The sequence below is a fragment of the Vibrio sp. 10N.261.52.C2 genome, from assembly GCF_041471425.1.
GTDB classification, from domain to species: domain Bacteria; phylum Pseudomonadota; class Gammaproteobacteria; order Enterobacterales; family Vibrionaceae; genus Vibrio; species Vibrio crassostreae_C.
This window is the reverse complement of sequence record NZ_JBFROH010000016.1, coordinates 150,792-208,462: the sequence shown is the minus strand read 5'-3', so window position 1 is coordinate 208,462 and position 57,671 is coordinate 150,792. Positions and strand designations below refer to the sequence as shown.

General features: G+C 45.4%; 52 protein-coding genes and 1 pseudogene (2 of these 53 cut by a window edge). 47 read left to right on the top strand and 6 right to left on the bottom strand.

What is annotated here, in order from left to right; genetic code table 11:
* The 5 genes from queA to secF form a co-directional block, all read left to right on the top strand.
* Window positions 1-941 carry the 3' portion of a tRNA preQ1(34) S-adenosylmethionine ribosyltransferase-isomerase QueA gene (queA, locus tag AB4307_RS06615; protein ID WP_017062523.1) on the top strand. 112 nt of this gene lie to the left of the window's left edge, so 941 of the gene's 1,053 nt are visible here — the last part of the coding sequence; its start codon lies beyond the left edge, outside the window; the stop codon is at window positions 939-941.
* Window positions 942-1,136: 195 nt separating this feature from the next.
* Window positions 1,137-2,273 (top strand): tRNA guanosine(34) transglycosylase Tgt, encoded by a 1,137-nt coding sequence (gene tgt / locus AB4307_RS06610; protein WP_017056177.1) that lies wholly within the window; start codon window positions 1,137-1,139, stop codon window positions 2,271-2,273.
* Window positions 2,274-2,384: 111 nt separating this feature from the next.
* Entirely contained in the window at window positions 2,385-2,714 is a 330-nt protein-coding gene (gene yajC, locus AB4307_RS06605) for a preprotein translocase subunit YajC (protein ID WP_010440492.1), read from the top strand.
* Window positions 2,715-2,734: 20 nt separating this feature from the next.
* Complete coding sequence (gene secD / locus AB4307_RS06600; RefSeq protein ID WP_081325187.1) at window positions 2,735-4,591, top strand: protein translocase subunit SecD; 1,857 nt, start codon at window positions 2,735-2,737, stop codon at window positions 4,589-4,591.
* Between the two features lie 14 nt (window positions 4,592-4,605).
* The gene (gene secF / locus AB4307_RS06595) at window positions 4,606-5,553 is read left to right on the top strand and encodes a protein translocase subunit SecF (RefSeq protein WP_048658840.1); all 948 of its coding nucleotides are present in this window, start codon (window positions 4,606-4,608) and stop codon (window positions 5,551-5,553) included.
* 186 nt (window positions 5,554-5,739) lie between these two features.
* On the opposite strand, the gene suhB is transcribed toward secF, so the two are convergent.
* Entirely contained in the window at window positions 5,740-6,543 is an 804-nt protein-coding gene (gene suhB, locus AB4307_RS06590) for an inositol-1-monophosphatase (protein WP_017062836.1), read from the bottom strand.
* Between the two features lie 181 nt (window positions 6,544-6,724).
* Between suhB and trmJ the strand changes: the two genes are divergently transcribed.
* From trmJ to ureG, 34 genes and pseudogenes are all read left to right on the top strand, one after another.
* Window positions 6,725-7,453 (top strand): tRNA (cytosine(32)/uridine(32)-2'-O)-methyltransferase TrmJ, encoded by a 729-nt coding sequence (gene trmJ, locus AB4307_RS06585; protein ID WP_048658839.1) that lies wholly within the window; start codon window positions 6,725-6,727, stop codon window positions 7,451-7,453.
* A 116-nt stretch (window positions 7,454-7,569) separates the two neighbouring features.
* Entirely contained in the window at window positions 7,570-8,091 is a 522-nt protein-coding gene (gene iscR, locus AB4307_RS06580; protein ID WP_010440512.1) for a Fe-S cluster assembly transcriptional regulator IscR, read from the top strand.
* Window positions 8,092-8,118: 27 nt separating this feature from the next.
* A complete protein-coding gene (locus tag AB4307_RS06575) occupies window positions 8,119-9,333 on the top strand; it encodes an IscS subfamily cysteine desulfurase (RefSeq protein WP_010440514.1) in 1,215 nt (404 codons plus the stop codon).
* 33 nt (window positions 9,334-9,366) lie between these two features.
* Window positions 9,367-9,744 (top strand): Fe-S cluster assembly scaffold IscU, encoded by a 378-nt coding sequence (gene iscU / locus AB4307_RS06570; RefSeq protein WP_004735094.1) that lies wholly within the window; start codon window positions 9,367-9,369, stop codon window positions 9,742-9,744.
* A gap of 98 nt (window positions 9,745-9,842) precedes the next feature.
* Entirely contained in the window at window positions 9,843-10,166 is a 324-nt protein-coding gene (iscA, locus tag AB4307_RS06565) for an iron-sulfur cluster assembly protein IscA (RefSeq protein ID WP_010440519.1), read from the top strand.
* A gap of 84 nt (window positions 10,167-10,250) precedes the next feature.
* The gene (gene hscB, locus AB4307_RS06560; protein ID WP_010440522.1) at window positions 10,251-10,766 is read left to right on the top strand and encodes a co-chaperone HscB; all 516 of its coding nucleotides are present in this window, start codon (window positions 10,251-10,253) and stop codon (window positions 10,764-10,766) included.
* 22 nt (window positions 10,767-10,788) lie between these two features.
* The gene (gene hscA / locus AB4307_RS06555) at window positions 10,789-12,639 is read left to right on the top strand and encodes a Fe-S protein assembly chaperone HscA (protein ID WP_017062518.1); all 1,851 of its coding nucleotides are present in this window, start codon (window positions 10,789-10,791) and stop codon (window positions 12,637-12,639) included.
* A 20-nt stretch (window positions 12,640-12,659) separates the two neighbouring features.
* Window positions 12,660-12,998 (top strand): ISC system 2Fe-2S type ferredoxin, encoded by a 339-nt coding sequence (gene fdx, locus AB4307_RS06550; RefSeq protein WP_010440525.1) that lies wholly within the window; start codon window positions 12,660-12,662, stop codon window positions 12,996-12,998.
* 134 nt (window positions 12,999-13,132) lie between these two features.
* Window positions 13,133-13,333, top strand: coding sequence for a Fe-S cluster assembly protein IscX (gene iscX / locus AB4307_RS06545; RefSeq protein WP_004740335.1), 201 nt, complete (start codon window positions 13,133-13,135; stop codon window positions 13,331-13,333).
* Window positions 13,334-13,538: 205 nt separating this feature from the next.
* A complete protein-coding gene (pepB, locus tag AB4307_RS06540; protein ID WP_017062517.1) occupies window positions 13,539-14,834 on the top strand; it encodes an aminopeptidase PepB in 1,296 nt (431 codons plus the stop codon).
* 107 nt (window positions 14,835-14,941) lie between these two features.
* Window positions 14,942-15,376, top strand: a complete 435-nt coding sequence (gene ndk, locus AB4307_RS06535; RefSeq protein ID WP_016797173.1) for a nucleoside-diphosphate kinase — start codon at window positions 14,942-14,944, stop codon at window positions 15,374-15,376.
* Window positions 15,377-15,809: 433 nt separating this feature from the next.
* A complete protein-coding gene (gene rlmN / locus AB4307_RS06530; RefSeq protein ID WP_372131467.1) occupies window positions 15,810-16,952 on the top strand; it encodes a dual-specificity RNA methyltransferase RlmN in 1,143 nt (380 codons plus the stop codon).
* A gap of 440 nt (window positions 16,953-17,392) precedes the next feature.
* Window positions 17,393-18,349 carry a cytoskeleton protein RodZ gene (rodZ, locus tag AB4307_RS06525; RefSeq protein ID WP_372131465.1) on the top strand — a complete coding sequence of 319 codons (957 nt, stop codon included), beginning with the start codon at window positions 17,393-17,395 and terminating at the stop codon, window positions 18,347-18,349.
* 7 nt (window positions 18,350-18,356) lie between these two features.
* Complete coding sequence (gene ispG, locus AB4307_RS06520; protein ID WP_009848294.1) at window positions 18,357-19,478, top strand: flavodoxin-dependent (E)-4-hydroxy-3-methylbut-2-enyl-diphosphate synthase; 1,122 nt, start codon at window positions 18,357-18,359, stop codon at window positions 19,476-19,478.
* 70 nt (window positions 19,479-19,548) lie between these two features.
* Window positions 19,549-20,817 carry a histidine--tRNA ligase gene (hisS, locus tag AB4307_RS06515; RefSeq protein ID WP_017062514.1) on the top strand — a complete coding sequence of 423 codons (1,269 nt, stop codon included), beginning with the start codon at window positions 19,549-19,551 and terminating at the stop codon, window positions 20,815-20,817.
* A 79-nt stretch (window positions 20,818-20,896) separates the two neighbouring features.
* Window positions 20,897-21,511 (top strand): YfgM family protein, encoded by a 615-nt coding sequence (locus AB4307_RS06510; protein WP_017062513.1) that lies wholly within the window; start codon window positions 20,897-20,899, stop codon window positions 21,509-21,511.
* A gap of 10 nt (window positions 21,512-21,521) precedes the next feature.
* Entirely contained in the window at window positions 21,522-22,682 is a 1,161-nt protein-coding gene (gene bamB / locus AB4307_RS06505) for an outer membrane protein assembly factor BamB (protein WP_017062512.1), read from the top strand.
* 158 nt (window positions 22,683-22,840) lie between these two features.
* Window positions 22,841-24,322 (top strand): ribosome biogenesis GTPase Der, encoded by a 1,482-nt coding sequence (gene der / locus AB4307_RS06500; RefSeq protein WP_017062511.1) that lies wholly within the window; start codon window positions 22,841-22,843, stop codon window positions 24,320-24,322.
* Window positions 24,323-24,453: 131 nt separating this feature from the next.
* Window positions 24,454-25,356 (top strand): alanyl-tRNA editing protein, encoded by a 903-nt coding sequence (locus tag AB4307_RS06495; protein WP_372131463.1) that lies wholly within the window; start codon window positions 24,454-24,456, stop codon window positions 25,354-25,356.
* 289 nt (window positions 25,357-25,645) lie between these two features.
* A pseudogene (locus AB4307_RS06490) lies at window positions 25,646-26,634 on the top strand (sensor domain-containing diguanylate cyclase).
* Between the two features lie 36 nt (window positions 26,635-26,670).
* Window positions 26,671-26,898 carry a zinc ribbon domain-containing protein gene (locus tag AB4307_RS06485; protein ID WP_017062829.1) on the top strand — a complete coding sequence of 76 codons (228 nt, stop codon included), beginning with the start codon at window positions 26,671-26,673 and terminating at the stop codon, window positions 26,896-26,898.
* A gap of 293 nt (window positions 26,899-27,191) precedes the next feature.
* Complete coding sequence (gene urtA / locus AB4307_RS06480; RefSeq protein WP_004735113.1) at window positions 27,192-28,478, top strand: urea ABC transporter substrate-binding protein; 1,287 nt, start codon at window positions 27,192-27,194, stop codon at window positions 28,476-28,478.
* A 160-nt stretch (window positions 28,479-28,638) separates the two neighbouring features.
* Window positions 28,639-30,267, top strand: coding sequence for an urea ABC transporter permease subunit UrtB (gene urtB, locus AB4307_RS06475; RefSeq protein WP_372055855.1), 1,629 nt, complete (start codon window positions 28,639-28,641; stop codon window positions 30,265-30,267).
* A gap of 10 nt (window positions 30,268-30,277) precedes the next feature.
* On the top strand, window positions 30,278-31,450 hold the full coding sequence (urtC, locus tag AB4307_RS06470) for an urea ABC transporter permease subunit UrtC (RefSeq protein ID WP_017062507.1): 1,173 nt from the start codon (window positions 30,278-30,280) through the stop codon (window positions 31,448-31,450).
* Entirely contained in the window at window positions 31,447-32,289 is an 843-nt protein-coding gene (gene urtD / locus AB4307_RS06465) for an urea ABC transporter ATP-binding protein UrtD (protein WP_017062506.1), read from the top strand. Before urtC ends, urtD begins: the two co-directional genes overlap by 4 nt.
* Window position 32,290: 1 nt before the next feature.
* Window positions 32,291-32,986 (top strand): urea ABC transporter ATP-binding subunit UrtE, encoded by a 696-nt coding sequence (urtE, locus tag AB4307_RS06460; protein ID WP_017062505.1) that lies wholly within the window; start codon window positions 32,291-32,293, stop codon window positions 32,984-32,986.
* On the top strand, window positions 32,983-33,930 hold the full coding sequence (locus AB4307_RS06455) for an urease accessory protein UreD (protein WP_017062504.1): 948 nt from the start codon (window positions 32,983-32,985) through the stop codon (window positions 33,928-33,930). Before urtE ends, AB4307_RS06455 begins: the two co-directional genes overlap by 4 nt.
* A 133-nt stretch (window positions 33,931-34,063) precedes the next feature.
* Window positions 34,064-34,366 carry an urease subunit gamma gene (gene ureA / locus AB4307_RS06450; protein ID WP_004735119.1) on the top strand — a complete coding sequence of 101 codons (303 nt, stop codon included), beginning with the start codon at window positions 34,064-34,066 and terminating at the stop codon, window positions 34,364-34,366.
* Window positions 34,367-34,377: 11 nt separating this feature from the next.
* Complete coding sequence (locus AB4307_RS06445; protein ID WP_004735120.1) at window positions 34,378-34,713, top strand: urease subunit beta; 336 nt, start codon at window positions 34,378-34,380, stop codon at window positions 34,711-34,713.
* Window positions 34,714-34,752: 39 nt separating this feature from the next.
* On the top strand, window positions 34,753-36,456 hold the full coding sequence (ureC, locus tag AB4307_RS06440) for an urease subunit alpha (protein ID WP_017084416.1): 1,704 nt from the start codon (window positions 34,753-34,755) through the stop codon (window positions 36,454-36,456).
* A 130-nt stretch (window positions 36,457-36,586) separates the two neighbouring features.
* On the top strand, window positions 36,587-37,039 hold the full coding sequence (gene ureE, locus AB4307_RS06435; RefSeq protein ID WP_017062501.1) for an urease accessory protein UreE: 453 nt from the start codon (window positions 36,587-36,589) through the stop codon (window positions 37,037-37,039).
* 235 nt (window positions 37,040-37,274) lie between these two features.
* Window positions 37,275-37,871 (top strand): HupE/UreJ family protein, encoded by a 597-nt coding sequence (locus AB4307_RS06430; protein WP_136981952.1) that lies wholly within the window; start codon window positions 37,275-37,277, stop codon window positions 37,869-37,871.
* 42 nt (window positions 37,872-37,913) lie between these two features.
* Window positions 37,914-38,594: an urease accessory protein UreF gene (locus AB4307_RS06425; RefSeq protein WP_372131461.1), complete on the top strand. Its 681-nt coding sequence runs from the start codon at window positions 37,914-37,916 to the stop codon at window positions 38,592-38,594.
* 46 nt (window positions 38,595-38,640) lie between these two features.
* A complete protein-coding gene (gene ureG / locus AB4307_RS06420; protein ID WP_004735125.1) occupies window positions 38,641-39,282 on the top strand; it encodes an urease accessory protein UreG in 642 nt (213 codons plus the stop codon).
* Between the two features lie 111 nt (window positions 39,283-39,393).
* Here the strand turns inward: ureG and xseA are convergent, their stop codons facing one another.
* A complete protein-coding gene (gene xseA / locus AB4307_RS06415) occupies window positions 39,394-40,740 on the bottom strand; it encodes an exodeoxyribonuclease VII large subunit (protein WP_372131459.1) in 1,347 nt (448 codons plus the stop codon).
* Window positions 40,741-40,984: 244 nt separating this feature from the next.
* Here xseA and guaB point away from each other — a divergent pair, with 244 nt between their 5' ends.
* The 5 genes from guaB to AB4307_RS06390 all read left to right on the top strand — a co-directional run bounded on the left by guaB (window position 40,985) and on the right by AB4307_RS06390 (window position 49,187).
* On the top strand, window positions 40,985-42,448 hold the full coding sequence (gene guaB, locus AB4307_RS06410) for an IMP dehydrogenase (RefSeq protein ID WP_017062496.1): 1,464 nt from the start codon (window positions 40,985-40,987) through the stop codon (window positions 42,446-42,448).
* 378 nt (window positions 42,449-42,826) lie between these two features.
* Window positions 42,827-44,380 carry a glutamine-hydrolyzing GMP synthase gene (guaA, locus tag AB4307_RS06405; RefSeq protein WP_372131457.1) on the top strand — a complete coding sequence of 518 codons (1,554 nt, stop codon included), beginning with the start codon at window positions 42,827-42,829 and terminating at the stop codon, window positions 44,378-44,380.
* A gap of 324 nt (window positions 44,381-44,704) precedes the next feature.
* Window positions 44,705-46,402 carry a chitinase gene (locus AB4307_RS06400; protein ID WP_372131455.1) on the top strand — a complete coding sequence of 566 codons (1,698 nt, stop codon included), beginning with the start codon at window positions 44,705-44,707 and terminating at the stop codon, window positions 46,400-46,402.
* Window positions 46,403-46,676: 274 nt separating this feature from the next.
* Window positions 46,677-48,227, top strand: a complete 1,551-nt coding sequence (locus AB4307_RS06395; protein ID WP_372131453.1) for a Na+/H+ antiporter NhaC family protein — start codon at window positions 46,677-46,679, stop codon at window positions 48,225-48,227.
* Window positions 48,228-48,593: 366 nt separating this feature from the next.
* Window positions 48,594-49,187: an acetate uptake transporter gene (locus AB4307_RS06390; protein ID WP_010440610.1), complete on the top strand. Its 594-nt coding sequence runs from the start codon at window positions 48,594-48,596 to the stop codon at window positions 49,185-49,187.
* A 144-nt stretch (window positions 49,188-49,331) separates the two neighbouring features.
* Here AB4307_RS06390 and AB4307_RS06385 read toward each other — a convergent pair whose 3' ends face one another.
* The 4 genes from AB4307_RS06385 to AB4307_RS06370 form a co-directional block, all read right to left on the bottom strand.
* Window positions 49,332-50,879, bottom strand: a complete 1,548-nt coding sequence (locus AB4307_RS06385) for an alanine/glycine:cation symporter family protein (protein WP_017059732.1) — start codon at window positions 50,877-50,879, stop codon at window positions 49,332-49,334.
* A 456-nt stretch (window positions 50,880-51,335) separates the two neighbouring features.
* Window positions 51,336-52,706, bottom strand: a complete 1,371-nt coding sequence (locus AB4307_RS06380) for an MBL fold metallo-hydrolase (RefSeq protein ID WP_136974080.1) — start codon at window positions 52,704-52,706, stop codon at window positions 51,336-51,338.
* A gap of 147 nt (window positions 52,707-52,853) precedes the next feature.
* Entirely contained in the window at window positions 52,854-53,621 is a 768-nt protein-coding gene (locus AB4307_RS06375; protein ID WP_372131451.1) for a 1-acylglycerol-3-phosphate O-acyltransferase, read from the bottom strand.
* 196 nt (window positions 53,622-53,817) lie between these two features.
* On the bottom strand, window positions 53,818-54,756 hold the full coding sequence (locus tag AB4307_RS06370; protein ID WP_048658812.1) for a hypothetical protein: 939 nt from the start codon (window positions 54,754-54,756) through the stop codon (window positions 53,818-53,820).
* Between the two features lie 270 nt (window positions 54,757-55,026).
* Here AB4307_RS06370 and AB4307_RS06365 point away from each other — a divergent pair, with 270 nt between their 5' ends.
* The 3 genes from AB4307_RS06365 to AB4307_RS06355 form a co-directional block, all read left to right on the top strand.
* Window positions 55,027-56,739, top strand: a complete 1,713-nt coding sequence (locus AB4307_RS06365) for a class I SAM-dependent methyltransferase (RefSeq protein ID WP_372110122.1) — start codon at window positions 55,027-55,029, stop codon at window positions 56,737-56,739.
* Between the two features lie 58 nt (window positions 56,740-56,797).
* The gene (locus tag AB4307_RS06360; protein WP_372104493.1) at window positions 56,798-57,526 is read left to right on the top strand and encodes a DUF429 domain-containing protein; all 729 of its coding nucleotides are present in this window, start codon (window positions 56,798-56,800) and stop codon (window positions 57,524-57,526) included.
* Window positions 57,527-57,607: 81 nt separating this feature from the next.
* On the top strand, window positions 57,608-57,671 hold the 5' portion of the coding sequence (locus AB4307_RS06355; RefSeq protein WP_372131449.1) for a M15 family metallopeptidase. It continues 746 nt past the right edge of the window; 64 of the gene's 810 nt are visible here — the first part of the coding sequence; the start codon lies at window positions 57,608-57,610; its stop codon lies beyond the right edge, outside the window.

The following is a 57,671-nucleotide window of genomic DNA, read 5'->3' as shown; positions in this document are numbered from 1 at the left end:
TAGCTGATGGTTCGTTTAAAGACGTTTTAGACTTGGTTGAGCCAGGCGATCTTGTTGTTTTCAATAACACTCGAGTGATTCCAGCTCGTGTATTTGGTCGCAAGGCATCAGGCGGTAAGCTTGAAGTGCTGGTTGAACGTATGCTTGATGAGAAAAGCATTCTTGCGCATGTTCGTTGTTCTAAATCACCGAAGCCGGGTACCAAGTTGTTCCTTGGTGAGAACGATGAATATGAAGCTGAAATGGTGGCGCGTCACGATGCGTTATTCGAAATCCATTTCACATCTGATCAAAGCGTTTTAGAGATTCTTAACAGTGTTGGTCACATGCCACTGCCTCCTTACATCGATCGTCCTGATGAAGATGCAGATAAAGAGCGCTACCAGACTGTCTATAATGAAAAGCCGGGTGCGGTTGCAGCGCCAACAGCAGGCCTTCACTTTGATGACAAGCTAATGGCTGACATGAAAGAAAAAGGTGTTGAGTTTGCTTACGTGACGCTTCATGTTGGTGCTGGTACTTTCCAGCCAGTAAAAGTTGATAATATTAACGATCACCACATGCATGCTGAGTACGTTGAAGTGCCGCAAGAAGTGGTTGACGCCGTAGCTGCAGCAAAAGCCCGTGGCGGCCGTATTATTGCTGTTGGTACAACATCAGTACGCTCACTAGAAAGTGCAGCTCAAGATGCATTGAAGAAAGGCACTGAGCTCGTTCCTTTCTTTGGTGATACAGAAATCTTCATCTTCCCTGGCTATGAATACCAGTTGGTGGATTGCTTGATTACCAACTTCCACTTGCCAGAATCAACACTGATTATGTTGGTGAGTGCATTTGCAGGTTACGACAACGTGATGGGCGCATACGATCACGCAGTGAAGAGCGAATATCGTTTCTTCAGCTACGGTGATGCCATGTTCATCAATAAGAAAACAAGCTAATTTAAGCTAGTTATAAACGATATACATTAGAATTTACGGGTGCTAGCAGTAAGCTAGGAGTAGGGCAGGGTGTCTGTCTAATCTCTCGCAAGGAATACGCGACCGCTCCTCATAGAACCCACTAGACTGAACTTTTGTTTGGCCTAAGGTTCTGAATTAACAGTCAGATTGTTTCTCTGGCATATTGGAGGCTTCGTGAAATTAAAATACGAACTTAAAAAAACTAATAGCGGCGCACGTCGTGGTCAACTTCAGTTTGAACGCGGTACCGTTGAAACCCCAGCATTCATGCCTGTAGGTACTTACGGTACTGTTAAAGGTATGACACCTGAAGAAGTAAAAGACACAGGTGCTGAAATCCTATTAGGTAACACATTCCACCTATGGCTACGTCCTGGTCAAGAAATCATGAAAATGCACGGTGACCTGCACGATTTCATGAACTGGCACGGTCCTATCCTGACTGATTCAGGCGGCTTTCAAGTATTCAGCCTAGGTGCAATGCGTAAAATCACTGAAGAGGGTGTTCATTTCCGTAACCCTGTAAACGGTGACAAGATCTTCATGGACGCTGAGAAGTCTATGGAAATCCAAAAAGATTTAGGTTCAGACATCGTAATGATCTTCGATGAGTGTACGCCTTACCCTGCGACACACAAAGAAGCAAAAGACTCAATGGAGATGTCTCTTCGTTGGGCTGAGCGTTCACGTAACCACTTCGACAAACTTGAAAACCCGAACTCACTGTTCGGTATCGTTCAAGGTGGCGTGTACGAAGACCTTCGTGATGTATCCGTTAAAGGCCTAACAGAAATTGGTTTTGACGGTTACGCAGTAGGTGGCCTAGCAGTAGGCGAACCAAAAGAAGATATGCACCGCATTCTTGAGCACACATGTCCTCAACTGCCAGAAGATAAGCCACGTTACCTAATGGGCGTAGGCAAACCGGAAGACTTGGTTGAAGGTGTTCGCCGTGGTATCGACATGTTTGACTGTGTAATGCCAACGCGAAATGCACGTAACGGCCACCTGTTTGTGACTGAAGGTGTGATCAAGATCCGTAATGCGAAGCATAAAACCGATACAACACCACTAGATTCAGAGTGTGACTGTTACACTTGTAAGAACTACAGCAAGTCGTACTTACACCATTTGGATCGTTGTAACGAAATCCTAGGTGCTCGACTGAACACGATTCATAACCTGCGTTTCTACCAACGAGTAATGTCAGACATTCGTCAGTCTATCGATGAAGACCGCTTTGAAGAGTTCGTTGCAGAGTTCTACGCAAGAATGGGGCGTGAAGTGCCACCACTAGGTAAAGAATCTTAGTATTTCTTTTTTGCGAGCCCTATCTCTCTTCCGAGTGATGGGGCTTGAAAATAAAGGGATGCGACCCAATTAGACAAACAATTACGAAAATATAAATAGAGGATGTTTTAAATGTTTATTTCTCAAGCTCACGCAGCAGCAGAAGGTGCACCAGCAGGCGGCGGTTTCGAAATGCTTATCATGCTAGGTATGTTCGCTGTGATCTTCTACTTCATGATCTACCGTCCACAAGCTAAGCGTGTTAAAGAGCACAAGAACCTTATGTCTTCTATGGGCAAAGGTGATGAAGTTCTTACAAGCGGCGGCCTAATTGGCAAGATCACTAAGATTGCAGAAGACAGCGACTACGTTGCTATCGAACTGAATGCAAACAACGAAGTAGTTATCAAGAAAGACTTCGTTACAGCAGTGCTACCAAAAGGTACTCTGAAATCTCTATAAACAGCTAGAGGATCCTCGCTGTGCTAAACCGTTACCCGTTATGGAAGTACCTGATGGTGGTGTTTACTATCGCCATCGCTGCGTTGTACGCACTTCCGAATATATACGGTGAAGATCCGGCAGTTCAAGTTACAGGGGCGCGCGGCGCCTCTGTAGATATGTCTACGCTGGATGCTGTCACCAATGCTCTTGAAGCTGAAAACCTTTCTACTAAATCCGTTGCTCTAGAAAACGGTTCCATTCTTGTTCGCTTTAACGATACAGACTCTCAAATTAGTGCTCGTGATGTCATCACTGAAGCATTAGATGAAGACGTAATCGTTGCTTTAAACTTAGCTGCTTCAACTCCTGATTGGCTTGAATCTATTGGTGCTGCACCAATGAAGCTTGGTCTTGACCTACGTGGTGGTGTTCACTTCTTGATGGAAGTGGATATGGACGCTGCGATGCAAAAGCTGGTTGGCCAACAAGAAGAAGCGTTCCGTAGCGAACTTCGTGAAGAAAAAATCCGTTACCGTGCAATTCGCCCATCTGGTAAAGATGCGGTTGAAGTGATTCTACGTAACGCCGAGCAGCTTGCTGAAGCGAAATCGCTACTGCAATCTAAGCACCAAGACATGACGTTTGTAGATTCTGAATCTAATGGTCGTTTTTCTTTGGTTGCTAGCTTCACAGAGGCTCGTCTTCAAGAAATCCGCAACTATGCGGTAGAGCAAAACATTACCATTCTACGTAACCGTGTTAACGAACTTGGTGTTGCTGAACCTTTGGTTCAACGTCAAGGCTCTAGCCGTATCGTAGTGGAATTGCCTGGTGTTCAAGACACGGCTCGCGCTAAAGAAATTCTTGGTGCTACCGCGACGCTTGAGTTCCGTGAAGTGGATAGCAGTGCTGACTTAGCCGCTGCCGCTTCTGGTCGTGCCCCTGCGGGTAGTGAAATCAAGCAAGATCGTGATGGTCGTCCTGTGGTACTTAAGAAGCGCGTTATTCTAGGCGGCTCAAGCATTACTGATGCAAGCTCAAGTGTTGATGAATATGGTCGTCCTCAAGTTAACATCTCGCTAGACAGCGAAGGTGGTAGCAAGATGTCTGCATTCTCTCGTCAGAATATCGGTAAGCTAATGGCAACGGTATTTGCAGAGTACAAAGACAGCGGTCGTAAAACACCGGAAGGTCGAGTTATCTTGAGTAAGCACGAAGAAGTGATTAACCAAGCGACGATTCAATCTGCGCTAGGCCGTAACTTCCGTATTACTGGTATCGATTCAACGGCTGAAGCTCATAACTTGGCACTTCTACTGCGTGCTGGTGCATTGATTGCGCCTATCTCGATTGTAGAAGAACGTACCATTGGTCCATCTATGGGTCAGCAAAACATCGATATGGGTATCATGGCGATGGTTTGGGGTATGGCTGCTGTAATGCTGTTTACGCTGCTCTACTACCGTAGCTTTGGTCTGATTGCGAACGTTGCGCTAATGGCTAACTTGGTGTTGATTATCGGTGTTATGTCGATGATTCCGGGGGCTACCATGACCCTACCGGGTATTGCCGGTATCGTATTAACGGTCGGTATGGCGGTTGATGCGAACGTTCTGATCTTTGAGCGTATACGTGAAGAGCTTCGAGATGGACGCAGTCCACAACAAGCGATTCACCAAGGTTACGCGAACGCATTCAGCACAATCGCCGATGCCAACATCACCACACTACTAACAGCAATCATTCTATTTGCTGTGGGTACGGGTGCTATCAAAGGCTTCGCGGTAACGCTGTCTATCGGTATCTTGACTTCAATGTTTACAGCTATTGTCGGAACACGTTGTATCGTGAACCTGATGTATGGCGGCAAACGCGTTAAAAAACTGTCGATCTAAGGCTAGGAATTAATATGTTTCAGATTCTAAAAGCAGACAAAATGATCGACTTTATGCGTTGGTCAAAGGTTGCCTTTGTTTTTTCTATCTTGATGATTGGTACTGCTATCTTCACCCTAACAACGAAATCGTTGAACTGGGGTCTAGATTTTACTGGCGGTACTCTGATTGAAGTTGGTTTTGAACAACCGGCACACCTTCCTGATATTCGTAGTGCACTAGAAGCCGAAGGCTTTGGTGATGCGACGGTACAGAACTTCGGTTCAGCTCGTGATGTGATGGTTCGTTTACGTCCACGTGATGGCGTAGCGGGCGAAACGCTTGGTAACCAAATCCTTTCTGCTATTGAGAATGGTACTGGTGAGCAAGTTGAAATGCGTCGTATCGAGTTCGTTGGTCCTAACGTAGGTGATGAGCTAACAGAAGCGGGTGGCCTTGCTATCCTAGTTTCTCTTATCTGTATCTTGATCTACGTATCAGTGCGATTTGAATGGCGTTTGGCTGCGGGTGCGGTATTAGCACTGGCGCACGATGTTATCATCACACTTGGTGTGTTCTCTCTAATGCAAATTGAGGTCGACCTTACCATCGTAGCAGCCTTGCTAACGGTAGTCGGTTACTCCCTCAACGATACCATCGTTGTATTCGACCGTATTCGTGAGAACTTCCGTAAGATGCGTAAAGGTGAAGCGCCTGAAGTACTGAACAGCTCAATCACACAAACATTGAGTCGTACATTGATCACTTCTGGTACCACGTTATTCGTAGTTATCGCACTGTTCGTTCAGGGCGGCGCTATGATTCACGGCTTCGCAACTGCCCTTCTATTGGGTATTACGGTTGGTACTTACTCTTCTATCTACGTTGCATCTGCACTAGCAATGAAGTTGGGTATTACACGTGAACACCTAATGCCACCACAAGTGGAAAAAGAAGGTGAAGAGTTTGACGAAATGCCTTAGGCCTTGGCTTAACAAGTTTCGCTAAACCAAAAAAACCGCTAGGCAACTAGCGGTTTTTTTATGGCTGCATTTTGCAGCTCGCAGCTCGCATCCCTGAACCACAGATACAAAAAAGCCTCGCTATCTAGCGAGGCTTTGGAGTTTTTATGCGCCCTTAAAACAGAGAGCTTTAACGTAAGGTCTGAATTATTTCAGCATACCTTCGTTAGCGTTCTCACGAACGTGCTTAAGAATAGATTTAACACCACGTGCGCTTGAAGCAACAACATTACCAGAAGTCATGTAATCAGTACCGCCAGCGAAGTCAGTCATGATAGCACCAGCTTCACGAGCGATTAGGTCGCCAGCTGCTAGATCCCATGGCTTAAGGCCTAGTTCTAGGTAACCATCAACACGGCCAGCTGCTAGGTAACATAGGTCAAGAGCAGGAGAACCTGTACGACGGAAATCAGCACAGTCAATGAATAGACCAGAGATGATCTTCATGAAAGATTCAGAGTGTTGTTTTTGCTTGAATGGGAAACCAGTCGCTAGAACAGTACCTTGAAGGTCTTTTAGTTGAGTAACACGCATACGAGCGTTGTTAAGTTGAGCGCCAGCGCCACGTTGAGCTGTGAATAGCTCGTTTAGCATTGGGTCATAAACACAAGCAACTTCTGTACGACCGTTCATGCGAACAGCGATAGATACAGAGAAGTGAGGGAAACCTTTTACAAAGTTGTTGGTGCCATCTAGTGGGTCAACGATCCATTGTACATCAGAGTCTTTACCTTCAGTCAGGCCTTTCTCTTCAGAAATAATGCTGTGCTCTGGGTAAGATGCTTTGATTGTCTCAATGATCATGTACTCAGCTTCTTGAGCAATGTTAGTAACGTAATCGTTGTTACCTTTTAGAGACGATTCGATCTTATCAGTTGTTTCTAGAGATTTAGCAATATGGTTGCCAGCTTTACGCGCAGCGCGTATCGCAATGTTTAGCATTGGATGCATATGGTTTTTCCCACAAGATGTTAAAGAACAATTTAAAGCGGCGGCGAGTATACCAAAGTTTTACCAAAAGGGAAGTGGTTATTTTTTGAACTCTTGGTTTCACATTACGCGAAGGGTCTGACCATTTTACTTTGCTATGTGTTAATATCTCGCGATTATTTTTAAAGTGGTGTCATATAGCATGTTAGACAATGTAAAAGTCGTTCTGGTTGGTACGTCTCATTCGGGAAATATCGGATCAGCAGCTCGCGCAATGAAAGTGATGGGTTTGAGTCAATTAGTTCTTGTAGACCCTCAATGTGAAGTTGACGAGCAGACCTTAGCACTGGCTGCGGGTGCAGGTGACATCGCAGAAAACGCGACCATCGTTTCTACACTGGACGAAGCCGTAAAAGACTGTGGTTTAGTGGTTGGTTCGAGTGCACGTTCACGTACGCTTGAATGGCCAATGCTTGAGCCTCGTGAGTGTGGACAAAAATTTGCGATTGAAGGCCAAAAGCACCCAGTCGCATTAGTGTTCGGCCGTGAACGTACTGGCTTGACTAACGATGAGCTTCAGAAGTGCCACTTCCATGTATGTATCCCAGCTAACCCTGAATACAGCTCTCTAAACCTAGCAATGGCAGTGCAGACTCTGAGCTACGAAGTGCGTGTAGCTCACCTTGATATGGTCGCTAGCCAATATCAGCCACAGCCACAAGATGAGTACCCTCGTCACGAAGAACTAGAAATGTTCTATGAGCACCTTGAAAAAGTGATCATTGATACCCAATTTATCTCTAAGGATAAGCCAGGTCAGGTGATGAATAAACTACGTCGTCTGTTCAGTCGAGCTCGTCCAGAGTTGCAAGAGATCAACACTCTACGCGGCATTTTGACTTCAATTGAGAAGAGCAAAAACGACAAATAAAAACCACACAAACCCTAAGGGTGAATACTTGACTAAAATAGTCAACTAAATACTTGACCAATTTAGTCAGGTATGGGAAGATTCCAACCACATAAACAATGTGGATTCGGTGTGATATGAAACTTACATCTAAAGGAAGATATGCGGTAACAGCTATGCTAGATGTAGCACTGCATTCGCAAAAAAGCCCAGTTCCTCTGGCTGATATTTCAGAGCGACAGGGCATCTCATTATCTTACTTAGAACAGCTATTTTCTAAGTTACGTAAAGCTGGCTTAGTTGCTAGTGTTCGTGGTCCTGGCGGTGGTTACCGTTTAGGTGCTGAAGCGAGCGACATTGCTGTCGGAACTGTTATTGCAGCAGTAGACGAATCAGTGGATGCAACCAAGTGTCACGGTCGAGCAGATTGCCAAGGTGGTAGTCGTTGTTTAACTCACACTCTTTGGCGTGATTTAAGCTCCCGAATCAGCAGCTTCTTAAATGACATTACGCTCGGTGAGCTAATGAAAGATAACGAAGTTTTAGAGATTTCTGATCGTCAAGATATCGATCTTGCGGTTAATAATGGTTTTGCACATAAAAATACGAGCACTACAACGATTAGTGCAGCACCTCACGGTGTTAATGCCCGCTCTTAGCGGTCAGTTTTTACATTGGAGTAGAAAATGAAACTGCCTATTTACTTTGACTATTCAGCTACATGCCCAGTCGATCCACGTGTTGCTGAAAAAATGGTTCAGTGCATGACGATGGACGGTAACTTCGGTAACCCTGCATCTCGTTCACACCGTTACGGCTGGCAGGCAGAAGAATCAGTAGATAATGCTCGTGAGCAAATTGCCGATCTACTAAATGCAGACCCACGTGAGATTGTTTTCACGTCAGGTGCTACAGAGTCAGACAACCTTGCTATCAAAGGTGCAGCGCACTTTTACGAGAAGAAAGGTAAGCACGTAATCACGTGTAAAACAGAACATAAAGCGGTTCTTGATCCATGTCGCCAACTAGAGCGTGAAGGTTTTGAGGTGACTTACCTTGAGCCTGAAGCAAACGGCATCATTGATTTAGACAAGCTACAAGCAGCAATGCGTGAAGATACGGTTCTTGTTTCTATCATGCACGTAAACAACGAGATTGGTGTAATCCAAGATATCTCTGCAATCGGCGAATTATGTCGTTCACGCAAGATCATCTTCCACGTTGATGCGGCTCAGTCTGCGGGTAAAATCCCACTAGATGTAAAAGAGATGAAAGTTGACCTTATCTCTCTTTCTGCACACAAAGCATACGGCCCTAAAGGCATTGGTGCTTTGTACGTTCGTCGTAAGCCACGTATTCGTCTTGAAGCACAGATGCACGGTGGAGGTCACGAACGTGGTTTCCGTTCTGGTACGCTTGCTACTCACCAAATCGTGGGTATGGGTGAAGCTTTTGCTGTCGCTAAACAAGACATGCAGAAAGATTATGACCACGCACTAGCACTTCGCGAGCGTCTATTGAAAGGGGTTCAAGATCTAGAAGCAGTAACGGTAAATGGCGACTTAGATCAACGTGTACCACATAACCTAAACGTGAGCTTTGCTTTCGTTGAAGGTGAATCTCTGCTTATGTCTTTAAAAGACTTAGCGGTATCATCAGGTTCTGCATGTACATCAGCGAGTCTTGAGCCTTCATACGTTTTACGCGCTCTTGGCTTAAACGATGAACTGGCACACAGCTCAGTACGTTTTTCATTCGGCCGTTTCACTACGGAAGAAGAAATCGACTACGCGATTGCACAAATCCGTGTAGCAGTAAATAAATTACGCGACATGTCTCCTCTATGGGATATGTATAAAGAAGGGATTGATTTGAACACTGTTGAGTGGGCTCATCACTAATCTCACGGAAATAGAGGATTCGAGGTAACTATCATGGCATATAGCGAAAAAGTAATTGATCACTACGAAAACCCACGTAACGTAGGTTCGTTTGATAAAGAAGATCCAAGTGTAGGTAGCGGCATGGTTGGCGCACCAGCTTGTGGTGACGTAATGAAACTGCAAATCAAAGTATCTGCAGAAGGTATTATTGAAGACGCAAAATTCAAGACTTACGGTTGCGGTAGCGCAATCGCTTCTAGCTCACTAGTCACTGAGTGGGTTAAAGGTAAAAGTATTGATGAAGCAGCTGCTATTAAAAACTCTGAAATCGCAGAAGAGCTAGAGTTGCCACCAGTGAAAGTTCACTGTTCAATTCTTGCTGAAGATGCAATCAAAGCAGCGGTTGCGGATTACAAAAAGAAGCACTAATCGTTTCTACAACGTAATCACTTCAAAAAAGTAATATTTGGGAGCACCCTTTGTGCTCCCCCTGAGTTCTCAATTTATATAAAACACAAGGTTGTAGTATGGCCATCACCATGACAGATACGGCAGCAAGCCGAGTTCAAGCTTTCCTAGATAACCGAGGTAAAGGTATCGGGTTGCGCTTAGCGGTAAAAACTACTGGCTGTTCGGGTATGGCGTATGTACTGGAATTCGTTGACGAGCTCAACGAAGAAGACGAAGTGTTCGAGCATTCAGGTGTTAAGGTCATCATTGATCCAAAGAGCCTAGTTTACCTAGACGGTACTGAGCTTGATTACGTAAAAGAAGGCCTAAACGAAGGTTTTGAATTCAACAACCCTAACGCGAAAGGCGAATGTGGTTGTGGTGAGAGCTTCAATGTATAAACGCCTCAATCGTTGAGCGTTTATAATGAGCGAAGAATAAAATTAGGCTCTAAGTAAAGAGCCTAAACTTAGGACCACCGTTACATGAATCATTTCGAATTATTTGGGCTACCACTTCAGTTTCAACTGGATGGTAGCCTTCTTTCTTCTCAGTTTAGAGATCTGCAACGCCAATTCCACCCTGATAAATTTGCCACGGCTTCTGAGCGAGATCGCTTGCTGGCTGTGCAAAAAGCTGCGCAAATCAATGATGCGTACCAGGTGTTGAAAAATCCAGTCAGCCGCGCTGAATACCTGTTAGTTCAACATGGTGAGGATATTCGTGGTGAGCAGCAGACTATGCAAGATCCTATGTTCCTGATGGAGCAAATGGAATTGCGTGAAGAGCTGGAAGATATCGCCGACAGTTCTGATCCTGAAGATGCTTTGTTTGCATTTGAAGGAAAGGTTAGCAAAATGTATAAACAACAATTAAGCGCTATCCAACAAGAACTCGACAGCGAAGCTTGGTTAGAAGCTGCAGACCGAGTAAGAAAGCTTAAGTTTATTGCAAAATTAAAGAATGAAATCGAGTTAGTTGAAGATCGTTTGATCGGCTAGTTCGTATAACAAGGACACATCCATGGCACTACTTCAGATTGCAGAACCAGGGCAAAGCGCCGCTCCTCACCAGCACAAGCTTGCAGTGGGTATTGATTTAGGTACAACAAACTCATTGGTTGCGTCAGTGCGCAGTGGTGAGGCAAGCACGCTTGTTGATCAACAAGGTCGCAGTATTCTCCCTTCCGTTGTTCACTATCAGTCAGAGTCGTACACCACTGGTGATGAAGCGCGTGTAAATGCACAAACTGATCCTAAAAATACCATTATCTCAGTTAAGCGATTAATCGGTCGTTCACTGTCAGATATTCAACAGCGATACCCATCTCTGCCATATCAGTTTGAAGAAAGTGATAATGGCCTGCCTGTGATTAACACAGCGCAAGGAAATAAGAACCCAATTCAAGTATCTGCAGATATTCTTCGTGCACTCGGTCAACGTGCTGAGTCGACGTTAGGTGGTGAATTGGCTGGTGCCGTGATTACCGTCCCTGCGTACTTTGATGATGCACAACGTGCAGGTACCAAAGACGCAGCGCAACTTGCTGGTCTTCATGTGTTACGCCTTCTTAATGAACCCACTGCAGCCGCGATTGCTTATGGCTTGGATTCAGGTAAAGAAGGGGTAATCGCTGTTTATGACTTAGGCGGTGGTACGTTTGATATCTCTATCCTACGCCTGTCTAAAGGTGTCTTCGAAGTTTTAGCAACCGGTGGTGACTCTGCATTAGGCGGCGATGACTTTGACCATTTAATTGCGGATCATTTCCAAGAGCAAATGGGCTTGTTAGAGCTGACAGCAGAACAGAACCGTATTCTTCTAGACGCAGCAACAGAAGCGAAGATTGGCTTATCTGAAGCTGAAAGCGTTAATGTTGAAGCACTAGGTTGGTCTGGCTCTTTAACTCGTGAAGAGTTCGAAGAGATCATCAAGCCACTAGTTAAGAAAACGCTGCTTTCGTGCCGCCGAGCACTGAAAGATGCGGAAGTTGACGCGGATGAAGTACTAGAAGTCGTGATGGTAGGTGGTTCAACTCGTACCTTACTTGTTCGTGAAATGGTCGGTGGCTTCTTTGGTCGTACTCCATTAACCAGTATTAACCCTGATGAAGTGGTTGCGATTGGCGCATCGATTCAAGCGGATATCTTAGTTGGCAACAAGCCTGACTCTGAGATGCTGCTATTGGATGTTATCCCTCTGTCACTGGGTATCGAAACCATGGGTGGCTTAGTCGAAAAGATCATCCCTCGTAATACCACGATCCCAGTTGCTCGTGCACAAGAGTTTACCACGTTCAAAGACGGTCAAACTGCAATGACAGTACACACCGTGCAAGGCGAGCGTGAGATGGTTGATGACTGTCGTTCACTGGCTCGATTTGCTCTGAAAGGCATCCCGCCGATGACTGCAGGTGCTGCTCATATTCGTGTTACTTACCAAGTGGATGCTGATGGCCTGCTATCGGTTACCGCAATGGAGAAGAGCACTGGCGTTCAAGCTGAAATCCAAGTTAAGCCTTCTTACGGTCTAAGCGACAACGAAGTGGCTAGCATGCTGAAAGATTCGATGACGTTTGCAAAAGAAGACATGCAAGCGCGTGCTCTTGCTGAGCAACGCGTAGAAGCGGATCGCGTTATCGAAGGCCTTATCGCTGCAATGCAAGCCGACGGTGACGAGCTACTTGATGAGCAAGGCAAACAACAACTTGTTCAAGCGATTGAAGCACTGATTGAAGTGCGTAATGGCGACAACGCTGATGCTATTGAACTAGAAATTAAGAATACCGACAAAGCGAGCCAAGACTTTGCTTCTCGTCGTATGGATAAATCAATTCGTGCTGCACTGTCAGGTCAGTCAGTCGATAATATTTAATAGTTAGAGAATAGATAAACATGCCAAAGATTATTGTTTTACCTCACGAAGATCTATGTCCAGAAGGCGCTGTTTTAGAAGCAAAAACTGGTGAGACGGTTCTTGATGTTGCACTGAAGGCCGGTATTGGTATTGAACACGCATGTGAGAAATCGTGCGCATGTACAACATGTCACGTTGTGATTCGTGAAGGTTTTGATTCTTTAGAAGAGAGTGATGATCTAGAAGACGACATGCTAGATAAAGCATGGGGCTTAGAGATGGAATCTCGCTTGGGTTGCCAAGCTAAAGTGGCTGATACGGATCTTGTTGTAGAGATTCCAAAGTACACGTTGAACCTGGCTTCTGAAGACCATTAAGAACCTGTTCTCAGTCATGGCTAATACAGCGATGACTGAGAGAGTTATTGCTTAGACAAACATACTAAGAAAACTGGCCTAGAATATAGATCATAAAGGTGACCAAGCGTCGCTGATAAATATAAGGAAGTGTTATGAGCTTGAAGTGGATTGATTCGCGAGATATCGCAATTGAGCTATGTGATTTGTACCCTGATACTGATCCTAAAACGGTACGTTTTACCGATCTGCATCAATGGGTGCTAGACCTTGAAGAGTTCGACGACGAGCCTAACCACTCGAATGAGAAAATCTTAGAGGCTATTATTTTGTGCTGGATGGATGAGATGGATTAATCCTCTTGTCTAATGATTTGGTCGCGGGTTGGTATCAGTCCAATATAAAACGCAGCCAAGTTAACAATTCTTACTAAAAAAAGCGGACCTTATGGTCCGTTTTTTATCAAAATGACATTTTCCTCCTACATAATGCTAACATCAGTGAGCTAATAAAAAATAATCAGAATCACACTCTCGAAGTGGTTCATGACAAGGAGAAATCATGTCTACACAGATGTCAGTATTTTTAAGTCAAGAAGCTGCCCAGCCTCAGTGGGGAGCAAGAGCTATTTTATCGTTCTCAGAAGCGGGAGCGACAATTCACATTGGTGAAGGCCACGATCTAGGCGCAGTTCAACGTGCGGGTCGTACGCTTGACGGACAAGGTATCGCATTCGTTTCACTTCGTGGTGAAGGTTGGGATCTAGAAAGCGTTTGGGCTTTCTACCAAGGCTACCGTGGACCAAAGAAAAAGAATGCATTGGAATGGGATGCACTTTCAGAAGCCGATCAAACTGAGCTTGAAGCTCGTATTCGCGCAACTGACTGGACGCGTGACATTATCAATAAAACCGCTGAAGAAGTGGCACCTCGTCAACTTGCGACAATGGCTGCAGAATACATCAAGTCAGTGGCACCAGCGGGCACTGTTAAAGCGAAGATTGTTAAAGACAAGGATCTACTAACCGAAGGTTGGGAAGGCATCTACGCGGTAGGTCGTGGCTCTGAGCGTACATCAGCAATGCTGCAACTGGACTTCAACCCAACAGGCGATGAAAACGCACCTGTATTTGCCTGTTTAGTCGGTAAAGGTATTACGTTCGATTCGGGCGGTTACAGTATCAAGCCAGGCCAATTCATGACAGCGATGAAAGCTGACATGGGTGGCGCAGCAACGATTACTGGTGGTTTAGGTCTTGCGATTGAACGCGGTCTTAACAAGCGCATCAAGCTTATTCTATGTTGCGCAGAGAACATGATCTCTGGTCGCGCATTGAAGCTTGGCGATATCATTACCTACAAAAACGGTAAAACAGTTGAGATCATGAACACTGATGCGGAAGGTCGCTTAGTGCTAGCTGATGGCCTGATGTACGCAAGTGCACAAAGCCCTGAGCTGATCATCGACTGTGCAACGCTAACAGGCGCGGCTAAAAACGCATTAGGTAACGACTACCACGCACTATTAAGCTTCGATGATGAGTTGTCTCACCAAGCGCTAACGGCGGCAAATCAAGAGAAAGAAGGCTTATGGCCACTGCCTCTTGCTGATTTCCACCGTGGTATGTTGCCTTCAAACTTTGCTGATCTTTCAAACATCAGCACGGGCGATTACACACCGGGTGCAAGTACAGCTGCGGCATTCCTTTCTTACTTTGTAGATGACTACAAAAAAGGTTGGATTCATATGGATTGCGCGGGTACTTACCGTAAGTCAGCAAGTGACAAGTGGGCGGCAGGCGCAACGGGTATGGGCGTTCGCACACTGGCTCGTCTTCTTATCGACCAAGCAAAATAATAATAAGGGTGAGCGGTATTTTGTGCCGCTCATTCATAAAGCTCAGATCGAAAGATCTCAGTAATTTCAGTATTTAATAACAAAAAAAATGAAGTGAAGGAATCCCTATGGCTCTAGAAAGAACGTTCTCAATTGTTAAGCCGGATGCAGTTAAGCGTAACCTTGTTGGTGAAATCTACCACCGTATCGAAAAAGCAGGCCTAGAAATTATTGCTGCTAAAATGGTTCGTCTTACTGAAGAGCAAGCGAGTGGCTTCTACGCTGAACATGAAGGTAAAGAGTTCTTCCCAGCTCTTAAAGAGTTTATGACTTCTGGTCCTATCATGGTTCAAGTGCTTGAAGGCGAAAACGCTATCGCTCGTTACCGTGAGCTTATGGGTAAAACAAACCCAGAAGAAGCGGCATGCGGTACTATCCGTGCTGACTACGCAATCAGCATGCGTTACAACTCAGTTCACGGCAGCGACAGCCCTGAGTCTGCAGCTCGCGAAATCGAATTCTTCTTCCCAGAATCTGAAATTTGCCCACGCCCAGCTCAATAATCGGCACTGCAAATTATTCTAAAGGCTTCACTTCGGTGAGGCCTTTTTTGTAAGTGGATTTTACGTTAGAGATAGTTTACCTAGTCGTCATTCCCGATAGTGACTAAGGACCGCAGTCGGGAATCTCTGTTGAAGTTAGAGATTCCTGATATCTCGTCCCTCGATTCTGGAATGACGAGGTTTTAGGAACTGGTGACTATGAATGGAAAGTGACTGAGTAAGTTTTTACGTCATTCCCGATAGCGACGCAGGAGCGTAGTTGGGAATCTTATTCTTATTTCCAGAATTGTAAGTAATGAAAGGTAGCTGTTCAAACTTTAATCACTTAAGTTTGAATGTCTTAGTAAACACAGGGTTTTACAGCCCTTGTTGAACATGCGTAAAGGCTGTACAATTCGCGCCCTTAATTATTGTTCCGTCATTGAGAGGCATCATGACCACAGCTAAAGTCAATCTACTCGATTTTGATCGTAAAGGTCTTCGTAAATTTTTCACAGAAGAACTGAATGAGAAAGCGTTTCGAGCAGAGCAAGTGATGAAGTGGATTTATCACTTCGGTGTCGATGACTTCGAACAAATGAACAACATCAACAAAAAGTTACGTGAGAAACTTCAACGTCGCTGTGAGATTGTTGCACCTGTTGTTTCTGAAGCTCAACACTCTTCAGATGGCACAATTAAATGGGCGATGAGCGTTGGCGACCAAGACGTTGAAACGGTATACATCCCAGATGGTGACCGTGCGACGCTATGTGTATCTTCACAGGTTGGTTGTGCACTTGAATGTAAGTTCTGTTCTACAGCTCAACAAGGCTTCAACCGTAACCTAAAAGTTTCAGAGATTGTTGGCCAAATCTGGCGCGCATCTCGCGAAATCGGCCTAGAAAAAGAAACCGGTCGTCGTCCAATTACTAACGTTGTAATGATGGGTATGGGTGAGCCTCTATTGAACATGAAGAACCTAATACCATCATTAGAAATCATGCTTGATGATCTAGGTTTCGCACTGTCTAAGCGTCGTGTAACCGTATCAACTTCTGGTGTTGTTTCTGGCCTTGACCAAATGACAGACAACATCGATGTCGCATTGGCTATTTCTCTACATGCGCCAAACGATGCACTACGTAGCCAAATCATGCCGATCAACGACCGTTGGGATATCCAAGACTTCCTAGCATCTGTTCGTCGTTACATTGCATCTTCAAATGCTAACCGCGGTAAAGTAACGGTTGAGTACGTGTTATTGGATCATGTGAATGATGATATGGACCACGCACGTGAACTTGCTGAGCTAATGAAAGAGACGCCTTGTAAGATCAACTTGATTCCATTCAACCCTTACCCGGGGTCGCCTTATAAGAAGCCAAGCAACTCTCGTATTGATCGCTTCCAAAAAACGCTGATGGAATACAACTACACAGTAACCGTTCGTAAGACTCGTGGTGATGATATTGATGCCGCGTGTGGTCAGTTAGTCGGTGATGTGATTGATAGAACCAAGCGTACTAAAATGCTTAAAGCAGCCTCTGAAGCGAACTTGATTGCCGGTGGTGTGATTGAAGTAAAAGCGGTATAAAACGCGATTAGAACCTAAACAAGCCAGAAGTCTTACTTCTGGCTTGTTGCTTTTCTGGGGTGCAGTTTTTGATTTTTTGGACTTCTTGCCCACGCTTTCTTACATTTTTCGTCAAATTTTGGACAAAACCATGAGCTGACGGTAAATTTTGTTTAAAGTGTTTTTGCCTTGTAATGGCATTAGCTTATGATTAACTAATCTTAAATTAATTTAAGTGCTCGCTTGCTACTGATCATCAATATGTCTATTTAGGTTGGCTACTTGATAAACTAGCTTCCTGAGAAGGTCATCCATAACAAATGAATGATGTTCGCCTTTAAGGGTTGATGATTTAGATAGCAGGAAAAATTCCACATAACGTGGGTTGTTAGATTGAGCTTAAACGACAATAAGAAAACGCTCTCCTCAACCTGCGATAATACTTTAGAAGTTCACTCTCTATGAACACAGAACAAGATACACAAACGCAAGAAACCGTAGCTCCAGCTTTGGAAGCGGGAACGCTGCTTAAGAACAAACGAGAATCTCTTGGTTTAACGCAAAAGCAGATTTCTGATCGCTTGAAACTTCGCGTTACTCTGATCCAACAAATTGAAGAAAACCAATTCGAGTCAGATCAAGTGGCGACGTTTATGCGTGGCTATATTCGTTCATACGCGAAATACGTCAATCTTGACGAAAAAGTCGTATTGAGTGCGCTGCATCATGCCGGTGATGCTCAGCATCAAGAGCAAGAAATGTTGAGCTTTTCTCGTAAGACCAAAACCGAGAAGCACAACAGCCGTATTATGATCCTGACTTGGAGTATTTTTGCGGTCATTGCGGGTATCTCCTCACTTTGGTGGTGGCAGAACCAACAACAAGACACCCTATCTCAATCTTTAGCGAATACCGAAAGCTCAGAAGAGCTCGCGGTAGAAGAATCACTTGCCCCTGAATTCACATCTTTAGAAGTGATTGAAGCTGAACAAAATGAAGCGGGTGCTTCTGTTGTTGAAGATACTGAAGGCCTTGCTGCGATAAGCGATGCGGAAGATACTTCAGATGCTGTTACTCCAGCTGACGAAACTCCTGCACAACAAGCAACAGAGACAGAGCCAACTGCTGAAGCTGTTGCGAATGCAGAAACGGTTGAAGCTAGCACGGCTCCTGAAGCTGTGGCTAACGAACTAGTGATGCAGTTCACCGCTGATTGCTGGATCCAAGTAAAAGATGCAACGGGTAAAACCTTGTCGACTGGCATCAAAAAAGCAGGTCAGTCGTTAAATCTATCAGGAACTGCGCCATATAAAGTGATTCTAGGTGCGCCAGAAGGCGTATCAATGACATTTGCAAGTGAACCTGTCGACCTTTCTGGGTATACTTCAGGCAAAGTAGCTAGAATAACCTTACCTTAGAGTTAATATGCAACACGAATCTCCTATTATTCGTCGCAAATCAACCCGTATTTATGTGGGTGATGTGCCGATCGGTGATGGTGCACCAATTGCTGTGCAATCCATGACCAACACAAGAACAACAGATGTAGCCGCGACCGTTGCTCAAATTAGAGCTCTGGAAAAAGTTGGCGCTGATATCGTTCGCGTATCTGTACCGACTATGGATGCAGCTGAAGCCTTTAAGCTAATCAAGCAGCAGGTCTCTGTTCCTTTGGTTGCTGATATTCACTTCGACTACCGTATCGCACTTAAAGTGGCGGAATACGGCGTTGACTGTCTGCGTATTAACCCAGGCAACATCGGTAACGAAAGCCGTATCCGCTCAGTTGTTGATTGTGCACGTGATATGAATATTCCGATTCGTATTGGTGTTAACGGCGGTTCTCTTGAGAAAGAGATCCAAGAGAAATACACAGAACCTACAGCAGAAGCGCTTGTTGAATCAGCAATGCGTCACGTAGATATCCTAGACCGTCTGAACTTTGATCAATTCAAAGTCAGCGTTAAGGCGTCTGATGTATTCCTAGCAGTCGGTTCTTACCGTTTGCTGGCTAAGCAGATTGATCAACCTCTTCACCTTGGCATTACCGAAGCGGGTGGTGCGCGTGCTGGCTCTGTGAAGTCAGCGGTAGGTTTAGGTATGCTTCTTTCTGAAGGTATCGGCGATACGCTGCGTATCTCGCTAGCGGCTGATCCGGTTGAAGAGATCAAAGTTGGCTTTGATATTCTTAAATCTTTGCGCATTCGTTCGCGTGGCATCAACTTCATTGCGTGTCCGAGCTGTTCTCGTCAAGAGTTCGATGTTATTAACACCGTTAATGCCCTTGAAGAGCGCCTAGAAGACGTGATCACTCCAATGGACGTATCTATCATCGGTTGTGTGGTTAACGGCCCTGGTGAAGCTGAAGTGTCTCACTTAGGTTTAGCTGGTAGTGCACGTAAGAGTGCCTTCTACGAAGATGGTAAGCGTCAGAAAGAGCGCTTCGACAACGATGACCTTGTCGACAAACTTGAAGCTAAGATTCGTGCAAAAGCGTCAGTGCTTGATAAAGCAAATCGCATTGATGTAGAAAACTTAGAAGATTAATACAACGCGATGGGGTGTGATTGTCTATTCGCACTAACACCTGGTCGTGAGAAATTACGGAATAAATACTGTGGCTAAAAATATTCAAGCAATTCGAGGCATGAACGACTGCCTTCCAACTCAATCACCACTGTGGCAGAAAGTAGAAAGCGCAGTTAAAAACGTGGTGAGTGCATACGGTTACAACGAAGTACGTATGCCTATCGTTGAAGAAACAAACCTATTTAGCCGTGCAGTTGGTGAAGAGACAGACGTTGTTTCTAAAGAGATGTACACCTTTGACGACCGCAATGGCGATAGCCTAACGCTGCGTCCAGAAGGCACAGCAGGTTGTGTTCGTTCATGTATTCAAAATAGCCTTATCAACCGTGATGAACAGCGCCTATGGTACATGGGCCCTATGTTCCGTCACGAGCGTCCTCAAAAAGGTCGTTACCGTCAATTCCACCAATGTGGTGTTGAAGTGTTTGGTCTAGACGGTCCAGACGTTGACGCAGAACTTATCATGATGACAGCACGTCTATGGCGTGAGCTAGGTATCGATAAGCACGTTCGCCTAGAGCTGAACTCAATCGGTTCTCAAGAAGATCGCGTAAGCTACCGCACTGCGTTAGTGGCTTTCCTTGAGCAACATATTGATGTGCTTGACGAAGACTGCAAACGTCGCATGCACACTAACCCTCTACGTGTACTTGATACTAAGAACCCTGATGTTCAAGCTATCTTAGGTGACGCACCTCGACTATCTGAATATCTAGGTGAAGAATCGAAGCAACATTTTGCTGGTTTGTGTGAACTTCTTGACGCTGTTGGTATCGAATACCAAGTTAATGAGCGTCTAGTACGTGGCCTAGATTACTACAACCGCACCGTATTTGAGTGGATCACAGATAGCCTTGGTGCTCAAGGTACAGTATGTGGCGGCGGTCGTTACGATGGTCTTGTTGAGCAACTAGGCGGCAAAGCAACAAATGCAGTTGGCTTTGCAATGGGTCTAGAGCGTCTGGTTCTGATGATGGAAACGCTAGAGCTAACAGAAGTTCGTCGTAGCGTTGATGTATACGTAGTTGCTGCTGGCGAAGGTACTATGATCGCGGGCATGCAGTTAGCGAATCAGTTACGCGACACCGTTGAAGGCGTGCGTGTAATGAACCACTTCGGTGGTGGTAACTTCAAGAAGCAATTCAAACGTGCTGACAAAGTAGGTGCTGTTGTGGCGCTGGTACTTGGTGAGAACGAAGTTGCTGACAATACAGTTGTGTTAAAAGATCTGGTTGGCGGCGAGCAAGAAACCGTGTCTCAAACGGAAGTTGCAGAGAAAGTTGCTGCGCTAATCTAATTAGCCATTGAGCAAACGCTCATAATGAATACTAACGTCAGCACTATGCTGGCGTTTAAAGAATTAAAGAGGACAGGAAGTGGAACTTTACGATAGCGAAGAGCAACAAGTTGAAGCCATTAAAGATTGGTGGAAAGAGAACGGTAAAGCCGTAATCTTTGGTGCGGTTATTGGTTTAGGTGGTCTATTTGGCTGGCGCTATTACCAAGATTCAGTAGTTGAAGCGCGTGAAGCAGCTTCAGAAAGCTACACCTCTGTAATTTCAGCTCTTGATGTTAAGGGTGTTGATGCTCAATCTGATATTCAAGCTTTCATCGACGCAAACAAAGATGCTGAGTACTCAGTACTTGCTGCTATGCAACTAGCAAAAGTACAAGTACAAGCAGGCGATCTAGCGGCGGCACTTGAACAGCTCGAGTGGGCAAAATCGGCAACTAAGGACGCGGCACTTGCGCCACTACTTACTTACCGTGTTGCACGTATTAAAGCTGAGCAAGGTGAATTTGACGCAGCACTGACTGATCTTGCTGCTATGACAGATGAATCTTGGAAAGGCCGTGTTGCTGAACTGCGTGGTGATATCTCACTTCGTAAAGGCGACACAGACGCAGCATACAGTGCTTACACAGAAGCACAGCAAGCTGTTGACGCTAGCCAAACGCTTCAAATCAAACTTGACGACCTAGCTAAATAAGGCGCTTTGAATGAAGAAGATGTTTCCAAAAGCGGCGTTGTGTGCGATTGCTCTTGGCCTACTAGCTGGCTGTGCGGGTGAAGAAGACACCGTAATCATGGCTCCAGTCCCAACGGTAAACAGCGAGTTCACTCCTAGTCAGGAATGGTCTACGTCGGTTGGTGATGGTGTTGGTCACTACTTTTCAAAACTAACGCCAGAATTGGCTTACGACAAAGTGTTTGTTGCAAGCCGTGAAGGTATGGTTAAAGCGCTTGATCCTGATACAGGTAAAGCGCTGTGGAAAGTCGATCTTGAGAAAGACGTATTGGCTCGTTTATCGGGTGGCTTAACGGCGGCTTACGGTAAAGTTTTTGTTGGTTCTGAAAATGGCGAAGTGATCGCACTGGAAGAATCGACCGGTGAAGAGCTGTGGCGTGTATCAGTCAATGGTGAGGTGCTTGCATCCCCAGCAACTGATAGCAACATGGTCATTGTTCATACCAGTCGCGGTATGTTGATCGCGTTAGATCAAGCAAGCGGTGAACAAAAATGGACCATCAGTACGGAAGTACCAAGCCTAACACTGCGTGGCGATAGCTCGCCTGTTGCAGTTTCTGGTGGTGTATTCTGGGGTACAGCAAATGGTCGTCTAGCTGCGGCTATCGTTGATCGTGGTCAGCTTATTTGGCAACAGCCAGTAGGCACACCAAAAGGTGCAACGGAAATTGATCGTTTGGTTGATGTTGATGCATCTCCAATTGTTCTTGGTGGCACCCTGTATACCGTAGGTATCAATGGTCAGCTGATTGCTATCGACCTTCGTTCTGGTAAGCCAATTTGGAAACGTAACTACTCATCAGCGATTGATTTAGCAAGTGATGGTAGCCGTTTGTTCGTTGTTACCGACAAAGACCATGTGGTTGCGGTTGATGCGCGTAGTGGTACTGAACTGTGGAGCACTCCATTGTTAGAAAACCGCTTACTGACAGCACCTGCTATTATTAATGGTTATGTAGTCGTGGGTGATACTGAAGGTTATCTGCACTGGTTGGATCGTTCATCGGGTGAGTTTGTTGCTCAACAGCTTGTCGATGATAGCGGCTTTGCGGTTGCACCAATTGAACTGCCTGAAGGCTACTTAGTGACGACTCGCAATGGCGATGTAAAGAAACTAACGATTAGCCAATAAAAGCGTGATATAATTCACAGTCGGCTCCTGGTTGGTAACAGCCAGGAGCCGTTTTGTTGTTAAAAATTAATAAACCGTGTGGTTATAGGTAAGAGTTTAAACTTGCGAACAAGTGCTTACCTATAACTACATTTAGAGAAGAAATTGTAGAGGTTGTTATGGTACCTGTTGTTGCTCTAGTAGGGCGTCCGAACGTAGGTAAATCTACGTTATTTAACCGATTGACTCGAACTCGTGATGCATTGGTTGCGGATTTCCCTGGCTTAACGCGTGACCGTAAATACGGTCATGCTCATTTTAGCGAGCATGACTTTATTGTTATTGACACTGGCGGTATCGACGGTACTGAAGAAGGTGTTGAAACTAAAATGGCTGAACAGTCGCTAGCGGCGATTGATGAAGCTGATGTCGTTCTATTTATGGTAGATGGCCGTGCGGGTCTAACACCTTCAGACGTGGCGATTGCTAAGCACCTACGTCAACTAGAAAAGCCTTCAATGCTAGTAGTAAACAAGGTTGATGGTATCGACCCTGATGCTGCAAGTGCTGACTTCTGGCAACTAGGTGTAGAAGACATGTACCAAATCGCTGCGGCGCATGGTCGTGGTGTTACTGCACTTATTGACCTTGCTCTTAACCCATTCGCAGAAGCGCTAAAAGCTGAGAATGGCGAAGTAAGCGACTTAACTGAGTTTGAAGACGAAGAAGAAGAGCAGGTTGAATTTACAGAAGAAGAAGCTGAAGCAGAATTCAAGCGTCTTCAAGATCAACCGATCAAACTAGCGATCATTGGCCGTCCTAACGTAGGTAAATCAACGCTAACGAACCGTATTCTTGGTGAAGAGCGTGTGGTTGTTTACGATATGCCAGGTACGACTCGTGACTCTATCTACATCCCAATGCAGCGTGACGAGCGTGAATACGTTCTAATCGATACTGCGGGTGTTCGTCGTCGTAAAAACATCAACGAAACGGTAGAGAAGTTCTCAGTGGTTAAAACACTGAAAGCGATTGAAGATGCTAACGTTGTATTGCTGCTTATCGATGCTCGCGAAAACATCTCTGATCAAGATCTAAGCTTGCTAGGCTTTGCGTTGAACGCTGGTCGTTCAATTGTTATTGCCGTAAACAAGTGGGATGGCCTAGATAACGACGTTAAAGAACGCGTTAAGAAAGAGCTAGACCGTCGCTTAGGCTTCGTTGATTTCGCACGTATTCACTTTATCTCTGCACTTCACGGTACAGGTGTTGGTCACTTGTTTGAGTCTGTACAAGAAGCTTACAAGTCAGCGACTACTCGTGTTGGTACTTCTGTGCTAACTCGTATCATGAAGATGGCGACTGATGATCACCAACCGCCTATGGTTCGTGGCCGTCGTGTGAAACTGAAATACGCGCACGCTGGTGGCTACAACCCACCGATTATCGTTATCCACGGCAACCAAGTTCGTAACTTGCCAGATTCATACAAACGATTCTTGATGAACTACTACCGTCGTTCACTAGAAATCATGGGTACACCTATTCGCATTCAATTCCAGAACAGCGAGAACCCATTTGAAGCTAAGACTAACAAGCTGACAATTTCTCAAGAACGTAAACGTAAACGTATGATGAGCATGGTTAAAGGTCGTAAGTAAACCTTTCCAATAGATTTGATACCCGAGCCTGTCTCGGGTATTTTTTTAAGCAAAATTCACGTTAAGCCATAACAATACGTTTTTATCATCATGGCTCAACGAATCAGACTAGATTCCAGAAGAAGAACGATATGACTACTAGCGATTTGATTACACCTGTGTCAGCAATCACACCAACCATCACTCAATTTTGTCATCAGGCTTGGCAGCTCAATGCTAAAGCGCAGTACGTTGAAAGCGACGACAGCAAAACTTACCTGATCACCGACGTGACACCCTTCCACCCAGTGAGTCACATTTGGCCAGATCACCCTGCAGACCAAGGCTTTGTGAGTGTTGGTGACGTGCTATATCCAGTTGAAGACTGCCTTGTTGGTGCTATAGAACAATCTACTGGAAAGCTTCATATCGCAGCAGATATCCCTGTTAAGCGTGATACGGAAGGGTGGGCGTTTGTTGTTGTCCACCAGCTACCTACATCTGCTTCTATGATTAAGGTTAACGACGAAGTCGTGTTGTCGGTTGATAAAGAGTACCAAGCCAGTTTGAGCCGTGGTCACAGTGCTGGCCACATCGCTTTCCTAGCTTTGAATAAAGTATTGGCTGAGCGCTACTGGCGTAAAGATGCGGATAGAAAAGATCCGCTTGGCAGTTACGACTTCAATAGCTACGCACAAGTGACGAGCTTTGTGACTCCAGAGCTGTGTTCCGATAAGTATCGCTTAGGCAAAACCCTGAAGAAGCGTGGTTTGAACGTTGCAGATATGCTAGCAAGTCTTGATGACATCGAAGCTGATATCAACCAAATGATTGCGGGCTGGTTTGCAGAGCCGACGCCAGTTGTAATGCGACTGGAAGGCGAAGCATTAACAGACTCTCGCTATTGGGAATGGCAGTTGGATGCCGACACTTTAGTGTCTATTCCGTGTGGTGGTACTCACATTGAGAACACCTCAGAACTTAAGGCATTATCCGTTAAGTTAACCCAGTTAGATGACCAGCATATTGAAATGCTGACGCATGTAATTCGATGATCTAGACTACAGATCGAAATGGCTTGTGCTGTTTGTTTTGTTTTTGCATGTAACTTTTAATATAAATTACTGTTTAAAATTGAAATGCAGCACATGTAACTTATGCTTTCGGTGTGTGGTGATATAAATATTCTTTTTGGGGTAGATCGCTGATCAAAATAGATAAAGCGAAAGATCAACCTATGATCTTCGATTGTGTGTCGTACTAATTTAGTGTGCTATTATTAACCAATAACAAGCTTGCATAGGAACAAGCTGTACCCGATTACACAATTGAAAGCCTTAGTGAATGGAACAACAATTTTTATTAGAAGGTCATCGAGCCGTCAATAGTTTGCTGCGGAAGCTTGCGCTTGGGATGGATCGCAAAGATTTAAATCACAAGATTATTCAGCTTACCGAGCAGCGCATGGCTTCAATTTTACTGCTCAACTCAGAGTCTAAACGTTACACCTTGAGTATGCCCCAAACCTGCCTGATTTTTACAATCAACAGATTGAAGGGATAGGAATTGGTGCGGGGATAGGCTCTTGTGGCGAGGCAGCTGCGCTTAAGAAAGCAGTGATGGTCTCCAACATAAATGCACACCCAAACTGGGCACCTTTTCTGGTCTTAACCAATCAAGCGAATTTACATGCCTGTTGGTCGGTCCCCATTATCTCGTCGCGCGGTAATGTGTTGGTTACCTTCGCTATTTATAGCCAGTACATCTCTGAACCACATGAATTTGAGCTCGAGATCTTAGAGCTACTGGCTTCCCTGTATTCGGTAGCACTAGAGAAGTTTGAGCTGGAGAACCAGCTAAACTTTTTCGCTAATCGAGATTCTTTAACCCATTGCTTGAATCGTCGCGCATTGTTTAATGAAGCGGAGAAAGTGTTGGCCAAGCGATGCTTTTCTGAAAAGGTGATGGCGTGTTTGTTTGTTGATGTCGATAAGTTCAAATCAATAAATGATACCTATGACCATAGTTTCGGTGACGATGTGTTGCTGGCGGTTGCCGAAGTTCTTGATGAGGCAACCACAGCATGTGCCAAGATAGGGCGTTATGGTGGTGATGAGTTTGTGGTGTTCTCATGTTTTGATGATCAAGAAAGCGTTGTTAGCTTCTACCACAGCTTAGAGAAAGCACTGCAACAAGCGCTTTATATCAATGATGTGCAATTCTCGGTGAGTGTCGGGCTTTCTTGTGACAAAGATCCTCAAGGATTAGACCAGTTGATCGCACAAGCTGATAAGAACATGTATCAAATCAAGCAAGCCAAGTCTCAACAGTAGTAGATTGTAAAAATAGTAGTAAATTAGGAAATGCTAATGAGTGAAAATATCTGCCCTAAATGCCAGTCTGAGCTAGCTTGGGATGGCAAGTATCACTGTGAAAGTTGTCAGGCTCACTTTACTAAAGTTGGGTTTTGTCCTGAGTGCAGCAGCCAACTTGAGAAGCTTCAAGCCTGTGGTGCGGCGAGCTATTTTTGCAACGGTGATTGCAACGAGTTGAAATCTAAGTCGAGAGTAAAATTCGAATTTAAACCAGCGGAATAGCCTTAAACTCATGGTTTGAACGACCATCGGTGATGTTATACCAGAGACTCAATACTAAAGTGTTGGGTCTTTTTTGTATCTGAAGAACAGGAATGTGTCATCTTGGTTCATTCCCACCGTCACTGCACCAGTATGAAACATAGTTACATGATTGCTATGCACTCTATTGGTGTGAGTTTCTTTTAAATTCTATTAATACAATTGCTTATAAATAATTTCATTGGTTTATAAGTTTGGCACTCTTCTTGTAACTCTGTAATTGAATAACAAAAATACAATTATGGAGTAATATCATGAACAAGGTGTTCAATTTATCGCTAGCTGCACTGTGTACAACACTTTCATTTTCTTCTGCAACAGTGTTTGCTGCTGATGAGACCATCAAGGTCGGTGTTCTACACTCACTCTCTGGCACCATGGCGATCAGTGAGACAACGCTAAAAGATACCGTGCTAATGCTCATCGAAGAGCAGAACAAAAAGGGCGGTTTGCTTGGCAAGAAGCTAGAGCCTGTCGTGGTTGACCCTGCGTCAAACTGGCCGCTATTTGCAGAAAAAGCACGTGAGCTTATCGAAAAAGAGAAAGTGGATGTGGTGTTCGGTGGTTGGACATCGGTATCACGTAAATCCATGCTGCCTGTTTTTGAAGAACTCAACAGCATCCTTTTCTACCCAGTACAGTATGAAGGCGAAGAGTCTTCTAAAAACGTTTTCTACACCGGTGCCGCGCCAAACCAACAAGCGATCCCTGCAGTGGATTACTTGATGGAAGAGCTTGAAGTTGAGCGTTGGGTACTTGCAGGTACCGATTACGTTTATCCACGTACTACCAATAAGATCCTTGAAGCCTACCTAAAAGATAAAGGTGTCGCAGAAGAAGACATCATGATCAACTACACGCCATTTGGTCACTCTGATTGGCAATCTATCGTTTCTGATATCAAAAAGTTCGGCGAAGCAGGCAAGAAAACCGCTGTGGTTTCTACTGTGAACGGCGATGCGAACGTACCTTTCTATAAAGAGCTAGGCGCTCAAGGCATTTCATCTGAAGACATCCCAGTTATTGCATTCTCTGTTGGTGAAGAAGAACTGTCAGGCATGGACACAGAACCATTGGTTGGTCATCTAGCGGCATGGAACTACTTCATGAGTGTTGATACTGAAGCTAATGAAGAGTTCGTTGAAACGTGGCAGTCGTTCATCAAGAGTGAAAAGCGTGTCACCAATGACCCAATGGAAGCGCACTATGTTGGCTTCAATATGTGGGCTCAAGCGGTCACTAATGCGGGCACAACCGATCCTGAATCTGTGCAAGATGCCTTGATTGGCGTGTCTGTACCTAACCTTTCTGGCGGCTACTCTACCATGCTGCCAAACCACCACATTACTAAACCAGTCCTGATCGGTGAAATCCAAGACGATGGTCAATTCGATATCGTTTGGGAAACCACTGGACTAGTGGCGGGTGATGCTTGGTCGAGTTACTTACCTGAATCGGCAAAACTGTTCTCTAGCTGGTCGAAGCCATTCTCATGTGGTGCGTTTAACGTCGAAACGAAGAAGTGTTCTGGCGGTAACTAGATCGTCAATTCAGGAATATTGAGCCTTCCGGTTTGGGAAGAACGCGTCTGTTTAACGGGCGAAGCGAACGGAAGGCTCATCGTTTCAGGTAACAACCACTATCCACACATCCTCCAAGTAAAAATAACAATATCTAACTTGGTTGGTTAAGGAAGCAGGGATGAAAAACGTATTAAACGTATTTAAAGCGCTGTTGCTCATGGCAGTCAGTGCTCAGTTGGCTTTTGCTGGAATAACGGATGAAGCTAGCTTTACCAAGGCGCTAGTTGGTAAGAAAACATCGGATAAAGAATTAGCTATCGATTGGGTGATTGAGACGCAAACGGAAGATGTGTCGAAAGCTATTTTAGATGGCTGGTTAAACGGAAACCTTTACTACTTCAATGAGAAACAGAGCGAGCAGTACAAACAGCTCTACCTCATTCAAAGTATCAAAACAGCGACGTCAGCTCAGTCAGTATGGGATGATTCAACGCTTAATATCGAGAATGCGAGACAGTTTAAAAAGGTTCGTGTGAATAACAAACTTCGCGGGATATTACGCGGGGAAATAGCCTCGATTGGACTGAACAGCGGCAACCCTGATGTGCGTTATAAGGCGGTTTTGGATTTGTTAGGAACCAAAGACGCTGACATTATCGAACGACTAACTGAACTCAGAGCCAATGAATCAGATGGCAAAGTAGCTGAGCTAATGGATTTGTCGTTAGCGATTGCCACTTCTCTTAATAACAGTGCCACCATTGAAGATCGTGTGGCTTCAATTGAACGAGTTGGCGACTTCAAACACTCGGTCGTTCTGAAAACACTGAACCAACTACTGAACAGTGAGCAAGATCCAAGCATTACCGCTGCAGCAGAACGTGCGATGGATAGCTATCAACAAAGCCAAGCACTCTATTCGGGTGTAGAAACAGTATTCTTCGGTTTGAGTTTAGGCTCGGTATTGGTACTGGCAGGCATTGGCTTAGCGATTACCTTTGGTGTGATGGGCGTTATCAACATGGCTCATGGCGAGCTGATCATGATTGGCGCTTACACCACCTACGTATTGCAGTTGTTGATGCCGAATCATATTGGCCTAGCGCTGATACTTTCCATTCCAGCGGCATTCATTGTTTCTGGCTTAGTGGGCATTGCGATTGAGCGAAGTGTGATTCGTCATCTTTATGGTCGCCCATTGGAAACCTTACTCGCGACCTTTGGTATTAGCTTAATCTTGCAGCAGGCTGTTCGTTCTATTTTCTCTCCTTTGAACCGCTCAGTGAGCACGCCTGAATGGATGTCTGGAGCACTTCAATTAAACCCAATGTTGTCCCTGACCTACAACCGCCTTTACATCATTCTCTTCTGTGGTTTGGTGTTTATGGGCTTATTAATGGTTCTGAAAAAGACACCACTAGGTTTGCAGGTTCGTGCGGTTTCTCAAAACCGTGGCATGGCTCGTGCGATGGGTATTCGTTCAGAGCGAGTTGATGCGATGACCTTCGGTTTAGGCTCTGGCGTTGCGGGTGTTGCAGGCGTGGCACTGTCTCAACTGACCAACGTTGGCCCTAATATGGGACAGGCGTACATCATCGACTCATTCATGGTGGTGGTATTCGGCGGTGTTGGCAACCTATGGGGCACGCTAGTCGCAGGCTTAAGCCTTGGTCTGTTCAATAAAATTTTAGAACCATGGGCTGGTGCGGTTCTCGCCAAGATTCTGGTACTGGTTTTCATCATTCTATTTATTCAAAAACGCCCACGCGGACTCTTCCCGCAACGTGGTCGTGCGGCTGAAGGTTAAGGACAACATCATGCAGTCAAAATCATTTGTACTTTCGGCAATGCGTGGTGACAAAGGTGGCCAACTGACCATCCTTGCCATTCTAGCGGCCGTTATTCTTATCCCACTGGCTAACACCATGTTACCAAGTGGGCACCCGCTCCATGTAGAGACTTTTACTATCTCGCTGATGGGCAAATATCTGAGCTACGCAATGTTGGCGTTGGCGCTCGATCTGGTGTGGGGCTATCTCGGAATCTTGAGCCTTGGCCACGGTGCTTTCTTTGCGCTTGGTGGTTATGCGATGGGCATGTACTTGATGCGTCAGATTGGTGACCGTGGGGTTTATGGTGATCCAGTCTTACCAGATTTCATGGTGTTCCTTGATTGGTCTGCGTTGCCGTGGTTCTGGCAGGGCTTTGACCAGTTCTGGTTTGCTTGCCTGATGGTGGTGCTAGTGCCGGGCGCATTGGCTTACTTGTTCGGTTATTTAGCTTTCCGCTCTCGTGTGTCCGGGGTGTATCTTTCTATCATGACTCAGGCATTAACTTACGCATTGATGCTGGCATTTTTCCGCAACGAAATGGGCTTTGGTGGCAACAACGGACTGACGGATTTCAAAGACATCATCGGTCTGAGTTTGCAGAGTGATGCGGTCAAGATAGGTCTGTTTGTCGCGACTGGTATTGCGCTTATTCTCAGCTACATAGCTTGTCGCATGGTGGTGACCAGTCGACTAGGTCGTGTGGCATTAGCGATTCGTGATACGGAATCACGCACTCGCTTTATGGGCTATGACGTCGATGGCATCAAGCTGTGGGTCTTCGTTCTTTCTGCGGTTATCGCCGGTATTGCCGGGGCTTTATATGTCCCTCAAGTGGGTATTATCAATCCGGGAGAATTTGCTCCTCTTAACTCGATTGAGATTGTGGTTTGGGTAGCCTTAGGCGGTCGTGCCACTCTGTTTGGTGCCATTGTCGGTGCATTGATCATCAACTACGCCAAGAGTTGGTTTACGGTTGAGTTCCCGGAGGTGTGGCTGTTTGCTCTGGGTGGACTATTCGTACTCTCAACCATGTACTTCCCACAAGGTGTGATTGGCTTTGTCAGTGAAAAGTGGCAGCAGCTGCGCAAGGCATCAAATGGGAAAAACCAAGATAAAGATAAGGATGATCAGCACAAGGCCAAGGAGGTGATCGCATGACCACATTTAATAGCGTAAAGGAATCGGTTCAGGCGTTCACTCGTCGAGACGAAGTCTTTGATTACCTCAAACCCGATATTCATCCTGCCATCGATACTCGACATAACGTGCTGTTGTATGTCGAAGGCGTCAACAAAAGCTTCGATGGTTTCCAAGCGATAAACGACCTCAACCTCTACATCAAAGAGGGAGAGCTACGCTGTATCATAGGTCCTAATGGCGCAGGTAAAACCACCATGATGGACATTATCACAGGTAAAACTAAGCCAGACACCGGCGAGGTGTGGTTGGGTTCGAACATCAACTTATTGAAGATGAACGAAGCCGAAATCGCCAATGCAGGCGTTGGGCGTAAATTCCAAAAACCGACCGTGATTGAGTGTTTAACTGTGTGGCAGAACCTTGAATTAGCCATGGCCGGTGACCGCTCAGTGTGGGCGACGTTCACCGCTGTGATGTCTGGTGAACAGAAAGACAAATTGACCTCGGTACTTGAGCTGATTCATTTAAAAGACGAAGCGGCGAATTTGGCAGGTAACCTGTCTCACGGACAAAAGCAGTGGTTAGAGATCGGCATGCTATTGATGCAAAACCCTAAGCTGTTGCTGGTGGATGAACCCGTGGCAGGTATGACTCACCAAGAAATGGATCGCACCTCTGAGTTACTTAACTCACTGGCAGGTAAGCACTCGGTTGTGGTCGTTGAACACGATATGGATTTCGTTCGTTCTATCGCCAGCCATGTCACCGTGCTTCATCAAGGTCATGTGTTGGCTGAAGGCACCATGGATCAAGTGCAGGCTCACCCTGAAGTTAAACAAGTTTATCTCGGAGAATAGGATGCTAGAGGTTAAATCAGTTAATCAATATTACGGTGAGAGCCACACGCTGTGGGATTTGGATATGCAGATCCCAGAAGGTAAATGCACGGTGCTAATGGGGCGAAATGGTGTCGGTAAAACCACCTTACTGCAATGCATTATGGGGTTGGTGAAGGTTGAAAGCGGTGACATCTCCTTATCGGGTGAGTCACTTTTGAAAACCGATGCCGAGGACCGTCCACGCCAAGGGATCGGCTATGTACCGCAAGGTCGCCAGATCTTCCCAATGCTCACTGTTCAAGAAAATCTAGAGGTCGGTTTACCGATTCGTAAAAAGGGTGACCGCAAGATCCCTGAATTCATCTTCGATATTTTCCCAGTGTTAAAAGAGATGCTACATCGTCGCGGTGGTGATTTATCGGGTGGCCAGCAGCAACAGCTAGCGATTGGGCGTGCGCTGGTGGTTAATCCAAAGCTATTGATCTTGGATGAGCCGACGGAGGGTATTCAACCCAATATTGTGCAAGAGATTGGCGACATCATTCGCATGCTCAACGAGAAAATGGGGCTCACGGTTCTGTTGGTTGAACAGAAGCTGCCGTTTGCAAGAAAGGTCGGTGACCGTTTTTGCATTATCGACCGTGGACGCCAAGTGGCAGAAGGTGAAATGACAGGGCTCGATGAGTCCTTGATAAAGGAGTACCTAACCGTATGAATTCTCTCTTTTCTCCGAATGAAGTAAGCAAGGCTTCTTTAGTAGAAGCTTTATCTTTGAATGAGACCATCGAACAAGATATTCGTGATGGTTGGCAAGCGAGTTTAAACCTCACCTTTGTCGATCGAGGTGATAAAACCGTATTAAAGAATCGTCAGCAGTCTGGTCCGCTTGCGGTGCAACGCCCCCTGTATCCTGATGGGGAAACGTGTCACACCTACTTACTCCATCCCCCCGGCGGAGTGGTAGGTGGTGACACTCTCAATATTAACGTGAATCTTGAGCACGGTGCTCACGCGTTGATTACCACACCCGGTGCGACCAAGTTTTATCGCTCAAACAACAAGTACGCCAAGCAGAAGCAGACCCTACGAGTGAAGAAAGATGCACGCTTGGAATGGATGCCGCAAGAGAACATCTTTTTCCCCAATGCACACGTTCGTTTAGATACTGAAATTCGCCTAGAAAAGGGTGCACAGTTTTGGGGTTGGGAGATGCACTGTTTTGGACGCCCTGCACAGAATGAGGGATTCGAGCATGGTCATCTCGTTGGGAAAACAGAAATCTATCTTGATAATCAAAGGCTTCTGACTGAAGGCTTTAATTTTCATGGTGGCGATAAGTTAATGATAAATATGGGGTTACTTGATTATTCAATGATGGGAACCTTTTATATCACCTCAAATGAGAAGCAAGATCTAGAGTTGGTACAGAGCTTGCTCATATCTATTACACAGCAAGCTTCACAGCAATCAGTTACATCAAAAACGTCGAGTGAACCCACATTAATATTGGGTGCTACTCAGATAGAAGGATTGATTGTGGTGCGAGCCTTGGGTAATTGGAGTGAAGATATCCTCCAAGCCTTTGGTCAGATTTGGCAAGCAACTCGCTCTCATTTATGTGGTACGACTCCTGATTTACCAAGGATTTGGGCGACTTAGCGATTAGCCCTTTTTGTACCTAGGGTGACTTCCGACCCTAGGTACATTTTTTCAAGCTTGCTGTGATTGAATCCCACTTACTGCTCATGCGTTTTTGAGCAATAAGAAAACAACACTAACAGCGGGCGGCTAAATGGAATTAACACCAAGAGAAAAAGATAAGCTACTTATCTTCTGCGCAGGAATGCTGGCACAGCAGCGCAAACAAAAAGGCTTAAAGCTCAACTACCCAGAATCTATCGCACTGATCAGCAGTGCCATTCTCGAAGGTGCCCGCGAGGGTAAAACCGTTTCAGAATTAATGGATTTTGGACGCACACTTCTTACTGTCGATGACGTTATGGAGGGGATCCCTTCCATGATCCCTGATGTACAAGTCGAAGCCACTTTTCCTGATGGCACCAAGCTGGTGACCGTTCATGAACCTATCGTGTAGGGAGAAGTAATATGGCTGGTTCCACAAAACAATACTCAGGATTCGTTCCCGGAAAAGTAGAAACCGCACCGGGTGACATCACTCTCAATGAAGGCCGAGACACAACGTCCGTTAAGGTACAAAACATTGGCGATCGTCCTGTTCAAATTGGCTCTCATTACCACTTCTATGAAGCAAACCCTTCGCTGATCTTTGACCGAGAAGCCACTAAAGGTTTTCGACTCAATATTCCTGCGGGCACCGCAACCCGCTTTGAGCCGGGTCAGTCGCGTAGCGTCGAGTTAGTGCGTTACGCCGGTAAGTTAGAGATCTATGGCTTCCAAGGAAAGGTGATGGGCAAGCTCTAAGCGCTCCCACGGAATAATGAAAATAACAAAGGATTGAACATGGCGACGATATCCAGACAGGCTTATGCCGAAATGTTTGGGCCAACAGTCGGTGACCGAGTGCGTCTTGCTGACACTGATTTATGGCTAGAAGTTGAAAAAGATTACACCGTATACGGCGACGAAGTGAAATTCGGCGGCGGCAAAGTTATCCGTGATGGACAAGGGCAAAGCCAACGTCCAAGTGCCGAAACTCCAGATTTGGTGATCACTAACGCGATTGTGTTGGATTACTGGGGCATCGTAAAAGCCGATGTCGCAGTCAAAGATGGTCGAGTTCAGGCATTGGGCAAAGCGGGCAACCCAGATGTTCAACCGGGCGTTGATATTGTGATTGGCCCGGGCACGGAAATTTTAGCAGGCGAAGGTTCAATCTTGACTGCTGGTGGTATTGATTCACACATTCATTTTATTTGCCCACAACAGATTGAAGAAGCACTGGCGTCAGGTGTGACAACCATGATCGGCGGTGGCACTGGACCAAACACAGGTACTAACGCGACCACATGCACACCGGGGCCTTGGAACATGCACCGCATGCTAGAGTCACTCGATCAATTCCCGATGAACTTTGGTTTGTTAGGCAAAGGCAATGCCAGTCAGCCAGAAGCACTACGTGAGCAAGTAGCGGCAGGCGCGGTGGGTTTGAAGTTACACGAAGACTGGGGAACCACTCCCGCTTCAATCGATACCTGTTTGAGTGTGGCTGACGAGATGGACGTACAAGTAGCGATTCATACCGACACTCTGAATGAATCTGGTTTTGTTGAATCGACACTTGGCGCAATCGGCGACCGCGTGATTCATACCTATCACACCGAAGGTGCGGGCGGTGGTCATGCTCCCGATATTATTCGTGCTGCAGGTGAGCCGAACGTTTTGCCTTCCTCAACCAATCCAACACGCCCTTACACCATCAATACCGTCGATGAGCACTTAGACATGTTGATGGTCTGTCATCACTTGTCACCATCGATTGCTGAAGATGTCGCGTTTGCTGAATCTCGTATCCGCCGTGAAACCATTGCCGCAGAAGACATTCTTCATGACTTAGGTGCCTTTTCGATGATCGCTTCGGACTCACAAGCAATGGGACGTGTAGGCGAGGTGATCACTCGAACTTGGCAAACTGCGCACAAGATGAAAGTTCAGCGCGGCAGCCTAAAAGAAGATTCAGACTACAGCGATAACTTCCGATTAAGACGCTATGTCGCTAAGTACACCATCAACCCAGCGATCACTCATGGTATGTCTCATGAAATCGGTTCTATCGAAGCAGGGAAATTAGCAGACTTAGTGTTGTGGAAGCCCGCTTTCTTTGGTGTGAAACCTAGTGTGATTTTGAAAGGCGGCATGATCGCCATGGCGCCGATGGGTGACCCAAATGCTTCAATCCCAACACCTCAGCCAGTCCATTACCGTTCAATGTTTGGTAGCTACGGCAAGGCATGTCAAAACACATCAATGTTGTTTGTTTCTAAGGAAGCCAAGGCGCAGAACATTGATAAGCAATTGGGTTTGCAGAGCTTGATTGGTGTTGTGAGCAACTGCCGAAATATCAGCAAAGCCGACATGAAGCTCAACGATTGGATGCCAAAAATTGAGGTCGACTCTCAGACGTATCAAGTACGCGCCGATGGTGAATTGCTAACTTGTGAGCCTGCTGAAGAACTACCAATGGCACAACGGTATTTTCTATTTTAAGAGCTCGGCTGAAGGCTTTTATTTTAGCGCTGAGCTGAAGGCTCTTGTTCTAGCTCTTAGCTAAGGGCTTTTAGGCTGAAGGCTCCTAATTTAAACGTTATAAATCTCACAAGGAGATTGAGGTAATAGCATGATTGAACTGACTCAACTGAATACTCAAATACAAAATGCACCGGACGGCTACTTAAGCCTGCCGATCGATAGCCGCATTAAGAGCCGTCTTAAGGTGATGCTCGATGACGGGCGCAATGCCGGACTGTTTCTACCACGAGGTCATATCTTGCGTGGTGGCGAACAACTCTCAAGTAAATGCGGTTTAGTCGTAGAAGTGAAAGCGGCACCAGAAACCGTTTCGACTGTTTACTGTGAAGACTTGCTCCTGTTAACGCGAGTGGCGTATCACCTTGGTAACCGTCATGTTCCGCTGCAAGTGGAAGCGGGTTGGGTTCGTTATCAACACGACCATGTTTTAGATGAAATGGTTGAAGGCTTAGGCGCGAAAGTGACCACTGAGAAACAACCGTTTGAACCAGAAGGCGGTGCTTATGGCGGTCGCTCTGGTGGACATCATCACCATCATTAATCGAGTCATTGATGACTCACTAAACGATTTATATAACAACGATATTAATAACAATAATACCAATCACAGTAAGTAAGTGATCAACAATAGCGCAGAAAAAAGGCTTGAGAACAAGGCATAATTTTTCGATAAGTAGTTATTCTACAATCAAAAATTATAACGCAGTTATCGAGCATTTTAGCAAGCTAGGGTGAGCAATTATTTACTACGATTGGTATAAAGCAAGGAACTCGCGATGAACTTTAAAACAGCTGCCGGCTTATGTACTTTCACAATAGCTTCTCTAACAACATCAACATTGGCTTTCGCTCACCCAGGACATGGAGCGCACTCAGTTCATGAGTCTCACTCATTTATGTCTGGCTTAACTCACCCTGTGACAGGTATGGATCACCTGATCATGTTGATCGCTTTTGGTCTGTTAATTGGCGCACTTTTATTCTCCACCAAGACAAAAGCCGCTCTGATTGGCGGCGGATTGGTGTCTTTGGTGGTAGGGCTTATCGCAGGCCAAGCCCTAGGCTTCTCTGTGATTGTTGAACCTGCAATCATCGCTTCTCTATTCGTTGTCAGCTTATGTTTATGGCACGTGTTCTCACCATCGACTAAGCGAGTGAACAGTGTATTAGCGGCTTCGATTGGTATGTTGTTTTTCCATGGTTATGCGCATGGCGTTGAAGCGGCAAGTAACCTAACTCAGTTTGCAACTGGTATGAGTATCACAGCTTTGGCTCTGATGGTTATCGGTACATTTGTCGGCCGCGCGGTTTACTCTAAATGGTTGTCAGTCGGCGTGGCTTCAGCAAGCGCACTATTACTGTTAGGCGCATAAGCTCTCGGACTTTTTCGATTCTAGGAAATTGAGGGCACGGTTATGACCACATCAGAAAATGTCGCCATCTATCGCCTGTTTCAATTGATCAGTCCGTCATTGCCGATTGGTGGGTTCACTTACTCGCAGGGTTTAGAGTTAGCGGTTGAAGCGGGGTGGGTGACCGATCGCAACAGCATGGAACAGTGGCTCAACACCATCGTCAACTCCAGTGTCGCGACCTTGGAATTGCCTATATTAGAGCGTCTTTACCACGCTCTAGAAAAGGGGGAACTCGATGAGATTGAGCACTGGTGTAATTACCTGTACTCAAGCCGTGAAACCAGTGAATTGCGAGCGGAAGAGAAACAGCGTGGGCAAGCATTGAATACTTTGTTGAAGCGCTTAGATATCGATATTTCACTGGTGGACTCTGTTGATAGTCATCCAAACCAATTGTTGGGCATGTGTATGGCGGCTCAGCATTGGGGTATTGATTTAGAGAGCCTCAAGCAGGGTTATTTATGGAGTTGGCTTGAAAACATCGTTACCGCAGGGGTCAAGTTAGTGCCTTTAGGTCAAACCGATGGTCAGTTGGCATTGATTAATATCACCAACACCTTTCCTGAGGTGATCGAAAAGGCCCGCACGATAGAAGATTGGATGATAGGCAGCTTTTCGCCTTCGATGGCATTAGCGAGTTCATTGCACGAAACACAATACACACGACTATTTCGTTCGTAGCGGTTAGCGCGAACGATGTAGCAAAAAGAATATAAGGAAGTAGACAATGGAAAGTTATAAGCAACCACTTCGAATTGGTATTGGCGGCCCGGTAGGGTCTGGTAAAACAGCGCTATTAGAAGTGCTTTGTAAAGCGATTCGCGACAAGCTCAATATCGCAGTGGTAACCAACGACATCTACACTCAAGAAGATGCCAAGATACTTACGCGAGCAGAGGCTCTAGAACCAGATCGTATTATTGGTGTTGAAACGGGTGGCTGTCCGCACACGGCGATCCGTGAAGATGCGTCGATGAACTTAGCTGCGGTAGAAGAGCTTGCCAAGCTGCATAAGAACCTCGATGTGGTATTCGTCGAAAGTGGCGGTGATAACTTGAGTGCGACGTTCAGCCCTGAATTAGCCGATCTTACCATCTACGTGATTGATGTAGCGGAAGGGGAGAAGATCCCACGTAAAGGCGGACCGGGTATTACGCGTTCTGATCTGCTGGTTATCAATAAGATCGATTTAGCACCATATGTGGGTGCGTCACTTGAGGTGATGGAGCAAGACACACAACGCATGCGTCCAACCAAGCCATACGTGTTCACCAACCTCAAAGAGAGCCAAGGTTTAGATTTCATCATCAACTTTATTGTGACGGAAGGGATGCTGACCATGAAGGAGCCTTCTACGACGGAGTCGTGAGTAAGGTTTGAATCAGGTTGTTTTCTTTTACAGCCAGTAGATATACAAAAGCCCTGTCGATTATCGATAGGGCTTTCTGGTTTTAAATGATTTTCAACGTTCTAGTCGAACCTAAAGCCCACTCTTAGCGACTCTTGTTGTCACTTGCGATTCAATCACACCGTCTTCAACTTGAGTGGTGATCACTTCACCGACTTCGACATCGTTAATTGATGATACTGTCTTGCTCGATGCGGAATGAGTAATGCTGTAGCCACGCTTTAGGGTTGCCAGTGGACTAACGGTTTCTAGCTTCTCTGCAGCCATGGCTAGCTGATGGCGAGTGGTTAGCAGTGTTTTATCCATCGCATCTAATAGCTTTTGCTCTGAACGTTGCAGATGCAGTTTTTGTTCACCAAGGCGCTTCACTGGTGAGTTCAACTGAAGTTGGTGCTGTTTACGTTCAACACGCTGTGCATGTTGTTTTAGGTATTGAGTCATACCACGACGCAAACGCATGTCTAGGTCATCAAGCTGCTGACTCTGCTTTTGCAGTTGGTAGCTCGGGTGCTGTTTCTCCAAGCGGTATTTTAACGTTTGAGTGGATTGTGCTTGTTTGATTAACACATGACGAATCGCACTCACCAAGCGAGCACGTTTAGAGGCATAAGCTTGCTCTTTATGACTGTTGTCACGGCTAACCAATTCTGCAGCAGCTGACGGCGTTGGAGCACGCATATCTGCGACGAAATCGGCGATAGTGACGTCAACTTCGTGGCCAACTGCGCTGATAATCGGGATCTGGCTTGCTGCAATTGTGCGAGCAACGATCTCGTTATTGAAGCACCATAAGTCTTCTAATGAACCGCCGCCACGACCCACGATCAACACATCACACTCATTGCGTTCGTTAGCTCGTCCAATCGCTTGAGCAATCTGAATTGCCGCCTCTTCGCCTTGAACCATGGTCGGGTAAACCACAACAGGCAATGAAGGATCGCGCCTTTTTAGTACATCAAGAATATCAAACAGCGCTGCACCGGTTTTAGATGTGATAACGCCAACACGTTTTGGGTGTTCAGGAAGAGCTTGCTTACTTGATTGAGCAAACAGTCCTTCTGCGGCAAGGTTCATCTTCAGTTTTTCAAACTCTTGCTGAAGCTTGCCGTCACCCTCTGGCTGCATGCTTTCGATGATCAGTTGATAATCACCACGTGGCTCATAAAGAGACAGGCGAGCTTTGACTAGAACTTGATTACCATTCTGGGGCTTAAAGGTGACACGGCGGTTATTGCCACGAAACATGGCGCACTTAACTTGAGCGCGAGAGTCTTTAAGCGTGAGGTACCAGTGACCAGATACAGGTGCAGAGAAGTTTGAGATTTCACCAACGAGCCAGACTATTCCCATTTCGTTTTCTAATAGGAGACGAACCTCTGAGTTGAGGCGAGAAACAGTAAAGATGTTTGGATTAGTCATAGAAGCACTATCTTTCCTTGAAGGAAGGTCTTTCTTGGAATCTCACAGGGCGTGAGTATGGAAGATAGCGGCAATATAATACATAGCAAGGGGGTAAATGCAAATTAAAAATACAAAAATGTGTAGCCAAGCGATTTCGCCGTGCGTATAATCCGTCTGCAATATCAAATCCAAATCACTTTATTATGCGAAACGATAAAGTTGGGTTTACTCCTTTTAACACCTTTGTTGTGAGATATTGCAAATGCTACGAATCGCAAAAGAAGCTTTAACTTTTGATGACGTTTTACTCGTCCCAGCACACTCAACCGTTCTTCCGAACACAGCTGATCTTCGCACTCAGTTAACGAAAAACATTTCTTTAAACATCCCAATGATCTCTGCATCGATGGATACTGTTACGGAAGCACGCCTAGCAATTGCCCTTGCGCAAGAAGGTGGTATTGGCTTTATTCATAAGAATATGTCAATCGAGCAGCAAGCTGAAATGGTTCGCCAGGTTAAAATTTACGAAGCTGGTGTGGTTTCTCACCCAGTAACTGTAAGCCCTGACGCGACAATCGCTGATGTTGTAGCCCTTACTCAAAAACACGGCTTCGCCGGTTTCCCTGTTGTTACTGAAACAAACGAATTGGTTGGTATCATTACTGGCCGTGACGTTCGCTTTGTTACTGACCTTTCTAAGAAAGTTGATGTAGTAATGACGCCTAAAGCTCGCCTTGCTTCTGTTAAAGAAGGTGCAACTCGTGAAGAAGTTCAAGAGAAAATGCACGAAGCGCGTGTTGAAAAAGTTCTTGTTGTAAATGATGACTTCCAACTGACTGGAATGATCACTGCAAAAGATTTCCACAAAGCAGAACGTAAACCAAACGCATGTAAAGATGAGCGCGGCAGCCTACGTGTAGGTGCAGCTGTTGGTGCTGGTGCTGGTAACGAAGAGCGTGTTGCTGCTCTAGTTGAAGCTGGCGTAGACGTTCTACTTATCGACTCTTCACACGGTCACTCTGAAGGCGTACTTAACCGTATCCGCGAAACTCGCGCTGCATACCCTGATCTACAAATCATCGGTGGTAACGTAGCAACTGGCGCTGGCGCTCGTGCTCTTATCGAAGCGGGTGTTAGTGCGGTTAAAGTAGGTATCGGCCCGGGTTCAATCTGTACGACTCGTATCGTTACTGGTGTTGGTGTTCCTCAAGTAACAGCAATCGCAGACGCAGCTGAAGTAGCTAACGAATACGGTATTCCAGTAATCGCAGATGGCGGTATCCGCTTCTCTGGCGATATCTGTAAAGCTATCGTTGCTGGCGCATCTTGTGTGATGGTTGGTTCAATGTTCGCGGGTACTGAAGAAGCACCGGGTGAAGTTATTCTTTACAACGGTCGTTCTTACAAGTCTTACCGTGGTATGGGTTCTCTTGGCGCTATGTCTCAAGGTTCTTCTGACCGTTACTTCCAATCTGACAACGCTGCAGACAAGCTTGTTCCAGAAGGTATTGAAGGTCGTATCGCATACAAAGGTCGTCTAAAAGAGATCGTTCACCAACAGATGGGCGGTCTACGCTCAAGCATGGGCCTAACGGGTTCTGCAACTGTTGAAGACATGCGTACTAAAGCTGAGTTTGTTCGTATCTCTGGTGCGGGCATGAAAGAATCTCACGTACACGATGTTCAAATCACGAAAGAAGCACCTAACTACCGTTTAGGTTAATAATACGTCCAAACGTTTGAATAATGTGCTGATTTAGTCGGCACATTAATATACCAATCGTAGTAAATAACTGGTCATCCTAGCTTGTTAAAAACCTCGATAACTTCGTTAGAATTTTTGATTGTAGAATAACTACTTATCAGAACTCTTTGTCGAATAGAGCTGCCTCGTTCTCAGGCTTTTTTCCTACGCTATTCCTGAACACTTACTTGCTGTGATTGGTATTATATCTACCGCCTGTTTTGTTAAAAGTCCGATTGTCTCAAAACACGTGGTTAAAGATATCTAACGAAAACGTTTGCTTTATTTCTTGAAGAGTTAATCAGAGGTGAGTAAACTCACCTCCGTTTTATCACATAGCCAATAAGACTGCTTACAATGACTAAAAATATTCATGACCAACGTATTCTAATTCTAGACTTCGGTTCTCAATACACACAGCTAGTAGCTCGTCGTATTCGTGAGATCGGTGTTTACTGTGAACTTTGGAGCTGGGACGTAGAAGAAGCGGATATTCGTGAATTCAATCCAGACGGCATCATCCTATCTGGTGGTCCTGAAAGTGTAACGGAGGAGAACTCTCCACGTGCACCTCAGTACGTATTTGATTCAGGTGTTCCTGTATTCGGTATCTGCTACGGCATGCAAACTATGGCTGAGCAACTTGGCGGTAAAGTAGCAACGTCTACTGAGCGCGAGTTCGGCTACGCAGCGGTACAAGTAACTGGTGAATCTGCACTTTTCGCTGACCTTGAGACGACTCAAGATGTTTGGATGAGCCACGGTGACAAAGTGGTTGAAATCCCTGCTGATTTTACAAAAATCGCAGAAACAGACACTTGCCCATACGCAGCAATGGCAAACGAAGATAAGAAATACTACGGTGTTCAATTCCACCCAGAAGTAACGCACACTAAAAACGGCCTAAAAATGCTTGAGAACTTCGTTCTTAACGCGTGTGGTTGTGAAGGTCTGTGGACTTCAGCATCTATCATTGAAGATGCAGTTGCACGTATTAAAGAACAAGTAGGTGACGACGAAGTTATCCTTGGTCTTTCTGGTGGTGTTGATTCATCAGTAGTAGCAATGCTTGCTCACCGCGCTATCGGCGACAAACTAACATGTGTATTTGTTGATAACGGCCTTCTTCGTTTAAACGAAGGCGAGCAGGTTATGGACATGTTTGGTGACAAATTCGGCCTTAACATCATTAAAGTTGATGCTGAAGAACGTTTCCTTAACGCTCTGGAAGGTGAAGCTGAACCAGAAGCTAAGCGTAAAATCATCGGTCACGTATTCGTAGATATCTTCGATGAAGAGTCTAAGAAACTATCTAATGCTAAATGGCTTGCTCAGGGTACTATCTACCCAGACGTAATCGAGTCTGCAGCATCTAAGACAGGTAAAGCACACGTAATCAAATCTCACCACAACGTTGGTGGCCTTCCTGATGATATGGAAATGGGTCTTGTTGAGCCTCTACGTGAGCTGTTTAAAGATGAAGTACGTAAGATCGGTCTAGAGCTTGGTCTTCCATACAACATGCTTTACCGCCACCCATTCCCGGGTCCAGGTCTAGGTGTTCGTGTTCTTGGCGAAATCAAGAAAGAGTACTGTGATCTACTGCGTCGTGCAGATGCTATCTTCATTGAAGAGCTTCACGCTGCTGACCTTTACCACAAAGTATCTCAAGCATTCACGGTATTCCTACCAGTACGTTCAGTTGGCGTAATGGGCGATGGCCGTAAGTACGATTGGGTTGTATCTCTACGTGCTGTAGAAACTATCGACTTCATGACTGCTCACTGGGCACACCTACCATACGACTTCCTAGGTAAGGTATCTAACCGTATTATCAACGAAGTTAACGGCATTTCACGTGTTGTTTACGATATTTCTGGTAAGCCACCAGCAACTATCGAGTGGGAATAATCTCTTAGAGATTTAACCAGCTTTGATTAAGATCTTAAGCCTCGAACTCAGTTCGGGGCTTTTTTCTTTTCGATTGATTATATTGATTCATTACATTAAAGGCTTATGAGCAATACCTCGAAATCAAATGAACAATAACTAGAAACCAATTGAGTTGGAAACTAGATATCAGCTCAAGAAACCATGAGACGCTTTGTTGTGCTGAGCCATGTATCAAAAAGATCACTCGCACTTTTTATAAATTCACACAGCTACAGCTAGGCCATTCCACATGTGAAGCATACTCTTTGATGGACTTATTAAGGACAGATAAGAGAATCCATCATGTTAAAAATCAAATATTTGGCGACAGTACTGGGCTGCACATTAGCAGCGCAAAGTCATGCGTCTTTGAACATTCAACCTGATCCGCAAAACCCGAATGGTTACCTTGTTGAAAAGTCGGCTCTACAAGCTGCTGAACAAGCGAAAACATCCGATCCTATGTATGCGATCTGGTCACAGGCCCTTCAAACTCGCCCGAATACAATCGTTGAAGCGATTGAACCCGGTTCCCCCTCCAACCCTGAAAACGTAAAGCGTGTAGAGCGCGTGTTCCCTCAATCGGAATGGGACTTCCTCACTCAGATGGCAGCGCCAGAATACACCTACACTCGCTTCTTACGTGCGATCGGTAAATTCCCAGCGTTCTGTGGAGAGTACACCGATGGCCGTGACTCCGATGCCATCTGTAAGAAATCCATCATCACGGCCTTTGCTCACTTTTCACAAGAGACGGGTGGGCACATCGCGATAGGCAACACCTCTGATAATCCATTAGCTCTAGAAGAGTGGCAGCAAGCGCTGGTGCATGTTCGCGAAATGGGTTGGTCTGAAGGCCAAGAAGGTTACACCACAGGTTGTGGTCAGAATGATTGGCAGAATGCCCGTTGGCCTTGTGCGGCAGGGCAGGGTTACTTCGGACGTGGTGCTAAACAGCTTTCTTACCATTTTAATTACGGCGCATTCTCTGAAGTGATGTTTGATGGTGACGCGACGGTGCTTCTCAACAATCCGGGCTTAGTGGCGGATTCTTGGTTGAACTTAGCGTCTGCTATCTGGTTCTTTTTAACACCACAAGCGCCTAAACCGGCAATGCTGCATGTAATTGACCGAACATGGACACCATCTCAACGTGAATTGGATGCGGGTATTGGCTATGGCTTTGGTACCACAATCAACGTGATCAATGGTGGTATTGAATGTGGCGAGCAGAACAAAGACAAAGGCCAACCCGTTAACCGTATTCGTTATTGGGAAGGGTTAGCAGCGCACTATGAAATTCCGGTAGAAGCGGATGAAGCCAATACTTGTTGGCAGCAAACGCCTTACGGAAGCTTGAATCTCAACGGAGCAACGGATGTGTTGTACACCAACTGGGATGGTAACTGGAAATACTACGCAGACCGCCCAGAAGGTTACTCATTTGAGTGTGAGCTAGTGGGCTTTCAAACTGCTTATTCCGCACTGGTGGCTGGCGATTACGAGAAGTGTGTGACCAACTTTTATGGTTCTCATGCGAGCTGGCCTGAAGTGAAAGTGGTCGATAAGCTTGATCCGGTAGACCCTGGTACTGATCCGGGTGGTAACGGTTGGAGTGCGACCAAGGTTTACAACGCGGGTGACCAAGTTACTCACAACGGTGCAACCTACGAAGCGAAATGGTGGACACAAGGGGATGACCCTGCCAATGGCGGCCCTTGGACATTGATTGCTGGAGAGCCAACACCACCGGTAGTCACCGATCCCGCGCCTGTTGATCCTGCTCCGGTAGACCCAACACCAGTTGAACCACCTGTGACAGAACCGCCAGTGGTTGTCGATCCATCTGAATTTATTACGTGGCAAGCCGGTGTTAGCCAAGTGAGTAATGGCGATAAAGTGACGCATAACGGTAAGTGCTTCGTGGCTAAAAACGGCCCAGGTGTTTGGGAAAGCCCAGTTCAATCGAATTGGTTCTGGGATGAAATCAGCTGTAATTGATAGTCTGAATACTGAAGAGGTGGCCTAAGTTACGAGCTCAGTAGTACGACCATAGCGATATAAATAATCAAAAGCCGAAAGTTTCTACTTTCGGCTTTTTTCCGTTTCGAACTTGGCTATTTAAGCAGGGTGATTGGTCTATTTGGCTATGTTGAAGCGCATTTAAAGACTAATTATCCAGTTAGAGGATAAAGTTCTGTACAAATGATGCTTGTGAATTTATATTCAAATTTAATTTATATTTATTCTCTTATTTTAGGGTTAAGGTGTACCTATGGAGCAGACAGATATCACGTCACTCATCCCCATTGTGATTACTTTGGTGTTGTCGTTGGCGACAAGGAATGTGGTGATTGGCCTTTTTGCTGGCGTGCTGAGTGGTGTTGCGATGCTGACTGGCATGTTTAGCGAACTTAACCCGCTTGATACGTTTGGTACCATGGTTAAAGGTTACCTAGTCCCTCAGCTTACAGATAGCTACAACGCTGGCGTGATTATGCTGTTGGTGTTCATCGGTGGTTTTGTCGCTTTGATGGAAAAGTCGGGTGGTGGTGTTGCGTTTGCTAAGCGTGTGACTCAGTGGGTAAGCAACAAGTGCCAAGCTCAATTGTCTGCGTGGTTTGGAGGAATCGTGATATTTTTCTCTGACTTAGGTACTCCGTTGATTGTTGGTCCTGTCTTTCGCCCTCTTTTCGATAAACTGAAACTTTCTAGACAGAAGTTGGCATTCATCATCGACTCTACATCATCACCCGTCGCGATCCTTATCCCTTTTATCGGGTGGGGCGTGTATATCATGAGCCTGATTCAGAAAGAGTTTACGGCGTTGAATGTCAATATGTCTGATTGGGATGCGTTCATCGGTGCGATTCCTTTTCAGTTCTACGCATTCCTCGCGATTTTCATCGTTCCGCTCGTGTCCGTTAAAGGTTTAGATTTTGGGCCAATGGCAAAAGCTGAGCGTGATTGCCAGGCGGGAATTAACTCTGGCGTGAATAACGAATCACTAAATCCGTTCTCGCATAAAAATGCAAAGGCATCTTTTGTCTGGGCACCATTGTTAGTGATGCTGGTGGTGTTGTGTGCCATGCTGGTACCACAAGGTTTCCCGTTCCAAAAGGTCGCAGGTTCATCATTTAGAGCGGCGTTATCATCGGCTTATTTCTTTGCGGCGATTACATTAATTTCGTTAATGGCTTACTACGGTGTAAGAAAGTTGTCTGATGGTGTTTCTGTGTACTTAAAAGGCATGGGAAACATGATGCCAGTCGCGATCATCTTGGTATTGGCTTGGGCATTAAGCACCGTTGGTAAGGAGTTGGGTGCGGCAGCTTATATTGCTGAGCAAGCACAGAGCGGCTTTCCATATTGGTTAGTACCTGCGGTCGCGTTTTTATTATCGGCTATCATTTCATTCGCAACGGGATCGTCGTGGGGAACCTTCGCGATAATGATGCCATTGGTCATTCCAACCGCTATTGCGATCGATGCGCCTTTATTAGTCGCGATCGGTGCTGTGTTATCGGGAGGGTTATTTGGTGATCACTGCTCGCCGATCTCTGAAACAACCATTCTTTCCTCAACAGGTGCAGGGTGTGATCAATTTGAACACTTTAAGACTCAGCTTCCTTATGCGTTGATGAACGGCTCTATCGCTTTGGTTAGTTTTGTAGTGGCTGGCTTTACTGGAAGTGCATTGGTTGTGCTGGGCGCTCTTGTTGCTCAACTTATCCTTGTGACTCTGTTAGCTAAACGCGATGCGAGTAAAAACGCTTCTTCAGAAGTTCAATCTCAAGTGTCTGATTCTAAAGCTCAACAAGCGTAATTTAAGATTACAAAAGAGGGGCGAGAGTTAATGAATCGATACGGGATACGAGTAAACGAGTAGCGAAGAGCTCGCCCTATGTTGCCTACGTTTGCTATTAAGGGGGCGCTTACTCGAATCTAAAGACTTTTTTCGTATCTCGCATCTCGTTACTCGCATCTTTTTCATAGCGCGACAGGGAATTTGTTCATTTATAGGTTCTATGAATTAATTAGCGTTGTTATGAAACTAATTTTCCATAAGATCATTTACACAATCTTAGTTTTCGATAACTGGATTACCTAGTTGTACGGTTTATAGATTAAAATTTTCTGACAACTTTTATTGTTTTTTTTTAATCAACCACTTTAATAAGGTAAATTCGCAATGTCGACCAAACTAGCTAACCCAGCGCCACTAGGCTTAATGGGTTTCGGTATGACCACTATTCTTCTTAATATCCACAACGCAGGTTTCTTTCCAATCGATTCAATGATTCTTGCTATGGGTATTTTTTACGGTGGTTTGAGCCAAGTTATCGTGGGCACAATGTGTTTCAAACGTGGTGACACGTTCGGTACAACTGCGTTTACTTCTTACGGCCTATTCTGGTTGTCTTTGGTTGGTTTAATCGTGATGCCTTACATGGGTCTACCTGCAAGCCCTGCTGCATTCATGGGTTGGTACTTACTACTATGGGGCATCTTCACAGGCTTCATGTTCATCGGTTCTCTATGCTACCCAGTTGCGAAGCAAGTAGTATTCGGTTCACTGACTATCTTGTTCTTCCTACTTGCAGCTCGTGATTTCACTGGCAGCGAACTAATCGGCACTATCGCTGGTTTTGAAGGTATCTTCTGTGGTGCTTCAGCTATCTACTTTGCAATGGCACAAGTAATCAACAACGAATACGGCCGCACAGTACTGCCTATCGGTGAGAAGAAAGCACCTCAAATGGCAACACAAGAAATCGCTGCTTAATACTCTAACTCGGGAACAGTTAGTTTGTTATAAGCCGTTTATTTGTTATGAATAAAACAAAAGGGGTTAGCCGAAATGGCTAACCCCTTTTTTATGCGTTATTAATAGCGCGAGTTAAAGCGAGCTATTTGTTAAGGCACAAGCTTAAGCTGAAGGTTGCTCTACAGGTTTAGTGTCTGCAGCTTCTGCTTCTGGAGACTTGCCTGTTTTACGCTTGTACTTCTCTTCCCAGTAAGTCGCACCTTTAATGCCTAGTTTTACAGGGTTGAAAGTGTACTCAGTCACACCTTGTTTCTGCTGTTCTTCGTAGTCAGCTAGAGCTTTAAGCGCAGGCTTAGACATGAAGAAGATAATCAGAATACCAACGATGTTTAACCATGCCATCAAACCAACACCAACATCACCCATTGCCCATGCAAGGTTAGCTGTTTTAACTGTACCATAGAAAACTGCAGTGATAAGAACAAGCTTAAGTACGAACATCATGCCAGGGATCTTGATGGTACGACGTAGGTAAGCAATATTCGTTTCTGCGATGTAGTAGTAAGCAAGAATCGTTGTAAATGCGAAGAAGAACAGAGCAAATGCGATGAATGGCTTACCAATGCCTGGTAGTGCACTTTCAATAGCAAGCTGTGTAAACACAGGACCATTCGCACCGATGTTTGCTGCTAGGTTCTGAACAAGGAACACGCCTTCAGCGCCGCCGTGAACGTTGTAAGCACCAGTGATGATGATCATGAACGCTGTAGCAGAACATACTAGAAGTGTATCGATGTAGATAGAGAACGCTTGTACCAAACCTTGTTGAGCTGGGTGATCAACACTTGCAGCTGCTGCCGCGTGAGGGCCAGTACCTTGACCCGCTTCGTTTGAGTAAACACCACGCTTAACACCCCAACCAATTGCAGCGCCGAAGCCTGCCATAGGTGTGAATGCATCGCCGATGATCATTGCGAAAACCGTTGGCACTTGGCTGATGTTTAGCAGAATGATAACGAACGCGATGATGATGTAAGCCAATGCCATGAAAGGAACAACGATCTGTGTGAAGTTCGCAATACGTTTAACACCACCAAAGATGATGAAAGCAAGGATGATAGCAACAACAGTACCGGTGAAAATTTTAGCGAAACTGAATGTACCGACAGCTGTTTCAATCATGTCACCTGAACCAAATGCAGCTTCTACAGCATTACCAATACTGTTTGACTGAACACCTGGAAGCAAAATACCACATGCAAAAATAGTCGCGATTGCGAAGATCCATGCGTACCACTTCTGACCCATTGCTTTTTCAATGTAGTAAGCCGGACCACCACGGAACTGGCCTTCGTCTTCTTCTTTGTAGATTTGCGCTAGCGTAGATTCTGCATAAGCAGTCGCGGCGCCAAAGAAGGCTACAACCCACATCCAGAATACTGCACCTGGGCCACCGAAACCGATAGCGGCAGCAACACCAGCAATGTTACCTGTACCTACACGGCCAGATAGCGAAACGGCTAGAGCTTGGAAAGACGAGATGCCTTTTGATGAGCTTTTACCCGATAGTAGCAAGCGCCACATTTCAAAGAAGTGACGGATTTGAACAAATCGAGTCATGATGGAGTAGAACAAACCTGCACCTAAACATAGGTAGATAAGTACTGGGCTCCAGATTATTCCATTCAAAAAATCAACGAATGACTGCATGAGTATTTTCCCTGTTAGTTTTGCTTATGATTGTTTTTCGAACAACACAATACTTCACTTGTAACCCAAGTGTTAAATTATTTAACTGCCTATTAGGATTACTGTGACATAAAGCAAGTTATAGAGGGTGTTTGTTAATGCTTAGTGCTAATTCGATAATCGTTCTATTTAATTACCTATGCAACTGGTTGTGTTTTTCTGGTGTTTTGCAAAGTGAATAAATAGTGATTAATACAGAAAGGGGATCTTGAGATGCGCATAAGAAACGAAATTGCGCAAAACAGCGGTTAAAGCCGCTTAGCATAAACGGCTGACATATGGATGGTGAGATAAGTAGCTTGGAATATATCACCTACATTGGGTGAGCTAGCAGGTCTAAGAGACTATGGCTTTTGAAGGTTTGATAATTGAGGCTTTAATATCTACCTAGTAAAAGTTGTTAATTTGATGCCTGTTTCAAACAACCACGAACCCTCGCGCCTGTAATTCTTTAGCGAATTCAGACTGAGTATTTGGCTCGCCATGAATCAAATGCACCTCTTTCGGTGGCGTCGCGATGCCTTCTATAAATTGGTAGAGGTCCCCTTTATCAGCATGGGCAGAATAGCCAGACATGCCATGAATTTGAGCATTAACCTCAACGTCTTTGTTATCAATATAAACCTGCATTTCCCCTTGTTGCAGCTCTCGTCCGAGCGTTCCGTGCGCTTGATAGCCAGCTAAAATTACATCGGTTCGTTTATCGGGAAGCAAGGCGGATAAGTAGTTCATTATCCTGCCACCCTGACACATCCCAGAAGCTGCGACCACAATCGCAGGTTCACCTGTCGACTTGAGGCGATTCACGATTTTCTTGTGCATTCTATGTCCATCAACGGTAATGCACTGCTCAAAAGCGAGTGGGTGGCGTTTCAGTTCAAGACGCTGCTTTGCTTCTTGTCCCCACAACTCTTTAAAACGTCGGTATGAACGCGTCACTTTTTGAGCCATCGGAGAATCGAGAATAATAGGAATATCGCTACTGAGTTGATGCTCAAAGATCAGGTGTTCGATATCAAAAAGCAATTCCTGCGTTCTGCCGATACTAAATGCCGGAATTAGAATAACGCCACCGTCGAGCAGTGAACGATCAATGATTGCTTTGAGACGCTCAGCTCGCGTAGCAATATCATCATGTGTACTGGTGCCATAAGTGGATTCGATAAACAGATAGTCGGCTTGTCGTGGTGGCTTAGGATCGGGCAGTAGTGGTGTGTTACTTGGGCCCAAATCGCCAGAGAAGACTACCACCTCTTGGTTGGGTAACTTAATCTCGATATAGGCAGAACCTAAGATGTGCCCCGCAGGTTGAAAGCGAGCATACAGAGTATTTGGCCTATCATGATCCTTTCCGTTGTTTTGCTGTTTAGACGTGATTGGAAACCATTCCCCGTAAGGCTTGGGAGCAATTAACGAATGAATCTTTTTGAGTATCAGCTTCGACTGTTTATTGCTGAGTCCTTGCAGCTTTAAGCCATCCTCAATCATTAAAGGGGCAAGTTCAGCGGTGGCTTGCGTGCAATAAATCGGTTGGTTAAACCCACTGGCGAGTAACCAAGGTAATCGGCCAATATGATCAATGTGAGTATGGGTCAGCAGCAGAGCGTTGAGGTGGGATGTTTCAAATTCAATATCAAGAGGGCGAGTGTCCGCACCTTGAAGCTTTTTACCTTGAAGATCTAAACCTTGAAAAAGGCCACAATCGATGAGCACCGCTTGGCCTGAATCTCTTAGCTCGTGACAAGATCCTGTGACAGTATGTTTGCCACCATGGTGAATCACTTCCATCGTTTGCTCCCATTGCTCTATAAAGCCGTTAACGCCTGTTTTTATTTTGCGGATAAGCGCCAGCAAGTAAAACAAGAACAATGAGAGTTGCGATCGTTGAGTGTCTTTTTAAGTAACTGAGCGATGACTCAGTGGTTTCGTTGCGAGTTAGTTCGTAGAAGAACGGTCTGAATCCAACTCTGTTTTTTGCTGCGCCTCTAAACGAGCCACTTCGGCATCAAGCTCTGCTATTTTCTCTGCCATGAGTGCGTGACAGCAATTGGCCAACTCTCTCGCATCGCTAAGCTTGTATCCGGATACATCGATAGGTTCCAACATCTCGGTGATCACAATGCCATTATTGGCACGATTAAAGTCGATCTTATTGTGCGTGGTGCTAGTACACATCGGGGTGATAGGCACACCAGCTTCAATTGCCATTCGGAAAGCGCCTGTTTTGAATGGCAGTAGTCCACGCCCTTTACTACGGGTTCCTTCCGGGTAAACCCAAACAGACAGATCTCTCTGATGAATCGCTTCCGCCACTTGCTTGATGGTATCGCGTGCTTTGGATTTGTCTTCGCGGTTAATCATGATGTTACCGGTGATCCAATACAGCAGGCCAAAGAAAGGCACGTACAACAAATCGCGTTTGCCCAATGAAACAGTGCGTGGTCTTAGCATTCCTGGATCGGTCACAAAATCCAATATGCTTTGGTGGTTAGAGATGTAGACGCTGTTTTCTGGTGTCGGGGCATTGTCTAGGCCGCGTTGCACCAGTTTTACACCGATGATCTTTTGGAGTTGGTTGAACCAACGACAGAAAACGTACACATGCTTGGGGTTCTTGGGGCTAAACAAGCAGTAAACAAAAGCACATAGAGTGGTGAAAATAATAAACACCGTAGCCAAAATAATACGAAGAACAGCAAGCACAATTCACTCCTTACTCACCGCAGATGGCAGTGATTAAATAGTTTTAGATGCTTGAAGTTTTCACTCTATTTAACCGAATTGCAACAATTAACTGTTATAGGGTTCTGTTTTTAGATCTTTATATAAAACAAGGACTAACAATGGGTGTTTGACACGATTATCGAGCTTACACGTGTTCACCAGTAGCGAGGCATGTTCACCAATACTGTTTATTTGGATCCGATTTTTCTACCCATTCAGGATCTTGACGCGATTCCAAGTAGAGTTGTAGGCCGTTATAAGACATGAAAGCTGCAGGGCCGCCGAGGTGTTCGAAATAGTCGAAATACTCATCTTCGAGTGCACATAGGTGGGCCAAATCTTCAACCTTGTTAGCTAACGCCCATTGAATGGCAAATACAGGCGCAACTGAGCCTGAAATATTCACCTCTTCGACGTTTGGGTTAAACATTGAATTAGCTTGCTCAAGCAGTATCTCTTCTTGTTCAGACTCTTGTTGTAGTACCTCTTCGACGATCTCCGAGCGCTTGGTATTAGAGACACTTTTGTTCAGCTTAGCGATTCGCAGTGCGTAGCTAAATCGGTCTGATGAAACGATGTCGACAAGCTGCGACAACAGCTCTTTGTCTACGCCTGCAGCCTTGGTGAAATAGTCTATACACGAATTGATTGAGGCATAACGAGTACCGTCAAACTCAAAGCCACTGGTTTCGTCGTATACCTCAAGTGGGATGTCATCAACCGACAAAGGCCAGCCTTTATAATCGACGCGTTGCTTGGCGATTTGATACATTTTCCACGCGCTGCGCCCAAACCCGCCAAGTGTCGAGCCCGAGAAATCAGAATCAATAAGTTCTTGCTCTGTCCAGTTCTCACCGATGCCAAGGTGCTTAGCGTACTTGTCTATCAGAGTGTGTTTTATCTGATCGCGCACAGACCAAATTGAGGTCAGATTCTTTGAATAGTTAATTCTCGCACACTCATTACAAGCCGGCAGTGCTATCGGTGAATGGCCAATCTTGGCAACAGCCTGCGCTGTCTTAGGGAATTCAACAAGGTTACTGGAAGGTTCACCACAAAACCAACAGGTGTGGCGCAGGTTGAATGGGGTATCTATGTGTGAGTATGTGTTCATTAGTCTTTATCGGCTAGGTGCTTTAGGCGAGTTAATCATCTTCAAACAATTATCTCTGTTCGCACGTCAGCTTGCACCTTGTTTGTTTTTGTTTTTCTGACGAGATCAATTCGAGGTGTGACTCGCCTGATGAACTCATTAGGTGGATATTGATATAAAACAGTCACTAACGATAAATGCTGATTGGTGTGGCTGAACTTACATGAGCTGCTAGCAATCGCCTAAGCTCCCCATTACTATTGAGATAGACTCCTTACTCCAATAGCGCATATGTCCTCATCGATTCCTTTTTACGATAAAAATGCTCACACACTTTGCCAGCAGTACAACTCAGTGACGTTCGAGACGGTGCATAAAAGCTGGCAAGCTTATTGGCCTTTAGAGGGCGATAAAGTATTAGATGTCGGTGCTGGGAGCGGTCGTGATGTGCTATGGATGCACAAAGCCGGAGCTGATGTTATTGCGATAGAACCAAGTGCTTCATTACGCGAACAAGGCTCGAAATATACAGGCCCAAGTGTTACCTGGATTGATGATTCACTTCCCTCGCTTAGCCGCACTGAAAACCTCGGAATGCGTTTTGACTTGATATTGGTCAGTGCTGTGTGGATGCACCTTGCACCGTCATATCGAGAGCGAGCATTCAGAAAGTTATCTAACTTACTCGCTCCAAATGGCAAATTGGTGATTACCCTACGTCACGGAGAGTTTCATGACGACCGAGAGGGTTATGAGGTCTCGGTTGAAGAGCTTGAGCGTTTGTCGAAGAACAGTGCTTTGTTGGTGCGTCATGTTGATAACAGCCAAGACACCTTGAAGCGCTGTGAGGTTTGGTGGCAAACCGTGGTGATGACCTTGCCAGATGATGGCTCCGGTGATTTGAACAAGGTGCGCCACATTATTGTGAATGACAACAAGTCGGCCACATACAAGTTGGCTTTGTTGAGAACATTACTGCGAATTGCTGATGCGCATTCAGGCGCTGTGATTGATCGAACTGATGGAAAAATTTCTCTACCAGTGGGCTTGGTTGCTCTGTATTGGGTTAGGCAGTTTAAGCGACTGATTGATATCGACATAGAAGGCGCAGGGATTCAGCAAAATAGCAACACAACGAAGGGACTTGGGTTTGTAAAAGAGGATGGGTGGAATAAACTCAAACACTTAAGTGCTGATGATCTAGCGATAGGCGCTATGTTTCTCGGCGATGAAGCTAAGGCTCTACAAAAGCTATTTTCACAAACGATCAGCACCATTAAATCAGGACCTGTGACTTTCATTTATCAAGGCTCGAAAGACAACCGACTATTCGATATATACCCACCTCACAAACGACGGAAGAGCCGAGAATCACTGGTCATTGATAGTGAGTTCTTAGAAAGTTTTGGTTATTTTACTCTCGATGAAAGCCTGTGGGAGTGCTTTAGAATCTACCACTCGTGGATTGAACCGCTGGTGGTGAATCAATGGGTCATGGAGATGCAGCGTTTCGAGTTGAACCGACAGCGAAGCATTTCACTACAGACTTATCACGACTGCTTGGTATGGATCGATCAAAACCATGATACTCGCGATGTGCGTAAACGTGTCGAGCAACTTAGATCTGATCGTGCCGACATTGTCAGCGTGTGGAGTGGAAAATCATTAAAAAATGAGTATCACGTTGATCACTGTTTGCCTTTCGCTTACTGGCCAAACAACGATAAGTGGAACCTCTTTCCTACTACAAGCAAAGAGAACTTAAGTAAAAGTGATAAAGTTCCTACGGCTGAAAAGCTGCGCTCGTCTAAGTCGAGGATTCTAGAGTGGTGGCAACTCGCTTGGAACGATTCGGCTCATTTTGAACAACAATTCTTTTCAGAAGCCGCGCTTTCGTTACCTAACATCCCTGCGCAGTGTCGAGACTTTGAAGAGGTGTTCGATGCAATGGGCTTGCAGGTACGTGGTGTAAAAAGCAGACTGCTGATTAGTGAGTGGCACTGATCATTAAGTGGGCTAGTTATCCCAAATAACCCTCAACAAACTAATCATCGAGAACATAATGAAATACATCGGAATTGATGGCTGCAAGTCGGGTTGGATCGCTTGGATTGTCTCTGACAATGAGATACCTGCGTTTAAAGTGGTAAACACCCTCGATGAGCTAGCGAGTGATCTTATCGGTTCAACGGCGCTTATCGACATGCCTATTGGCTTTAGCGATTCGCTTACTCCAGATAGATTATGCGATAAAGCGGCAAGACGTTTTCTAACCAGCAAGCGTGGTTCTTCCGTGTTTCCTGTTCCGTGCCGTGAGGCGGTTTACCAAACTGATTACATTGCGGCGTGCAGTGCCAATGTGGATCAGCTTGATAAGAAGTTTTCTAAACAGACTTGGGGAATAGTGCCCAAGATCCGTGAGCTTGATGAGCTCATTGAATCTCACCCCAGTCTTTCTATCAGGGAATCACATCCTGAGGTGGTGTTTGCAGCTTTGAAAGGTGAACCGCTAGCGTTTTCAAAACGAACTCAAGAAGGCAAAGAGGAACGGCTTTCTATTATTCAGCAACTCGCCCCTCAATGGTGTGAAGGCTTGTCGTTGGCCATTTCAAATACTAAACGCAAAGACGTCGCGATAGACGATATTTACGATGCGTTCGTACTTATGTTGGTTGCCTATTACGCTTCGCAATTATCGACCTTACCAGAGCCTTCTGATGTTGGTGGAGAAGCGGATGTCGACCAGAATGGACGAGTTCGAGAGATTGTCTATTGGGATAAAACGCGCTAACAAAGCGTGCGCTCAACTTGGCTTAATATGCTATTTTCCAACTTCTGCTACTTTTCACTCTTACTATTTTGAGTTTTTGATATGAAACGTTTTATTGTCGGCTGTCTGGCCACTGTGCTCAGTTCAGTGAGTTATGCCCAAGTTG

What these genes read in the sequence shown, in the direction of transcription:
- AB4307_RS06380 (WP_136974080.1), bottom strand. Translation starts at nt 52,706, where the DNA reads ATGGAAGTGATTCACCATGGTGGCAAACATACTGTCACAGGATCTTGT.
- ureE (WP_017062501.1), top strand. Translation starts at nt 36,587, where the DNA reads ATGATTGAACTGACTCAACTGAATACTCAAATACAAAATGCACCGGAC.
- bamB (WP_017062512.1), top strand. Translation starts at nt 21,522, where the DNA reads ATGAAGAAGATGTTTCCAAAAGCGGCGTTGTGTGCGATTGCTCTTGGC.
- guaB (WP_017062496.1), top strand. Translation starts at nt 40,985, where the DNA reads ATGCTACGAATCGCAAAAGAAGCTTTAACTTTTGATGACGTTTTACTC.
- AB4307_RS06485 (WP_017062829.1), top strand. Translation starts at nt 26,671, where the DNA reads ATGAGTGAAAATATCTGCCCTAAATGCCAGTCTGAGCTAGCTTGGGAT.
- iscA (WP_010440519.1), top strand. Translation starts at nt 9,843, where the DNA reads ATGGCCATCACCATGACAGATACGGCAGCAAGCCGAGTTCAAGCTTTC.
- guaA (WP_372131457.1), top strand. Translation starts at nt 42,827, where the DNA reads ATGACTAAAAATATTCATGACCAACGTATTCTAATTCTAGACTTCGGT.
- AB4307_RS06425 (WP_372131461.1), top strand. Translation starts at nt 37,914, where the DNA reads ATGACCACATCAGAAAATGTCGCCATCTATCGCCTGTTTCAATTGATC.
- AB4307_RS06495 (WP_372131463.1), top strand. Translation starts at nt 24,454, where the DNA reads ATGACTACTAGCGATTTGATTACACCTGTGTCAGCAATCACACCAACC.
- ureG (WP_004735125.1), top strand. Translation starts at nt 38,641, where the DNA reads ATGGAAAGTTATAAGCAACCACTTCGAATTGGTATTGGCGGCCCGGTA.
- rlmN (WP_372131467.1), top strand. Translation starts at nt 15,810, where the DNA reads ATGACCACAGCTAAAGTCAATCTACTCGATTTTGATCGTAAAGGTCTT.
- ureC (WP_017084416.1), top strand. Translation starts at nt 34,753, where the DNA reads ATGGCGACGATATCCAGACAGGCTTATGCCGAAATGTTTGGGCCAACA.
- yajC (WP_010440492.1), top strand. Translation starts at nt 2,385, where the DNA reads ATGTTTATTTCTCAAGCTCACGCAGCAGCAGAAGGTGCACCAGCAGGC.
- der (WP_017062511.1), top strand. Translation starts at nt 22,841, where the DNA reads ATGGTACCTGTTGTTGCTCTAGTAGGGCGTCCGAACGTAGGTAAATCT.
- AB4307_RS06455 (WP_017062504.1), top strand. Translation starts at nt 32,983, where the DNA reads ATGAATTCTCTCTTTTCTCCGAATGAAGTAAGCAAGGCTTCTTTAGTA.
- hscA (WP_017062518.1), top strand. Translation starts at nt 10,789, where the DNA reads ATGGCACTACTTCAGATTGCAGAACCAGGGCAAAGCGCCGCTCCTCAC.
- iscX (WP_004740335.1), top strand. Translation starts at nt 13,133, where the DNA reads ATGAGCTTGAAGTGGATTGATTCGCGAGATATCGCAATTGAGCTATGT.
- AB4307_RS06575 (WP_010440514.1), top strand. Translation starts at nt 8,119, where the DNA reads ATGAAACTGCCTATTTACTTTGACTATTCAGCTACATGCCCAGTCGAT.
- AB4307_RS06395 (WP_372131453.1), top strand. Translation starts at nt 46,677, where the DNA reads ATGGAGCAGACAGATATCACGTCACTCATCCCCATTGTGATTACTTTG.
- xseA (WP_372131459.1), bottom strand. Translation starts at nt 40,740, where the DNA reads ATGACTAATCCAAACATCTTTACTGTTTCTCGCCTCAACTCAGAGGTT.
- urtA (WP_004735113.1), top strand. Translation starts at nt 27,192, where the DNA reads ATGAACAAGGTGTTCAATTTATCGCTAGCTGCACTGTGTACAACACTT.
- trmJ (WP_048658839.1), top strand. Translation starts at nt 6,725, where the DNA reads ATGTTAGACAATGTAAAAGTCGTTCTGGTTGGTACGTCTCATTCGGGA.
- urtB (WP_372055855.1), top strand. Translation starts at nt 28,639, where the DNA reads ATGAAAAACGTATTAAACGTATTTAAAGCGCTGTTGCTCATGGCAGTC.
- urtC (WP_017062507.1), top strand. Translation starts at nt 30,278, where the DNA reads ATGCAGTCAAAATCATTTGTACTTTCGGCAATGCGTGGTGACAAAGGT.
- ispG (WP_009848294.1), top strand. Translation starts at nt 18,357, where the DNA reads ATGCAACACGAATCTCCTATTATTCGTCGCAAATCAACCCGTATTTAT.
- ureA (WP_004735119.1), top strand. Translation starts at nt 34,064, where the DNA reads ATGGAATTAACACCAAGAGAAAAAGATAAGCTACTTATCTTCTGCGCA.
- urtE (WP_017062505.1), top strand. Translation starts at nt 32,291, where the DNA reads ATGCTAGAGGTTAAATCAGTTAATCAATATTACGGTGAGAGCCACACG.
- urtD (WP_017062506.1), top strand. Translation starts at nt 31,447, where the DNA reads ATGACCACATTTAATAGCGTAAAGGAATCGGTTCAGGCGTTCACTCGT.
- pepB (WP_017062517.1), top strand. Translation starts at nt 13,539, where the DNA reads ATGTCTACACAGATGTCAGTATTTTTAAGTCAAGAAGCTGCCCAGCCT.
- AB4307_RS06445 (WP_004735120.1), top strand. Translation starts at nt 34,378, where the DNA reads ATGGCTGGTTCCACAAAACAATACTCAGGATTCGTTCCCGGAAAAGTA.
- AB4307_RS06430 (WP_136981952.1), top strand. Translation starts at nt 37,275, where the DNA reads ATGAACTTTAAAACAGCTGCCGGCTTATGTACTTTCACAATAGCTTCT.
- AB4307_RS06390 (WP_010440610.1), top strand. Translation starts at nt 48,594, where the DNA reads ATGTCGACCAAACTAGCTAACCCAGCGCCACTAGGCTTAATGGGTTTC.
- ndk (WP_016797173.1), top strand. Translation starts at nt 14,942, where the DNA reads ATGGCTCTAGAAAGAACGTTCTCAATTGTTAAGCCGGATGCAGTTAAG.
- AB4307_RS06360 (WP_372104493.1), top strand. Translation starts at nt 56,798, where the DNA reads ATGAAATACATCGGAATTGATGGCTGCAAGTCGGGTTGGATCGCTTGG.
- iscU (WP_004735094.1), top strand. Translation starts at nt 9,367, where the DNA reads ATGGCATATAGCGAAAAAGTAATTGATCACTACGAAAACCCACGTAAC.
- hscB (WP_010440522.1), top strand. Translation starts at nt 10,251, where the DNA reads ATGAATCATTTCGAATTATTTGGGCTACCACTTCAGTTTCAACTGGAT.
- AB4307_RS06400 (WP_372131455.1), top strand. Translation starts at nt 44,705, where the DNA reads ATGTTAAAAATCAAATATTTGGCGACAGTACTGGGCTGCACATTAGCA.
- fdx (WP_010440525.1), top strand. Translation starts at nt 12,660, where the DNA reads ATGCCAAAGATTATTGTTTTACCTCACGAAGATCTATGTCCAGAAGGC.
- secF (WP_048658840.1), top strand. Translation starts at nt 4,606, where the DNA reads ATGTTTCAGATTCTAAAAGCAGACAAAATGATCGACTTTATGCGTTGG.
- iscR (WP_010440512.1), top strand. Translation starts at nt 7,570, where the DNA reads ATGAAACTTACATCTAAAGGAAGATATGCGGTAACAGCTATGCTAGAT.
- AB4307_RS06365 (WP_372110122.1), top strand. Translation starts at nt 55,027, where the DNA reads ATGTCCTCATCGATTCCTTTTTACGATAAAAATGCTCACACACTTTGC.
- AB4307_RS06370 (WP_048658812.1), bottom strand. Translation starts at nt 54,756, where the DNA reads ATGAACACATACTCACACATAGATACCCCATTCAACCTGCGCCACACC.
- AB4307_RS06385 (WP_017059732.1), bottom strand. Translation starts at nt 50,879, where the DNA reads ATGCAGTCATTCGTTGATTTTTTGAATGGAATAATCTGGAGCCCAGTA.
- rodZ (WP_372131465.1), top strand. Translation starts at nt 17,393, where the DNA reads ATGAACACAGAACAAGATACACAAACGCAAGAAACCGTAGCTCCAGCT.
- suhB (WP_017062836.1), bottom strand. Translation starts at nt 6,543, where the DNA reads ATGCATCCAATGCTAAACATTGCGATACGCGCTGCGCGTAAAGCTGGC.